This window comes from Myxosarcina sp. GI1 (genome assembly GCF_000756305.1).
Taxonomy (GTDB): domain Bacteria; phylum Cyanobacteriota; class Cyanobacteriia; order Cyanobacteriales; family Xenococcaceae; genus Myxosarcina.
This window is the reverse complement of sequence record NZ_JRFE01000028.1, coordinates 115,343-165,195: the sequence shown is the minus strand read 5'-3', so window position 1 is coordinate 165,195 and position 49,853 is coordinate 115,343. Positions and strand designations below refer to the sequence as shown.

Sequence of the window (49,853 nt, the reverse complement as noted above, 5' to 3'; positions counted from 1 at the left end):
TCCGCAACGGCGATGCCCTCCAGGGCATGGCGTTTGCGCGAATGCGTTGTTCGGCGCAAGACGCAAGGGAACGCGCATCAAGACAGCGATCGCCAGCCAACTTTTTCGCGTTGCTCCCACTCGTCGTTTAGTGAAAACTTTTATCGGACAGTTGGTAGAGCGATTTCATCTTGAAAAAGTTAAGGCTAGAGATTTATGGCATTTGACTAGCCGAATCAATCAGAAGTTATTAGCTCAATCGCCTATGGTGATTCGCTATTGCCTATGGCAATGTCGGTGCGCTCCAGCGCACGTTGCTCTGTGGTTGAAACGTCACTCAAATAACCCACTGTGTTTTCAACAACTTATTTCTGATTAATTTTGAAGTTGCACACAACGGGTGTTTTTTTTCTTTAAAACCCTAAATCTGCTACAGGTATAGCACTCAGACTACCACTACCTTCAATTGCCAGAAAATCGACAATTTCAGTAGTGTGGTGAATTTCCGAATCCAAGCTTTGTTCTTCAAGAACCTGAAGTTCTACTCCCACAGACGAGATTCTGTCGCAATACAAGCCCGCAGCATCGGAACCGTCATAGGTACTGATATTAGCGGTAAACTGCGGTTGCCCTGCAAATAAGCCATCAAACTCAACAGCATAGGTGTCATGGGTAACAGCATCCTCGGTGCGGTTGGCATAGTAGGTAAAATCTCCCCATTGCCCCCAACCAGTTTCCATTGCCAGCCAGCCAACAGTTTCGGTATCGTGTGCCATACCGCGCTTGATTTCTTCTGCTTCTAAAGCCACTTCAAAACCATTGGTGCTGCTGTTGCGCTGGCGCGTCCGCACAAAGTCAGGATCGTTTTCAGTTTGTACCTGGGAAAGAATCATCGGAGTAGTAGCAAATTCCGCGCTAAAATCAACCGCGTCGAATCCCACACCTTTTTCTACCAATCCCTTGCTGCTGGTAGTGCCGACTTCTAGTAGCGTTCCATTTTCAAGCTGCCAAGTTCCCGCTTCCATCACAAAGTAGTCAATCTCTCCCTCAAAGGTAGGAAGATTACCCGCACTAGCAAGATAGTCGGGCTGCTGGAGTCGAACCTCAAAACTATTACCAGTAATATTATTTAAGCGCATCGCCACCGACTCTCGACTATCGGCAAACATTGGCTGAAGGAAGACTACAGGATTATCGTAACTATTCATCAACTCGACAGTTAAGCTGTTACCAGTAAATTCAATCCCTCCCGTTTCGCCAAAAACCTGTGGCACGACATCTGTTGCTAGTGCCTCACCCGTAATAACTCCCTCACCTTCAAGTGCCATAAAGCTGACATTTTCAGTAGTATGGCTGGTTTCGCTGTCGTAGCTGGTATCTTCCTCAATTTTTAGTTCGATACTGTTGGTCGCTAGATTGCGGTAGCGAACTCCCGCAGGATCGGGTCCGTCATAACTCGATAGAGAAGCCAAAAACTGCGGTGCGGAACTAAAGTCAGAAGTAAAATTAACAGTTCCCCAGTTATCAGTAATGCGATCGCCAGTAGTACCGATATGATAGTTATTGCCAAGCCAGTTACCGCTGCCCGTCTCGATCGCCATCCAGCCTAATTGCTCGGCAGAATGAGCGGTATTTTCTAAGGCTTCTTCCTCTTCCATCCCCATTTGAAAACCACCAACACCTACGTTGTTCTGACGGGTGCGAACGAATTCGGGGCTATTATTAGTCTGAACCTGAGTAAATACTGCGGGTGTAGCATCAAAACGACGATCGAAATTAACAGTTTCCCAATTTTTAGAAATCTGGTTTTCACTATCAAGCGTACCTGCCTCCAATAAAGTACCATCGGGTAATTCCCAGGTTCCCGCTTCGACGACAAAATAACTTACCCCTCCAGAGTAGTGAATTCCATCGAGATAGTTAGCTTCTTTTACTTGCAGGTCGAAGCTATTGCTGGTAACGTTTTGCAAACGTATTGCCGCAGGATCTGTATCGTCCGTACCCAGAGGCTTGAGAAACACAACGGGATTGGTAAAGCTATTATTTAAGACAACCGTTTGCAGTTGGTGTCCAACCCAGTCTAACTGCCCGTATTCGATAACGGCTTGAGCTTCAGTTTGGTTGCGCTCGGCAGTATTAACTACGCCAGTTTCTGTAACCTCCAAACGAGCGTCGCTAAACTCAATAAACTCGACTCCAATTAAAGTAGTATCGTTGCCAACGCGAACCTTATAACCATCTAGATAAACATTACCAGCTTCAGCCAAGGTACGACTAAATTTAACCGTGTCAACGCCGCCATTACCGTAAATAAACGCACTATCGGTTACATAAAATTCATCATCAAAATCCGTACCTGCAAGATCGAGATGTTCGATATTACTAAAAGTTACTTTATTAACGCCGTCTTTATAGATAATCTTGTCGCCCAACAGAGTAGTGTAAACTCCACTCTCGCTAAAGCCATAATCAAGCTGCAAGACATCAAACCCCAACCCACCATCAACAATATCAATGCCCCTGCCAGTTCTAATCATGTCATCACCCGCACCAGCAGCAATGACATCATCAGTAGTGTTTTCGGTATAGGCAGAATCTAAATAATCATCGCCACTACCGCTTTTTAGCTCGAAACGTTCGATATCATCAAAATTGATTGTCTCGTAGGTGCCATAACTGTAAAAATCATTTTCGGAAAACGCTAGCGATAGTTCTCCGCTTAAAGTCTCACTACCAAAGTCATAAGTATAAAGTGTAAAATCAATATTACTGGTGCGATCGCTATAGTCGAGTACAATCGTGTCAAAACCTTCTCTACCATTAATATAGGTATTGTTGTTACCAATCAGACGATCGTTATAGCTAGAACCAAAGACTTCAAAAGTTTCGATATTGCTAAAAACAATTTTGTTAGTACCATCCTGATAAACTCCACTGGTATTGCTATCTAGACTTGAAGTAACTCCACTGGGACTGAGTCTAAAATCGAGATGCAGTTCGTCATAACCTTGACCACCATCAATGGTGTCATTGCCCAAACCCGCATCGATAATATCATCTCCAGCACCAGCATCGATGTACTCGTCGGTGGTATTGTCATAACCAAAATAAATATAATCGCTGCCGCTTCCTGCTAGCAGTTTGAAAAATTCAATGTCATAAAAACTGACCATACCGTAACTTTTAACAGTTTCACGGGCAGTTGCATAGAATTCGCGATCGTAATCATCGAGGAACAGATTCATTCCCCGATCGAACTGAGAATAATTTAGGATTAAGCTATCGAAACCAGTTCCGCCATCAACAAAATCTCGCCCCGTACCTGCATAAATTTCATCGTTTCCCTCTAGGGCAATAATAAAATCATCGAGAAGAGTTTCTAATAGAATATCGTTATTTGTGGTTCCTTGAATCTGACTCATGACTAAATTATTAATGTTTGTAATCGATATACATACGAAGTTTTATATATATACTTGATAACACTAGATAATTTAATAGACATTAACTAGATAATAAATTTACAAACAACTATTTCAATACTTACTTAAAATTAAAAATATAAGTATTTATATTGATAGTTCTAGAATATTTATAGCTAAATAAAAAAACTCTTAAGTAGACCTCTTGCATGAATAATCAGAAAATGAGAAAAGTAATACAGTTAAGCGATCGCTGACAAAACCATGACCTACGAACAAATCAAAAATTTGAGAGAAAAACAATTCAAGTGTCTATGTGTAGTCAAACCGCAACTGTTTGAGGAAATAGCGAGTATCTTAAATAAGTTCTAGAGAAAAAGAATATAATCGGAAGTTAGCAAAGCACAGAATTTTCATTAGACTTGTTGTCAAACAGTAAATTGTCCTATAAAAATAAAACACTTTACATTGGCGATGGTGCTGGATTTAGTATTTTTGTCAAAGGCAAAATAAAGCGTACGCCCTGATGTGGCAAAGACTTGAATTTGGGGAATTAATTTAGCCAGTCCCCTGTTGCGCTCAAATTCATTTTTAGGTTGGCGATCGCCAGATGACTTAGACTAATTAATGAAGCTGCTTTTTTCGCTCCCTCGGTAATAATCAAGAGCACTTCAGGATTATCTACTACCCATAACCAGAAAGATATTGGGGACGAACAGCTTAGTTTGGCAATAGCGTTTGAACAGTTTGGATAATTTGTAAGTTATAAGAATTAGTTAATAGCTTAATTTATCTAGCTTGACGTATATGAAATGCTCTTAAGTTATACAAAAAATATACAAAATTATTTTAACTCAAGCAAATACGCAAACGCGATCGCAAATCATGGCAGGTGATACTAAGAATAACCAAACAAACAAACCACAAACATAAAATTAACTGTCATGATTTTAGTTACCGTTGGCACCGAAAAATTTCCTCTAAATCGTTTGATGAATTGGATCGACCAACTAATTGCACAAAATTTACTCCAACCAGAACAAGAAGAAATCATTATTCAGTATGGCTCTTGCACCATCGTACCTAACAAAGTAAAAGGTTATTCTGTATTAGACGCATGCGAATTTGAGCGTTTGGTTGACAAAGCTCGTTTAATTATCGCTCACTGTGGCGAAGGAACTATCGATTTACTTGCCAACCTTACCAAGCCTTTTATTTTAGTTCCTCGCACTAGTAAATTTCAAGAACATGTTGATGACCATCAACTAGAACTAGCAGAACAACTAGCCCAGCAAGGAATTCCTATTGCTAACTCTCCAAAAGACTTAGCAGAATTTTTAGCCTCACCTCAAGCAGCAAAAATAAATATTTCTCCAGCCCAATATTACGAGCAAGCTAGTTTTCTTTTAGAAGAAGAATTTGAAACTAGTGCTGTATTAGAAGATTTAACCAAAGAACTAATTGGCGATTTTGTTCCTGCCTTTGCTTAAGTTATCGAATTTACTTTAGCTAGCTTCAATATTTTTATTTTATATAACAGAGGTAAACTATGACTTATACAATTATTAATAGCAATTTATTAGCAACTTCCGTTAGCATTCAGAAGCAAGCTACAGAAGCAAAATCATCCCTTCATGTCTCAGTAAATTCTAAAGGTAAACGTTTATTAGATATTTGTGGAGCGATAGTAGGTTTAGGAATTACTACAATTTTATTTGTACCTATTGCTGTAGCAATAAAACTTGACAGTCCTGGTTCAATTTTGTTTAGTCAAACTCGCTGCGGATATAAAGGAAAAACATTTCGGATTTGGAAGTTCCGTTCGATGGTTACTAATGCGAGTGAATTAAAATATTTAGTAGAAAATAAAGCTACAGGAGCTTTTTTTAAAAACGAGTGCGATCCTCGCATCACTAGAGTAGGTCGTTTTTTAAGAAAAACCAGCTTAGATGAGTTTCCTCAATTTTGGAATGTTCTTAAAGGTGAGATGAGTCTGGTTGGTACTAGACCTCCTACTTGTGATGAAGTTGAATGCTATGAAGAAAATGAGATGAAACGCCTGGATGTCAAACCAGGTTTGACTGGTGAATGGCAAGTTAACGGACGTTCTAAAATCACTGATTTTGCCGAAGTATTGCATTTGGATTTGCAATATCAAAAAAATTGGAGTCTGGTTTACGACTTAAAATTGATTTTCAAAACTATTGGCGTAATTTTTAGTAAAAAAAGTGGCGCGTGTTAGTTGAAATAACAATAATTTAGCAACAATACACAAGTATTTGTTTGAACGAAAGACTAGCCAACAATCGAGGGCTAAAAAACGGTTTTTGTTTGGTTTCGATAATTATTAAAGTTCCTTTTGACTCTGGCATCAATTGCCAGAGTTTTTTGTTCGAAACCAATTTTACATAAAAACTTTTCATTCATCGTCTCTGTTAGAGTCATCTAGAGCAACACAGATCTCATACATAAGTCAAACACAATTACTTTAAGTAAAACAAATAAACAAACTCGAATTCAAACAACGTCAAATGATAATAAAAATAACAAAACAACTAAAGAGGTAATTATGACTCATACAACCACTACCAACAACTTTACACTAACGCATTTAAACAACACTTGTTTAATACGTATGCCATCTAGATTTACTTTTATAGAAAATAATAGTTTGAAGCAACTATTCGAGCAAATATCTAACTCTGGTAAACTGGTAACCAAAATGATTCTCGACCTCGGACAAACTACTTTTATTGATAGTGCTGGTTTAGTTGGTTTATGTCAAATTTTACGTCTTGCTAAAGAAAATAATATTGGCTTAACTTTTTTAAGCTTCTCTCCTCAAGTAAATATAGTTTTGTCTCTAGCAGGATTGGAATCTGTTTTTCCACTTGAAGAAACTGCTAAAGACATTGTCGAGCTTAAAAGCGAAAAGCAAACACCTATTCCTGTAACTGTTTTTGCTCACTGATAACTTTGGCAAATTGCTTATAGTGCGATCGCGTTTTTGAATTTAGCAAATTTGTTCGCGAACTTTTTTCTTTAAAAATAAAGAGTTTTATAGTCTAAACATAAATTTCAACACATACAAATTTAATTCAACTCAAACAAATAGTTAAACATAAAAACTAACAATAGTAGGTAACACTATGAACAGTTAAACCAATAACTTGTATTTTATAAATTTCGTTCTATTTTTCTGCAATCGAGGAATCAAAATATTATGGCTGGAAATGACTATCAAATAGATTTTAGTGCTGCCGATTCAACTCTTTACGATCGCCTTTTTCCCCAGCAAATATCTACTCTACCTGTTGGACGCGAAAGCGATCCTCTTAATAATGCTACAGCTATTGATAGTGTAGAGTCACTAGCACCTGCTAATCTGGCACTAGGACAAATCGTTCCTTTTGAATTTCGCATTACCGCAGATAGTGCAGGCTCTGTTTACGGCGATACTATTACCGTCACTGCTGGATGGGAAACTGCAACTACTAATGGTGGTTTATTTGGCTATGACGGTAACTTGGGTGTAATTGCTGCTTTTATCGATGCCAGCGATCCGAGTGCCAGTAATGATACAGACGCTACAGTCAGTAACTTTTCCTGGAATTTGGTTGGCACGGAAATCCAGGGAACTTTTGAAATTACCAATCTCGATCCTGGTAAAGAAATTGTATTAGAAGCTTGGGTCGTTCTGCAAGATGAAATTCCTGTAGGAACTACAGGTAACGTGCAATCGAGACTAATTGGTGCTGAGACTTCTGGTGCGATCGAATCTGGAGATAAAATAAATACTGGCAATCAAACTATCCCCTTATTAAGAGTTAAAGATTTTTTTAGCACTTCAGCAGATCTTTCTGTCGTTGTCGGTGATAGTGATGTTGTAACCGTACAAGACGATTCGGCTGAAGTTAGTATAGGCGAACAGTTTACCTATACAATTCTTGCTACTAATAACTCTGATGCAGTTGCCAATCAGGTTGTTCTTACAGATAATCTCGATCCTAATGTCAAATTTATCGCTGCTAAAATCACTGACAATGAAGGTGCAATTACTACCGTTAGCCATGATGATTCCACTTCTGGTGGTATTTTGACTGGAGATTTAGGTTTTCTTAACCCAGGAGAAGAAGTTGCTATAGAAGTTACCGTAGAAGTTCTTGACACTTCACCTACAGGAGGAATTGGCGATTTAAGCAACACTGTCACCATTACTTCGATTAACGACGATCCCAATTCTGGCAACAATACAAATATAGAATTAACTGATGTTATTGGCACAGAAAACTATTCAATAGAGAGCGAGGTTGATAATAATACTACTGCACCTGGTGTATTTACCGTTGGCGATACGGGACAAATTGAATATGACTTTCTCTATGATGGAGGATGGTTTCAGGGAGAGTTAGCAGTTTTTAGTCTGGCAGGAATGGAAGCTTACGAATATGGCTCTTTAGATTATCTCCAAGAAGCAGCAGCCAGAGCAGTTAGCAACTCAACTCAAGGAAGAATTTTAACCAGCGATCGCGATGAAGGAGCGCATTTTGATTTTGCAGTTAGCTGGGAAAAGAATTTTAACAAAGGTGATTACCAGGGAACTAAAACTTTTGCCATGAATCCTGGGGACGAAGTAGGCTTTATGCTAGTTCAGCACACTACTTTTGCCAATATTTACAGTAATCCAAATCATACTTCTCAGTGGGGCAAAAAAGTTCTGTTTTCTACCGATAGCAATCAGATAGCAGCAGTGGATAATAATGGAATTTTTGGTTATGAAGACGTTAGAGTAGACGCCGATAATCCAGACTATGACTATAACGATTTTGTTTTTCAAGTCGCTGGGTTGACGGGAAATGTTGACAGTATGGACGAGCTTGTCAATCCCACTCGCGATTGGCGTTCTACTGCAATGGGACAACAACTTCTCAATCATGCTAATGGTGAAACTTTTACCGAAGGAGTGTTTGAAGTAGGAGCGACTGGCGAGGTTATTATTGATTATCTCTATGATGGTGGTTGGTACGAATCGGAAGTCGGTATTTTTAGCCTTGAAGGGATGGATGCATACGATCTGAACTCCAATGCTTTTGCTACTGAAGCAATTAACCGCGCTCTTAGTAACTCCGAACAAGGATATGTAGTCATTCAAGATCCTCTAGAGGGAGCTAGATATAGTGATTTGTTGAAGTGGGAGAAAAACTTTAACCAAGGAGAATATTCAGGCAGACAGATCTTTCAAATGAATCCTGGTGATAAGTTTGGTTTGGTTTTAATTCCCGATACTACCCTTGAAGATGCACTTTTGGCATCAGACTGGGAAACCAAAAAACAACCATTCTTTTCTATTACTGCTGCCAATCAAGACAATACTGTTCAAATAGGAACTGTTTACGACGATGTTAACGGAGTGATTGTTGGCTGGGAAGATGTTCCACGCCTACGCGGTTCGAATCAAGACTATAACGATATAGTTTTAGCGATTGAAGGTGCAGATGCGATTGGTATTAATGCTATTGAAGATTTAATAAACAATGGTCGCAACTGGCTTGATAAACCAGTCGGTCAGGAAATTGTTAGCTATTTTGACAATTACAGCCTTGTTTAAATGTTTGCACGTTTGGCATTATCAGAATTTCTCTTATCTTTTACAATCGCCGTAACTTTGTTTTAACTCTCTTTAAATAAGAATTTTTTAGAGATCGCCATACTATTTTTAAATATACTTTTAACCTTCTTCTTTATAGAGTTGTCTGCAAGAAGAAGGTTTTTTTATGCAGTTTTAAGAGATCGCTTGCCGCTTCAATACAGATCGAGCGCATGTGGTTTAACTTATTCTCTGCAACTTATACAAAATAACTATAAAAATAATACAAGTTAAACGAATACACAAACGCGATCGCAAATAGTAGCTTGTGATACTAAAAATAACCACAGATTAAATTTTGTAAATTAAATTATTAAACTAAATGACTACTATTAATAACTATACTAACGGAATTTTTACAGTCAATTCAGATGGAAAAGTAACAGTTGACTATCTGTACGATGGTGGCTGGTATCGGGGCGAATTAGCAATCTTCAGCCTCGAAGGAATGGAAACTCTTGAGGTTGGTTCGACGGAATTTTTACAAGAAGCTGCTAACCGCGCACTTACCAATTCTGAGGCTGGTTATGTAGTTCTTAACGATAAAACAGACTTAGCACGTTTTCAAAATCTTAATGGTGGTACTGCTTACAAAGGCGCACAAAGTTTCCAAATGCGTGCAAGCGATCGCTTTGCCATGATGCTAGTCGTTAACGGTACGGTTGAGGATTTAGCGGCAAATCGTTACGTCCAAGATGTTTTCTTTTCGTTTGATACTGGCGAAAACTCCAATGGTCAAACATTCGGTCAAATTGCTGATTTAACTGGCGACGGTCATACTTTTGGTTGGGAAGATATTAATATTAGCAATACTGAGAAAGTAGACCGTGACTATAACGATATTGTAGTGCAAGTCGAAGGTGCTACTACTACCTCAGCAACCTTTGAAGATTTGATTGATGTTAATCGCGACTGGCTTGATACTGAAGTCGGACAAGAATTATTGACCTACACCAGTCGTCCTCAATTTGAAAGTGGTACTTTTATCGTCAACTCTACTGGCAGAGTTGAATTTGATTATCTCTACGATGGTGGTTGGTATCAAGGTGAATTAGCTGTCTTTAGCCTCAAAGGAATGGAGGCTTACGAATCAGGCTCGATAGAATTTCTCACCGAAGCTGCTAACCGCGCTCTCAGCAATAGCGAAAAAGGTCGTATTCTTATCAAAGATAGTAGTGAAGGCGCACTTTTTAGCGACACCGTAACTTGGGAAAAAGACTTCAATAGTGATGCCGAAGGTTATCAAGGGGTTGGCTCTTTTGAAATGGAAGCAGGAGACGAGCTAGCTTTTATGCTAGTCCAACACACGACATTCCAAGATATCTACCAGCATCCTTATAGCACCTCGCAATGGGGTAAAAAAGTTCTCTTTTCTACTGATGAAAATCAAATTGCTGCGGTAGATAATAATGGAACTCTAGCTTTTGAAGATATTGTTATCGAATCTGGTAATTCAGACTACGACTACAATGACTTTGTTTTCCAGGTAAATGGCTTAGAGAGCGACAACACTGTCAGTATGGATGATGTTGTCAATGCCAACCGCGACTGGCGCAATACAGGAACGGGAGTAAACTTGCTGACCTATGCCAATCGAACTTCTTTCAACGAAGGTGTCTTTGAAGTTGGCGAAACTGGCGAAATAACTTTTGACTATCTCTATGATGGCGGTTGGTTTCAAGGAGAATTAGCCGTCTTTAGTCTCAGCGGCATGGATATTTACGACCCAGGTTCGGATAACTTTATCGCCGAGGCAACTCGCCGTGCGTTGACTAACTCAGAGCTTGGTTATGTTTTAGCTAATGACCGCAACGAAGGTGCGAAATTTACCCAAAAAATGGCTTGGGAAAACAACTTCAATAAAGACCCCGATAGCTATCAAGGTGTCCGCAGCTTCACGATGACCCCTGGCGATAAATTTGCCTTTATGCTGGTGCAAAACACCACAGTTTGGGAAATCACCGACCCTTCTCAAGTCGGTCAATGGGGCAAGGTGCCAATTTTCTCTACTCCCGAAGCCAATCCTAAATATGCTGAAGCAGGATTGATAGTGGATGTTGACGGCAACGGTACTTATGCTTTTGAAGACGTTTTGGTTGGAGGCGATCGCGACTACAACGATTTTATTTTCCAAGTTAAAGGTGCTAAAGGTGCAGTTGCTGCGATGGATAATTACATTAATAGCGATCGCGACTGGCGCAGTACCTCCATCGGGCAAGAGTTGCTAGAGTATGCTAACAGAGCGACTTTTGATGAAGGTATTTTCCGCGTTGGCGACTCTGGAGAAGTAAAAATCAATTTTCTCTACGATGGTGGTCATTACTCTGGTGGAGAAGTCGGAATCTTTAGTCTTTCTAGTATGGACATCTATGAAGTTGGTTCTGAAGCATTTATTGCCGAAGCACTAGCTAGAGTAACCAGTAATTCTACTCAAGGATACATCATTGCTAGCGATGCTGATGAAGGAGCGAGATTTAGCGGCAATCTAAACTGGGAAAAGAACTACAATACCGATAGCAGTAACTATCGCGGTCAGCAAAGCTTCCAAATGAATCCCAATGATGATTTTGGTATGGTGTTGATTCCTGGCAGTAGTTTTGAGGAAGCCAAAACCGCACCAGATTGGGCGACTAAAAAGCAACCCCTATTTTCTATGGCTGCAGCTAACCACAACAGCCAAGTACAGATAGCAGAAGTGTTAACGGGAGCAGAAGGCACGATTATTAGCTTTGAAGATATTCGTCGCGATCTGGGTTCTAATATTGACTACAACGATTTTGTCATCGCTATCGAAGGCGTTGAAGGTATCGGCATCACCGAAATTGAAGATGTTATGGCTAGCAATCGCAATTGGTTAGAAACTACAGTTGGTAATGATGTCTTTAACTATTCTTTTGATGATGTTTTAGGTGTTTAATTACAGCAATTTTTGGCTCGGTTCTTAATTATTAGTTTTTTGGTTCCTTTTTAGATCTACGATCGCGAATTTTAAAATAACATTCGCGATCGCTTTTTTGGGAAATTATCTTATACACAAATAAAACAAAATTCAAGTGTTTGCAAACGTGTTTACAAACAGCGTAGTCATATTATTTGAAAAGCTACATTTATTATTGTTTGTATTTTTCCCTATTTATCAAATGAATACCATTAATTCTCAATTTCAAATAATAGGAACAAAAATATACGATCCTACTGGACAAGAGTTTATTATCAAGGGAGCGAATATGTTCGCTTGGGAAGGAATTGATAATCTCAATAATTATCTCAACACTTGGGGATTTAATACGATTAGAGTCCCTAGTTACTTATTGGGTAGTTATGACCAACCCCATCCCGAAGACGATGCCTATGGAACTAGCCATCAAATTGTCGATGCCTATACCAGTCAAGGGTCGGTAGTTATTTTTGATGCTCACGATCGCATCGGTGGCTATTACGAAGATAGTGAATGGGAAATTCTTAAAGACTACTGGCGCGATATGGCGCAAGAATTTAAGGATAATTCTTATGTTTGGTTTAACTTACATAACGAGCCTGGTAATGCGACAGCGAGTCCCGAACAATGGGTTAGCTATCACCGAGAACTCATCGATCTCATTCGTGCTGAAGGGGCAAATAATTTAATTGTTATCGACGGAGAAGCCTGGGGACAGGACTATCACACTCAGACCATCCTCAACCATGCCAGCGAAATTATGGCGGGTAATGAAAATATTCTCTTTTCTATTCATGTTTACGACCAGTGGAATAGTAACGATATTGCAGCCTATTTTGATGCTCTCCACAGTCAAAATATCCCCTTTATCGTGGGAGAATATGGTTCGGAAAATGTCGGACAAAGCACTTTAGCTGCATCTCAGCAAATGCTACAGGCAGCACAAGAGGGAGAAGTCGGAAGAATCGTCTGGACAGCTAAAGGAGATGACAATAACGACCTCACGACGGAAACTGGAGGACACGCAGAATATTTTGATGGGACAAACCCTGAAATTTTGACCGATTTAGGCGAACTAGTTTGGAACGATCTGCAAAGATCTGAAGATTTAGAACAGTTAGATGGCTACACTGAGAACGTTAATAACTACACTTTTACCGACGGAGTATTTGAAGTAGACTCCTCTGGTCAAATTCAGTTTGAATTTCTGTTTGATGGAGGGGGGTTTCAAGGAGAACTGGCAGCCTTCAGCCTCGAAGGTATGGAAACTTACACTCCTGGTTCTCTGGAGTTTATCCAGGAAGCAGCCACTCGCGCTCTTACTAACTCCCAACAAGGACATATCTTGCTTCGCGATCGCACCGAAGGAGCGCGTTTTAGTAGTTCCCTACCCTGGGAAAGTAATTTTAATCATGGTGAGTATCTCGGTCAAAAAGATTTCAATTTGACTCCAGGAACTCGTTTGGCGTTGATGCTCATTCAAGATACCACTGTCCAGGAAATTGCTAACAATCCTAATAGTATTTGGCAAGATGGTAAGCTGCCGCTTTTCTCCATTCCAGAAGCAAACTTTGGCACAGCAGAAGGACAGATAGTTGCAGTGGATGATAATGGAACCTTTGCCTTTGAAGATGCCAGAGTCGATTGGAATCAAAGCGATCGAGACTATAACGATATTGTGTTTCAACTTCAAGGAGTCGATCGCGTCGTCCCAAATATGAATGAATTAGTTAATACTCAAAGAGACTGGCGGACAACTCAAGTAGGACAAAATATTCTAGATTATGCCGCTAATACCGATAGTAATTCTGGCATTTTTACAGTCGATTCTACTGGGCAAATTCAGTTTGACTTCCTCTTTGATGGAGGCTGGTTTCAAGGAGAACTGGCAGTATTTAGTCTAGAGGGGATGGAGGCTTATGTTCCTGGTACGGAAGCCTTTATTCAAGAAGCAGCCACTCGCGCTCTTACTAGCTCCGATCGAGGACATATTCTATTGCGCGATCGCATTGAGGGAGGGCGTTTTAGTAGTGCGCTCCCTTGGGAAAAAGACTTTAATGCTGGAGATCATCTCGGACAAAAAGGATTTGCAATGACTCCAGGCGATCGCTTTGCCTTTATGCTCGTTCAGCATACTACTGTCCAAGAAATTGCTGACAACCCCAATAGTATTTGGCAATGGGGTAAACTGCCTCTCTTCTCTATTCCTAAAGCTAATCCCAATGGTAGTGGAGAAGGACAAATAGTGACTGTCGATAGCTATGGCACGTTTGCTTTTGAAGATATGCGCGTCGATCTGGGAAATGCAGATGGTGACTACAATGACGTTGTCTTTCAAATCAAAGGAGCAGAGGGGTTTGCTGCCTCGATGGATGAATGGGTTAATACACAAAGAGACTGGCGCACAACAGCCGTCGGGCAAGAATTATTAACCTATACTGCCAGTAGTTCTTTCAATAACAATACTCAACTTTCTTCTACTTCTAGTCAGACTCTACAAACCAGCAATCTAACTAACTCTTCAGTAAGTTCTATTGATTCGACCTCAACTACTCAAGAAGATCTGGAGTTATCAACTACAACAGAGAGTAATACTATTCAAGGCGGAGATGAAAACGATACTTTCAGAGGAAGCAAAGAAAGCGACGTTTTATTCGGTGGATCGGGAGATGATACCTTAATTGGCAGAGGCAACGACGATTTGCTCTTTGGTGAAGAAGATAACGACTTTCTCGCTGGCGATGCTGGAAATGACGTTTTGTTCGGTGGTTCGGGTAACGACACTTTAGAAGGTGGTAAAGGTAGCGATCTTTTTGTTTTAGCTAACGATGGAGGAGTCGATACAGTTGAAGACTTTGAAGGTGGTCAGGATATTATTCAATTGTGGGGCAACTTAAAGTTTGAAGATTTAACCATCATTCAAGGAACTGGAACCAATAGTAATGATGTCATGATTAGTATTGCTAACAACCAGTTATTAATAGGCATCATCAAGAATATAGAAAGCTCTGAACTATCAGCTATAGACTTTATTTAGGCTATACCTCAATTTCTTTTCTCAAACTTCAAAAGCTTCAATGCTTCTCTAATAGTGAAAGGATTAGAGCTTTTTTGATGGATTTAAAATCTCTTAGCTTAGCGTAGGCATATTTTTAAGGGGGCTGCGATCGCAACAATAGCAAAGCAATCGATAACGATACAGGTAAACTTTTTATTGTCAAAAAACAAAATAGATAGTTTTTTATTTCGTAGAAATTATCTTATACGCAAATCAAACAAACTTTATCTGTTTATAGACGTTTTAACAAGCGCGATCGCAAACATCACAAAAATACTATTAATAATAGTTGTCATGTTTATATATTTCAAAGTGAATTTTATATGAGTGCTGTTAATTCACAATTTAAAGTCATCGACACCCAGATTTACGAACCCGATGGAAAAGAATTTATCGTTAAGGGAATTAATATGTTTACCTGGGAAGGAATTGCCCAGGTAGACTCTTTGATTAATGACTGGGGTTTCAATACTGTTAGAGTTCCCAATTATTTATTAGGAAACTACGGGCAACCCCATCCTGCCGAAAATAACTATGGAACCAACCATCAAATCGTCGATGCGTTTACCAGTCAAGGTGCAGTAGTAATATTTGACGCTCACGATCGCATTGGTGGCTATTATGAAGATAGCGAATAGGAAATTCTCAAAGCTTACTGGCGCGATATGGCACAGGAGTTTAAAGACAATCCCAACGTATGGTTCAACCTCCATAACGAACCTGGTAACGCTACAGCTAACCCCGAAAAGTGGGTGAGTTACCATCGTGAATTAATTGATATCATTCGTGCTGAAGGTGCAGATAACCTCATCGTCGTTGATGGTGAAGCCTGGGGACAAGATTTTCATACCCAAACTATTGCCACTCACGCTCAAGAGATTTTGGACAAAAATGACAATATTGTCTTTTCGATTCACGCTTACGAACAGTGGAACGATAAAGATATCGCCAGCTATCTAGATGAACTATACGTTCGCGATATTCCCGTTATTATCGGTGAATATGGTGCCGAGAATGAAGGACAAAGTACTTTAGCTGCTACGACGCAAACTATTGCTGCCACCCAGGAACGAGAAATCGGACGCATTGTTTGGGAGGCTAATTTAACTTCGGGCGATACTCATGACTTTGATGGTACGAATACAGAAGTTTTAAGCGAACTTGGGGCAATAGTCTGGGACGATTTACAAAGAGCAGAAGATTTAGAATGTTCGCATTGTCACACCCATGAATCCAAAAAAAATAATTATCAATATACTTCAGGATTTTTTAAAGTCGATAAGACAGGACAGGTAGATTACGAATTTCTGTTTGATGGCGGTTGGTTTCAAGGTGAATTGGCAGTCTTTAACTTAGAAGGTATGGAAGCTTACGAACCAGGTTCGATTGAATTTATTCAAGAAGCTGCCATACGCGCTCAGAGTAATTCAAACTTGGGTTATGTTCTGATTGAGGATAAAACCGAACAGGCTTTATTTGGTCAAACTTTGTCTTGGGAAAAAGACTTCAATCAGGGAAACTATGACGGAGTCGGTTCTTTCACCATGAACAGAAGTGATAAATTTGCTCTGATGCTGACTCAAAATAACACCGTAGCCGATATTGCCCAAGATCCCAATCAAATTTGGCAGTGGGGTAAACTACCAATTTTTTCGATCCCCGAAGCCAACCCAGGCGGAGATTTAACCAGAAAAGAAGCCAAACAAACGGGACAAATCGTAGCCGTAGACGATAACGGTACTTACGCTATGGAAGATGTCCGCATCGACTGGCAACAGTCAGATTTTGACTACAACGACGTGGTTTTTAAATTGACAGGAGCAACGGGTACTACCCCTGCTATTGATGTCGCCCAAAACTCCGAACGTCGCTGGCAAAACACTACAGCAGGGCAAAAACTGCTGCAATATGCTGATGGAACTTTATATGAAGGCGTGTTTGCCGTTAATGATTCTGGTATGGTTGACGTTGACTTTCTCTACGATGGCGGTGTCTACGAAGGAGAAATCGGTATTTTTAGCCTGTCGGGATTGGCAAATTTAGACGTGACTTCGGTTGAGTTTAGAAAAGAAGCGATTAGAAGAACTTTGACTAACTCAGAACAGGGATATGTATTCTTGAAAGATTCTACCGACACTGCCAAGTTTACCGATGCGATCAAAGCAGAGTGGCAACAGGATTTACTAACAGGTGAATATAAAGGAGTTCAAACTCTGGCAATGAACCCAGGGGATCTCGTCGGTTTGGTATTGAATCCTAAAGGTAGCTTAGACGAATTGCTCGATACTTCCTGGAGTAACAATTTACGTCCGATGTTTTCTATGGCAGCAGCCAATTTTAATCGAGTTCAAGTAGCAGCAATTACTGACTCAGCTACTAATACTGTCCTGGGTTGGGAAGATATCCAGCTAAATTTGGGTGCAGATTCGGACTATAACGACATTGTTATTGGCTTAGATGGCGTAAACTCTGTTAGTATGCCCGATTTTTCTGACTATGCCAACGATAGTTCAAACTGGCTCAAAACCTCTATAGGACGAGACATCGTAAATTATTTTTAACGGAGCATTCAAACACATCAAACAAAGTTTCACTTTCAAAAGCTTAAATAACATAACTTTCAGCCAGCGGCTCATCATCTGACGAGTCGCTTTTGATTATATAGTCATTCCAATTAATTTCCTTATGGTAGATATGTATTAGCAGTAGCTTTAACTACTACTCGCTACTCGCTACTTGAAGTGGGTAAAATTAATTAGAAAATAATTTGAGAAAAAACAACGAATACCAATACATTATCTCAATTATTTAACCAAAAATTTATAAAGCATAGATTTTTGCACTAATTACTTTAACTATAATTTAAATTATTTTTAGTAAAAATTCTGATGCATTTATTGTCAAAAAAAATATTATCGATAACAAATAAAAACAAAAAAAATTAAATGAATCTATTGAAAATTATATTATTGGCTACTGCTACTAGTACTCGACCAATTTAATTTTGACAGGTAAGTTGAGGATATAATCGCTTTAGTTTTACTCGTGCATCAAAGCTTGTAAAACGCCAGTTAACAGTTGCTCGTTGTTGGTTTCTTTCTTGAACCCATGCCCTAGTCTCCTGCTTCATCATCTCAATGTCAGGAATACGTCGATTCAAACATTGACGGGAAACAACAGAAAATTCAATTTCGACCATATTTAACCCTAAAGGGTTCAGCAGTCGCTCATGGAGGAAACCCCCAAGACCGCGCTGCTTCACCAGCTACCATGTTTGGGAGTGTAATGAAATTCGAGTCGGTCTAAAATTCTTTTTGCTTCTTTAGGAGAAAAAGCTTTATAAAGTGATGCGGGAGTATGAGTGTTAAGATTATCTAAAACTACTTTGACCTTAGTTGCCTTGGGAAAATATTCGTCTACCAAATCCTTCATACAATGGGCAAAATCAATTGCCGTTCTTTGGCTGGTTACTTTAATATGCCTCCATCCAGCCCAGGGTTGAAAAAAAGCAAACAGGTTACAAGTTCCTTCTCGTTTATATTCGTAATCGTAGCGTTCTAGCTGTCTTGGTTGGCTAGGAAGAGGAACTCGTTTTTCACTCAGTAATTGGGCAGCGCGTACGCGCAGATCGTCGTCTAGCGACGACTGGGAAGCTTTGCTTCCGCGTCGTTCGTCAAAACAGACTTGAGGATAACAGGGGTCATAGGGTTGGCTATACAAATCTAAGACATCTTCCATTTTCCAGACAAATTCTGCGCTCATGGTGGGAATACACCATTGTTCCTTTAACCAAGGTCGGGACGCAAGCTTGAGGCAACCTCAAGCTGTGCGCCGTCCGACTGCATTCCGCAGCTTGATTTGGTTTTTTTAAGAGTTCTACGCACTGTCTCATCACTAATACTTTCGACTAAGTTCAATGCGACTAAACGGTCTGCCAGTAGCTGCATTGTCCAACGCTTTCTGCCTTCAGGCGCATCACTACAAGCCGTTGCCACCAAAAACGCTTCTGTTTTGCCATCTAGTTTGGCTTTACTGCCTTGACGGGGACGTTCTGTTAACGCTTTTTCCACTCCCTCTTCTACGCACCTTTGTCTGATTCGATGAACTGTTGATTCTCCCACTTTCAACATAGTAGCAATCATCTCGTCTGGATGTCCTTCATCTGCCAGCAGCAGAATTTGGGCTCTTTTGACAATTCTTCCTGTCGTTTTACCTTTTGAGGTGATGTTCCAGAGTGAAGAACGTTCTTCATCAGATAGATTTACGATGTATTTGACTGCCATGATTTGCGAGAAGTATTTAAGTATTTAAGTTAAGCTTCTCAAATCTTTAGTTACCTGTCAAAACCATTGTGGTGAACTACTAGCTTAATTGCAAGTAACGCTGCACAAGCATTTACGGTCACTGTCGAAGAACCAACGGTTCAAAGTAAAACCATAAGCGAACAATTGTTCGTGGTTGATTTTAACGATCTGACAATTGATAGTACAGATTCTTTTAGTAAACAAGATAGTGAAAATTCAAGTATTTACAGTTATGATGGCGATCTAATTATTAAAAATACAACTATATTTGGCGGTGCTGATAATTCTTATTTTATCGAACCAAAAATTTATGATAGCTCAAGCTTTAACATTAGTGCAGACCGAAAGCAAAAATATTTTGGACTTTGGTGGTCAGCAGGAGATAGTTCTAATGTAATTACCTTTTACAATGACGAAGAAATTGTTGCTGTCTTTAATACTCAAAATGTTATTAATACTTTGGCAGAGCTATCTAATAAAGAGGATTATTATTGTAATCCGACCTCTTTATTTAATGGAGAAGTTTGTCATGAGCCTTATGCTTTTATAAACTTCTTTTTTGAAAATGGAGAAGTCTACAACAAAATTACTATTGAAACCAATGTTTCTAATGGCAATTTTGAATCCGATAATCATACTTTTTCTATAAAAGAACAAGATATTACTGGTGTAACAGTAGTTTCTATGCCACTTATATATGTTGATTAATATTTGGCATTAAATAGCTAAAACGAAAGAAAAGTTTGACAATAAAACTAATTTATATATTTATAATCGCTCGTCATAATCAAGTTCGGAAAATGTTATCTCAAAACTCGTTCCTTTGGTTCTATTTAACTTAAGCGTGCCTTCTAGTTGTTCGGTGAGGGTGCAAACTAATTGCAACCAAAGAGAATCGGTTGCCCGAAAATCCAAATCTTTGGGAAAACCAATTCCATCATCTGTGACCGTTAAAGTAATTTGATGTTGGGTTACTTTTTTTAAAGTTAGCAATATATTACCTTTTTGGTGATTTGGAAAGGCGTGTTCTAAAGCATTAGCTACTAATTCATTAATAATTAGACCGCAAGGATTAGCCGTTTCTATATTGAGATAAATATCGTCAATATCGAGGGAAATTTTTATTCCTTTTGTGCTGGTATCGTAAGAATAGGATAACTTGTCAACTAAAGCGACAATATAGTTATTAAAATTAAGCTGCTTGAGATCGGATGAATTGTATAGCTGTTCGTGAATCAAAGCCATAGATTCAATTTTGTGTTTGCTATTGTCAAACATTTTTAAAATCTCTGGATCTTCAATGTAGTCAGTTTGAAAATCTAAAAGATTGGAAACTACCAGCAAATTATTCTTTACTCGATGATGAATTTCTTTTAGTAAAAGTTCTTTTTCTTGTAGTGAATTTCTTACTTTAGCTTCTGCTTTTTTTCGTTCGGCGATCGTATGCTGTAAATTTTGATTGATGAGTTTTAAGTCAATAGTTCTGCTCTCGACAATAGTTTCTAATCTGCCGTTTAGCATTTTAAGATTTTTCTGAGCTTCGATTCGCTCTTTAATTTCTCCTTGTAAGCGATTGTTGATTGCAGATAATTTTTTTTCTGCGGTTTTTCGCTGTTCGATTTCTATTTGAAGAATTTTGTTTTGTCGGGCTAAAGTATTGGTCATATAACGTAATTCTAAATGAAGCTTGATTCTGGCAAATACCTCCTCTGGTTGGATGGGTTTGGTGACATAATCTACAGCTCCAAACTTAAATCCTTTAACCTTATCTTCCGTACTAGACAAAGCCGTCATAAAAATTACGGGAATATCTTTGGTTTCTGAATCGGACTTAAGCCGACGACAGGTTTCATAGCCATCAATACCAGGCATTAGTACGTCAAGCAAAATAATACTCGGTTTGGCATATTTAGCCCGTTTTAAGCTACTTTCTCCATCTTGAGACACCAAAATTGTCAATCCTGAAGTTTCTAAATAATTTACAATTACTGCTAAATTAGTAGGATTATCATCAACAATCAAAATGTTGTGATCTTTTAGATCGAATTGAAAGTTGAAGCTACCAGTAGTTATAAAAGTTTTAGTTTTAGACATTAAATCAAGTTAAATTAAATTTATAAATGATATTTTTTTCTAATTAATATTCATCTTGTTTATTGATGAAGATATTGTTCGACTAAACTGACGATTGCCTTCTCTTCAAAATTCTGACTCAAGTTTTTGAGTTTGTCGGCAAAAGGCTTGTATTTGATATCTAATTCTTCTAAAGAAACTGCCCATTGACGAATTTTTTTCATGCTGCCAAGCATTGCTAATTCATACAAAAATTCAAGATCTTCAACTGGTGGAACGATTGAATCTACAGATTTGGGAACGCTATCTGGTTCGGGTGCGATCGCAACTGCTTCTAGCTCGTCTCGATAAATCCATGACAGTTGCAAATACTTTTGTAACAAAGCTAATAGCTTGCTTTCATCAATCGGTTTTGCTAACAAAGCATCACAACCAGCAATCCGCTTTTGTTCTCGCTCTGGTTCCAGGTCACTGTTAGAAATAGCAATAATTGGTGTTTGCTCGAAGTAAGGAATTTGTCTGAGTTCCTGCACCGCTTCAAATCCAGTTTTGAGCGGTAAAATTAAATCGGTCAAAATTAGATCGGGTTTGATTTTTTTAGCAAGCCCAATTTCTTGCTGTCCATTTTCAGCGGTAAACACTTCAAAACCTAGAGGTTCGAGCAGATTTATTAACAACAAGCGATTTTCTGCTCGATTGTCTACTATTAAAAGTCGGCGTTTTTTACCTTGATATCCAACTATAGAGTTAACTTCAATTGGCTTCTCTGTTTTTGAAATGCCTGTTTTGAGGGTTGGCAGAGTTAGATCGAACCAGAAAGTAGAACCCATACCCAGGCAGCTGGTAACTTTCAACTTACTATTCATTGAATGTAATAACTGTTGGGCAATAGTCAGTCCGATACCCGTTCCAGCAGCTTTGTTATGAATATCTCCTAGCTGTTCGAAAGGTTGAAATATTTTAGTCAGGAGATCGCTACCGATCCCAACACCAGTGTCGATCGCTTCAAAACGAAGGGTAATATAATCTTGTAAGTTAACTTCGCTATTAGAAGGTGTCGGCAAGAATTCACAATAGTCGATGACCACAATTCTGAAAGTTATTCGTCCCAGGTCGGTAAACTTGATGGCATTATTAAATAACTCAAGTAAAACTTGCTTGAGTCTTTGGCGATCTACTTCAATACCATAAGGTAAGTCACGTGGAATTTCTGTAGTAAAGGTCAGACCTTTTACCGTGATGCGCGATCGCAATGTATTGCAAATATCAGTCAGAAAAGCGACAAGATCGATCCGTGTGGGATAGAGCTTAACAGGAGCAGTTTCAATGCGCGAAAATTCGAGAATATCTTCAATTAAACCTAACAAATGACTACCACTAGTTTCGATAGTATTTAAGTTTTTTTGACAATCGACAGTCGAAACACTATTACCGCTAGACATGGCTTTCAAATGGCTTTTCAACAGGCGAGTCGAGCCGAGAATACCATTGAGAGGAGTGCGTAATTCATGGCTCATATTAGATAGAAAATGACTTTTGGTACGACTGGCAATTTCTGCTGTTTGTTTGGCTGCGGCTAGTTCTAGCTCTGTCTGTTTGCGATCGCTAATGTCGGTAATCATTGCCAAAATACCTGTAGACTGGAAGCTACTATCAAAGATCGAACTAAAAGAAGCTAATGTCCAAAGCTTAGAACCATCTTGGCAACGAAATTGGAGGTCGTAATTTTTGGTCATGCCCAATTCCAGATTGGTAAGTGTTTTCTCGATCTTTTGCTGTTTATCCATAAAATTAAACAGCGATCGCCTGATGAGTTCATCTTTGCCATAGCCCAACATTTGGGAAACTTTAGAATTGGCAAAGCGAATCTGACCATTGCTATCTAATAGCAAAATACCTTCATTAGCAGTTTCTACAATCGCTCGATAGCGTTCTTCGCTTTCTTTTAGTGCCTTTTCTACCTGCTGGCGTTTGGTTTCGCTGCGATAAGCTTCAATAATATTGCTACAGGTAGCTAAAAAAGGTTCTAGATATTCTACTAACTCAGTATCGTAACCATGAGGGCGATTGGCAATTCCCACCATTCCTAACAGGCGATCGCGACTGTAAAATGGCAACCCCAAAAAAGCATTTAGTGGTGGATATCCGTCAGGTAATCCTCCCCGTCTGGGATCGGTACTAGGACTGTTAGCAATTACGGGTTTGCCAGTAACCATAACTTGTCCAAACAGAGTTTTGAGATTGTGAAATTCCATTCCCTGCGGTGCGTGTTCGTCATAAAATTTGCGCGTTTCTTCGTTCCAGGCAATATTAGTAATGGCGTGACTTTTAAGATATGGTTTGCCTCGCACTTTCATATATGCCTCTATGCAAGGCTCTTGTGTTTCCGTATATAAAATCTCACCGATGAAGCCGTATTCACTATTGGTAATTTGCAAGAGATTTTCTAGCAGCCCATCAAATAAAATTTTTGGCTCGGCATCTTTGATAAATCTTGTTTGAGCCTGGCTGATTCCTGTAAGTAAATTATTGCTTTGAAGTAACAGTTGTTCGGTTTGCTTACGGGCAGTAATATTGGTAACTGTGCCTTCATAATAAATTTCCGAGTTATTGCGATCGCTAAGCCAATGGATATTAATAGAAGTCCAAATTTTGCTGCCGTCAGCGCGATAAACCTGGCACTCAAAATTAGTAACGGTTCGATCTTTTTTCACTGCTGCGATTAATTTGCGCCAATCTTCGGGATTGACAAAAAGTTGGGTTTCGACGTTTTTAATTTCTGAAAGTAGCTGTTGGGGAGAATCATAGCCATATATATTAGCTAAGGCATTATTTGCGTTTAAATATTTGCCCTCTTGGGTACAAATAAAAATTCCCTCAGCTACATTATCAACAATACGGCGATATCTTACTGCTACTTTTCGGTAATCTCTCGCGCTTCGCTCCGCTATACTCTCTTGAGTCCGTAATTTATTCCTGACTTTAAGCATTTCTTGCAAATAGAAAGCCAAAATCGCTGTCAGTAATATGCCACTACTTAAAACTAATATAGGTCTGAACGTCATACGTTCTTGGAAGTATCCAGAAGCAGGAATAATAGTTATTGAGAGACGACGATTGGCGGAATCGAATAGAAACTGCTGCTGTAAGGAGCGATAAGAAGCAATATTTTTAGTTGCTTCTAGCTTTAGAGAAGAATCAGAAGTGTAAAACAACCTATTTTCTAGGGGAGCAGATTCGTCAGCTACTACAAGGTCGATATCGGTAGCTTGAAGATCGTACCTGGCAAGATCTGCAATAACCCCCAATCTAAACACTCCAACAACAAAACCTTCAAGATTCTGACGGCGTTCGGCAACTGTATCGGTAGAGCCGTGATTGTAATAAACTGGCAAGAAAACTAAAAAACCTTTCTGGAGTACACCGTTTTCTCGCTTCAGGATAATCGGTGCAGTAGCGATTGCCCTACCTGTATCTCTAGCTACATACATCGCTTCCATCAAAGACGGTTGAGAAGCCAGGTCAAAACCCAGTCCCGACTTATCGTCTTTTTTGGAATTAACATAATAGACAGGAAAATATTCCGCTCTCGATTTGGCTCTAATTATTCGCTGGCTGCGATCGCGTTCGGTAATTTCAAACTGGGTTAAGCCATCGAGTCTGGCGGCTCGTTCGTAGGTTTCTCTCTCTTTTTGAGTTACACGAGGTGTCCATTTCAAAGCTTCGATTTCGGGATTATCTATTATGTAATTGTGGACAAACTGATGAAATTCTTGTCTAGTCACTTTATCTGAGGCATGATAAAAATTGACTATCGACTGCAAATTTTGTAAATTTTGCTCTAGTTTATTATTAATTGCAGCAGCAACATTCGCTCCCTGATGCTCGAATTGATAAGTAATTTTTGTTTGTTCGAAATGCCAAACAATAAAAGATGCGATCGCGCTACAGGAAATCCCCGTAATAAAAGTTAAAGTTACGGCAGTAGAGAAAGCTTTATCAATTTTAGTGATTCTAAATAGTTTTGCTTGCCAACGTTTCATCGAGTTTTTTTCAGTTTGGAATCTTAATTTAATCTTTAAAAATAGAGTAGTTATAGCAGTCAAAGTAAAAAATAAAACACTTTGAAATCATGCTAACCATTGTATTTTGCCTTTTGAATAAAACTGTGATGTTCTTGCCTACTAGTCCGTTTGCTATAAAAGATATGTTTTAATAATTCCCAAGTATGAGTCTAAAAACTACAAAAATTGTTCGATTAGATTGACAATTGCTTTTTCCTGAAATCCATTAGCTAAATTTTTAAGTTTGGCAGCTAGAGGAGCATATTTTTGGTCTAATTCCTCTAAATACATTGCTTGTTCTTTTATTTTCTTCATACTGCCCAACATTGCTAGCTCGTAAAGCTTTTCCATTTCTTCTGGTGGCGGAGCTTTTAGCGAGACAGCTTCAGTTACTACTGACTCGTTCTGCAAGCTGGCTTTGGTTTCATAAATCCAGGTCAACTGTAAATACTTCTGTAAAGCAGCCAGTAGTTTCACTTCTTCTACTGGTTTGGGCAAAAAGTCATCGCAACCAAACGATCGACTTTGTCGGCGTTCTGCATCTGAGACACTAGCAGAAATAGCAATGATAACTACATCTTTAAACGAGTCAAATCTGCGAATCTCTTTGACTGCTTCAAAACCACTTTTTACTGGCATCATTAAATCGGTCAAAATACAATCTGGTTTAGTTTTTAAAGCCAGATCTACTTCTTGTTGACCATCTTTGGCTAAAGTAATTTTGAACCCCAATGGTTCGAGCATATTTTGTAATACCAAGCGATTTTCTTCACGGTCGTCAACTATCAAAATATGTTTTGAATCTTCTTGATAGCCGACAATTTGGCGATTTTGCCGTTCGATCGCCTTTCTGTTTTTCATCTCAATGACGGGAAACACAACTTCAAACCAAAAGGTCGAACCTTTGCCTGATTCACTGCTAACCTGAAGTTTTCCGCCCATCAGTTCGACTAGCTGTTTGCTAATCGCCAAACCCAAGCCCGTTCCTTCTTGTTGTCGTTGGAGATCGCCTACCTGCTCGAAGGCGTGAAAGATTTTATCTAGCTGTTGAGGATTCATGCCGATACCCGTATCTACAACCTCAAAACGAAAAGTTTGTAGGTTGCTCTCCTCCGTTGCTGTAGCATAACTGGCACTTACTTTTAAAATTACCTCACCCGTGTCGGTAAATTTAATGGCGTTACTCAATAAGTTGAGCAATACTTGTCGCAATCGCTTCTCATCAGCAATAATGCCTGTAGGCAGAGGTGTAACAGCTTGAGAGGCAAAAGAAATGTTCTTTTCGATGGCTCGCATCCGCACGATATCTTCTAAACCAGCAAAAAAAGGTTCTAACTCGATATCGGTATTAAATAGCTCTAGCTTACCAGCCTCGATTTTAGATATGTCTAAAATGTCATTGATTAAAGTCAACAAATGATTGCCACTACTATAAATAACGTTAATTCCTCGAATTTGTTGTGATGTTAGAGAGCGATCGCGCTGCAAAATTTGGGCATAGCCAAGAATCCCGTTGAGCGGTGTCCGCAGTTCGTGACTCATATTAGATAAAAATTCACTTTTAGCTCGACTGGCTGTTTCTGCTGTTTTTTTGGCTTTTAAAAATTCGACAGTACGTTCTTCGACACGATGTTCTAGTTCTTGATTGATGCGATCGAGTTTGGCAAAAGAAATCTTTAACTGACTTGCCATTTGATTGAATGAACCAGCCAAAATATTGAGTTCTTTAACTCCCCGAATCTCGATCGTTTGTTCTAGATCTCCTTTGGCGATCGCGCTACTGGCATCATTGAGACGGTGAATGGGTTTGGTTATCCAGCTAGCAGTTTTCAAGCCCAAAATAATCGCCATTATTAAAGCAGCAAGACACAAAAAGATTGTAGTGCGACTATTAGCATTAATTTCTGCCATAAAATCTGATTCGGACATGGCTACGACTACCAGCCAATCTAAACCCAATTCATCTTGCCAGGGCGTTACTTTGGCAAACTGCTTTTTACCATCGAGATCGAATACTAACCGTTGCTCTCGATCGATTCGCTCGAAACTGCCAAATTGCTGCTGAAGTTGTTTGGCTGTAGCTTGAATTAATCGATCTTGGCTGGCAAAAACCTTTAGACGTTGTGCCTCGCCGTTTTCAAACTTATAGGGCGGCTCTTTACTAGAATCAGCAATAATTAAACCATTTGGCTCGATGACAAATATTTTGGTTGAAGGACTAACTTCCAAGTTGCGTAGAAAGCTGCTAAATCCTTTAAGCTGTAAATCTACTCCCGCAATCGCAATTAGGCTACTGTCACTGTTGTATACGGGAAAGCTAGTAGCAACTGATAAAATATCGGGGAAATCTTCCCAGGCATAAACTTGATTCCAAATTGGCTTTTTGGCTTTAACTGTTTCTTGGTACCAAGTTTCTTCTAAAGGAGCGTAGTCAGACTCATAAACCATTTCGGTACGGTTGCCGTGGGGATCTGTGGTGTATGTATAAGAATTCCAATTAGTTCTGGCGGATATTTCATCGATAGTTACACCGCGACCTTCGAGCCAACGACCAGCACCAACATACTCTCCTGTAGGCAAAATATAGTCGATGTATCCTACATTCTGATAAGTCTGTATTTGATGCCAAAAATAGCGACCAGAAGTTTGATAGTCATTAAGATCGATTAAGCCAAGTTCGATCGCCCTGGCATTAATTTGAGTAATATGTTTGGCAGTTGCCAAATAATTATCTAAATGCAGTGTCACTCGCTCGCTTACTTCTGTTTGTAATTGAGTAGCCAGTTTGTTTACCGCTTGCTGTCCGTTACGAAAGGAAAAATAGCCAACTATACCGACAACGGCAAAAATTTCTAGTACGAATGGAATGACTAATAGATAAGAGATTGGTAAATTCTTTGGCAGTTGAAAGATTTTATTTTTCTTGTCTCTAACAGTTGTGGTTTTAATTTTTCGACTCATTTATTTCTTAATTTCAAGTTTAAAATTTATGATTTGTTGTCAAAGCTTTTAAAACTAACAATTATTGTTTCAGGGTCTATATTGCTCGATTAGATTGACAATTGCCTTTTCCTGAAACCCATCGGCTAAATTTTTGAGTTTGGCAGCTAAAGGCGCGTATTGTTTGTCTAGTTCCTCTAGATACATCGCTCGCTCTTTGATTTTCTTCATGCTGCCCAGCATAGCTAGCTCGTAGAGCTTTTCCATTTCTTCTGGTGGCGGAGCTTTTATTGATTCGGCTTCAGTTGCTACTGACTTAGAAATAGTTGGTTCTATCTCCTCATAAATCCATTCCAACTTTAGATACTCTTGCAGCAGCAAAAGTAGCTGTTCTTCGTCGATAGGTTTGGCTAAAAAGGCATCGCATCCAGCCAGTTGACTTTTCTGGCGATCGACTTCTAAAACGCTGGCAGAGACAGCAATAATTGGCGTATGTCGAACTTCTGGAATTTGGCGAATCTTTTGTGCGGCTTCTAAACCCGTGACTACAGGCATTACCAGATCGGTAATAATTAGATCTGGTTTTAAGGTTTGGGTAAGCTCAATTACCTGCTGTCCATTTTCTGCTGTGCTAGTTTCAAATCCTAAAGGTTCGAGCAGATTGACTAGCAGCGAACGATTGACTTCTCTATCATCGGCAATGAGAATCTGACGGCGATCGCCGCGATAATTGATAATTCTGCCGACAACCTCCGATTTGCTTACCGTAGCAGCTTCAATCACGGGGAAAGTAGCCTCAAACCAAAAATTAGAGCCTTTACCCAGTTCGCTACTAACCTGTAGTTCTCCCGACATCAATTCCACCAGTTCTTTGGTAATAGCTAAGCCCAAACCAGTTCCCATAGCGCGCTGTTTAGCATCTCCTACTTGCTCGAAAGGCTGAAAGATTTTTTCTAACTGTTGGGGTGTCATCCCCACGCCAGTATCGATAACTTCAAAACGCAGCGTTTGGCGTTCTTTTTGCTCTATACCGATACTGCTAACCTTAAGAGTTACTCGTCCCCGTTCGGTAAATTTAACCGCATTACCTAAAAGATTGATTAACACCTGTCGCAAGCGTTTTTCGTCGGCTAGGATACCTGAAGGTAAAGCTGTAGGTTTCTCACAGACAAATAAGAGGTCTTTTTCTAAAGCTCGCATTTTAATAATGCCGATAACTCCTTCAAGAAATGCCTGTAAATTAATTTTGTTGGGATAGAGTTCCAATTTACGAGCTTCAATTTTAGCCAGATCGAGAATATCGTTAATTAAAGTGAGTAAGTGATTGCCGCTTTGATGGATAATTTTTAGTCCTTCGGTTTGAGTTTCGCTCAAATGGCGATCGCGTTTGAGAATTTGAGCATAGCCAAGAATGCCGTTGAGGGGAGTCCGCAATTCGTGACTCATGTTCGAGAGAAACTCACTTTTTGCCTGGCTTGCTACTTCGGCAACTTGTTTCGCCTGTTGTAGTTCTTTGGTTCTCTGTTCGACTTTGGCTTCTAAAGTATGGGAATAATCTTCTAGCTGTCGGTAAAGTTTGGCATTCTCAATAGAGATTGCTGCTTGAGCCGATAACAAGCGCAGAATCTTTAAACGTTGAGCGGTAAATGCCCCTATAGTGAGGTTGTTTTCTAAATAAATTAAGCCTTTGAGAATTCCGCCATTAATAATTGGAGTGCAGAGGCTAGATTTTGGTCGATATTGGCGAATATAAGGGTCGGCAGTAAAGTCTAAGTCCGATTCGTCTTGACCAGTTACGCCGTCATTTAACACTACAGCCTGCTGAGTGCGAATCACATAGTCGATCAAAGATTGAGGAAAGTTGGCTCTGGCAGCGATTGAAACTGTTCCCACTTTAAATTCGTCTTCCTCAGTTGATTTTTGTGCTTCGACGATTAGTTGTTCGTCTTGTTTAATTAGCAAAACTCCAGTTTGCGCTCCAGCATTTTCGATGGCGATCGCCAGAAGTTTATCTAGAAAGTCAGAGACAACTATTTCTTGAGAAATTGCCTGAGAAGCCTTAACTACTGCAGCCAGATCGATTGCTTCGTCAATATTATGTCGACCGGTAGTAAAAGTATTAATTTCGAGCGTTTCGCTACCTGGTAACGGTTTAGTTACCCACTGAGGATAACGAGCTTCTAAATCTTCGACTTTAGCGGTACCTTGCCACAGAGTATAAATGTAATGGGCATCTTGTAAATGGGTTTGGGCTATTTTCTCCATCCCGTGAGCCAAATAGAATTCTCCTGCCAATTCATCGGCTAAAGCCTGTTGCTGAAGATAGCCATTTTCTTTTGCTGCTGCCAAAGCCTGTTGATAGTGTTCTGCTGCTTGCCAGTTTTCTCCCAATACTTGCGCCTTTTCTGCTGCCACTAAATAATATTGATGTAAAAAGTTTTCAGGGCAACACTTTGCCCAATACTGCATTTTATTTAGGTTTGCTTCTACTGAAGATAAAATTTGAGTCTGTTCATCTGAGTTACATTGGCAATATTGGGCTAACAACGCTAGAGATTGATAAAAAGTGAACGTAGTAAGCATTGGTAGTCCAAAAGGAGCTTGTGCATAAAGTGCGGCTTTTTCTGCATAAACGAACGCTGCTCGATCGTCTCTAAAGTTATACGACAGGATTAATTTAGCCAGATAAAAAGTAAACAGTAACTGATGATTATTCGCTTGCTCGAACACGGGTAGCATTTTAGTTTCGTCAAAGGCTGCTCCGCTAAGAGATAATTTATCTGTGGCTGAATTAGCAAAATTCAAAGCCACCTGTTGCCAAATTCGACAGAAATCAATTGAATGCTGCTGTTTGCTTTTAAGCAACAACTCAACATACTGTTGATGCTGTTTGATAATGTTTTTCAGACTGCGATTGGCTAAAAACAGATGGAAAATATAGCCCATAATGCAGTAACTAGCCATTTCTAGCTGTCCGACCTGATAACCACTAATAATGCCCTGTTCGATAGAGTCAAAGGTTTGCTGCAAATGCACTTTACCAGGATCGGCAAAAACGTTAACTAATAATGCCACTCGTGCTTCTAATTCTTTAACTCGATACTGCTCTTGTATAGATACTGCTAGTCTGCCAGCATGATAGCCAGTCTCGATATCTCCTACTGCCGTACTGAGAAACAAAGCATAAGTACCTAAAGACTTAACTGCCGAAGGCGATTTGCCAAACTCTAGAGTAAGTTCGATCATTGTTAGAGCCACGCGAGGATATAATTCTGGCTGACTCTGGTGTACGGGTGGAACGATACTAACAATTAGATCTAAGGCTTTAAGTTTGTAGCGATCTTCCATTTCTGGCATTCGCGCCAATTCTTCAAGGGTAGGAAGTTGGGGTAAATTACCATCCCAAACAGCAAGTGGGATATTCAATGTCTCTAAAGCTTTTAAACCCGTTTCTATTGCTTCTGATTTTTGATTGCGAGCGATATAAATCAGAATTTTTAATTCATAAACAGCAATTTGCTCTAGTACATTAGCTGCAAATTTAAGAATAATTTCTCCCAAAGCTTCTGCCCGCTCGAACTTCGTCGCCGAAAATGCTGCTTTCATTGCTTCAAGGTAGAGATTGTAGGTTAGATGGCGATCGCTTTGCCAGCTATTAATCGACAACCAATTTATTCCCGTTTGCAAATAATCTAAAGCTGCTTGATATGCCGCAGCGGACATAGCTTTTTTGCCCGCTATAAAGTTTAAACGGACTATTTTTTTGCGCTCTTGTTTATCTGTAACTAGTTCGATCCCTAAATTTAGGCGATCGACAATATCTAAAATACGTTCCTCTAATTTATCTGGTGGGGTATTTTGCCACAGTAGGCGACCGATTTTTAAGTAAGTAGCTGGCTTTTCTGCTGCTGGAATTAGTTCGTAAGCAGCTTGCTGGATGCGATCGTGTCCAAATTTAAAGTTAGTAATTAGTAACTCTGTAGCGATCGCTACTAGATTAGAGGTTGCGATAATTAACCCCGCCTGTAGTGCGGAAACTAAATCGGCAAATGTTTCTGGTAAAGATTTTTTGGCTACTAAAGACAAAGTTGGCAGATCGAACTCATTGCCGATAAAAGCAGCTAAAGCTATGGTGTTTTGGGTGGATAAGGAAAAATTTCTTAGCTTGGCAATAGTTAGATCGACGACATTATCAGTAATTTCCCGAGCTTGGATCGACTGTAAATTCCACTGCCACTGTAGTTGTTGATAATCGAAGTAAATTAATTCTTCCTGGTAGAGGGTTTTAATAAATTCACCGACAAAAAAAGGATTACCCGAAGTTTTTTGCAGAATCAGTTCTGCTAGAGGTTTAACTAAATTAGGCTCTTGATGCAGAGTATCGGCAACGAGAATATTAAGACAATCGCAATCTAAAGGTTTTAAATCAATACAACTAATTTGAGTCTGGGTAGAGCGAATTTTATTGAGACTCACATTTAAAGGATGTAAAGCATCTACTTCATTGTCGCGATATGCCCCAATTAACAATAAACTATTAACTTTTGCTTCACTGGTAATTAGTTCGATGAGCTTTAGAGTAGCTAGATCGACCCACTGAAGATCGTCTAAAAATAACACGATCGGATGTTCTGGTTGACAACAAGCAACAATAAAATTGGTAAAAGCTAAGTTAAAACGATTTTGTGTTTCGATTGCGCCTAATTCTTCTACTGCTGCTTGTTTGCCAATAATTGCTTCAATTTCTGGAATGACATCAACAATAACTTGTCCGTTAACTCCTACCGCAGTCATCAATCTTTCGCGCCAGCGACTTAGTTCTGCTTCGCTTTCGGTTAGCAGTTGTCGCATCAAGCTGGAAAAGGCGTTAGCAATGGCTACATAAGGAGTATTGCGCTGAAACTGATCGAATTTACCACTAATAAAGTATCCGCGTTGGCGAGTAATTGGCTTATAGAGTTCTTGCACTAATGCCGATTTACCAATGCCAGAATAGCCAGCTACTAAAACTATTTCTAAACTACTGTTTCTTAGATCTGCTACTCTCTCAAAAGCCGTCAGTAAAGTAGCAAGTTCTCGTTCTCTACCATAGAGCTTTTGCGGAATTTGTAGCTTATCGAAAATATCGTGTTCTGCCAGAGGAAAATTACTTATTTGCCTCGTATTTTGCCACTGAGTCAGGCATTTTTCTAGATCTAGCTTTAGAGCGATCGCGCTTTGATAGCGTTCTTCGGCAGTTTTTGCCAATAGTTTCAAGACAATTCTAGAAACTATTGGAGGAATGGCAGGATTTATTTGATGTGGCGGTATGGGTTGTTTTGCCAGGTGTGAATGAATTAACTCGATCGCATCACCAGCAGCAAATGGTAATTGTCGGGTCAGTATTTCGTAGAATGTTACTCCCAAAGAGTAAAAATCCGTACGATAATCTAAAACTCGATTCATTCTCCCTGTCTGTTCGGGGGAAATATATGCCAGGGTTCCTGCCAAACCGTTGGGATGTTTTAAACTTGTATTTTCCCGCGAGAAAGCCGTAGCAATGCCAAAGTCAATTAACTTTAATTCTTCAGTCTCGCGATTGAAGACGATGTTACTGGGGTTGATATCTTTATGAATGATGTTAGCTTGATGAATTGCTGCTAAGCTAGCGGCAATTTTAATCCCTACTTTTAAAAATTCTTCTAGCTCGAAAGCAGTTTGTTCTGATAATAGCTTTAAAGATTCGCCGCTAAAATCTTCCAATACTATTGCCAACCGATGTCCAGATGGTTGCAAGTCATAAACTTTAATTACTCCCAAATTATCCAAAGAGCGAGTTATTTCGTACTCTTGTCGATAACGAGTAATGGTTTCTGGTGTAGGATATTCTTCCTGTGGAACTTTAAGAATGACTGGAGCGCGATCGCTATTTCTAATTCCCCGATAAACTATAGAATTAGCACTTTCATAAATCTGTCTGACAATTTGATAACCTTCTAGCATAATTTTAAGAAATATAATTACAAACAAATTTATGGCAGATACTGCTCTACCAAATTGACAATCGCTTTTTCTTGAAATCCTCTAGCTAATTCCTGTAGTTCGTTGGCAAAAGTTGCATAATTACTGTCTATTTCTTGCAGGTAATTGGCTCTTTCGATAATTTTTTTCATGCTGCCGAGTAGAGCTAATTCATATAAAATTTCAATTTCTTTTTGAGGTGGTATGACAAAATTTTGTGGCGTTTTTGATTGAGAAGCTATTGAAAGAACAGTTTCGGATTGAGTAGTTTCTTCATAAATCCATTCCAACTGTAGATACTCTTGCAAAATGGTCAGTAATTTAGATTCATCTACAGGTTTGGGTAAAAAGAGATCGCAACCCATGATTTGACTTTTCTGTACATCAAGATCGAGAACGTTAGCAGAAATAGCAATAATAACTACATCTTTGATAGCTGGAAGATTACGAATTTCTTTAACTGCCTCAAATCCTGTTTTAACTGGCATAACCAAATCGGTCAAAATACAGTCGGGTTTAATTTTTAGAGCCAGATCGATTTCTTTTTGACCATCTTCCGCTAAAGTTATTTCAAACCCCAACGGTTGGAGCATATTTTGTAATACCAAGCGGTTTTCTTCTTTATCATCTACTACTAGAATGTGCTTTTTCTGACCCAAATAACCGACAATTTGCCGATGCTGTTGTTTCACCGTGTTTTTAGCTACCGTTTCGACTATAGGTAAAATCACGTCAAACCAGAAAGTCGAACCTTTGTCTATTTCGCTGCGAACTTGAAGCTTGCCTCCCATTAGTTTGACTAACTGTTTGCAAATAGACAAACCCAATCCCGTGCCTTCTTCTCGTCGTTTTTTATCTCCTACTTGCTCGAAGACTTGAAAAATTTTATCTAGCTGTTGAGGAGCAATTCCAATTCCAGTATCGATTACTTCAAAGCGAAAAACTTGTAAGTTTGAATTACTATTCTCTTGCTGCTGTGTACTAATTTTGCCGTTAATAACATTTACATTTAAAGTTACTTCGCCAACATCGGTAAATTTTATGGCATTACTCAACAAGTTAAGTAAAATTTGTCTGAGACGCTTCTCATCAGCTATAATGCCAGTCGGCAAAGGAGTTAAAGCCCGACATTTAAACTCAATGCCTTTGGCGATCGCCCGCATTTTGACAATGTTTTCTATACCAGATAAAAAACTTTTAAAGTGAATATCTGTAGGGTTAAGTTCTAGTTTGCGAGCTTCGATTTTAGATAAATCTAGAATATCGTTGATAAGAGTTAATAGATGTTCGCCACTATCTTTAATAATTTGCAAACTGCTGCTTTGATGTGATGTCAGGGAGCGATCGCGCTTTAAGATTTGAGCATAGCCAAGAATACCGTTGAGAGGAGTCCGCAGTTCGTGACTCATATTAGAAAGAAACTCGCTTTTGGCTTGGTTGGCTACTTCTGCTTTTTCTTTGGCTTCTATTAATTCACGAGTTCTTTCACGAACGCGAGTTTCTAATTCTTCTTTTGACTGTTGGAGAGTAATTTCTGCTTGTTTGCGAACTGTAATGTCTTGATAAGTCCCCAAAATACCTATAACATTGCCGTCTGCATCGTGAAGGGGAACTTTATTAGTTTCCACCCAAGTTTGTTTGCCATCTGCTTGAAGTTGTGGTTCTACTATACTCAATTCAGCAGTGTTAGATTCCATTACTCGGCGATCGCATTCTCGAAAAAAGTCTGTTTCTTCCCTTTTCCAAGGTAGTTCGTAGTCGTTTTTGCCAATAATTTGTTCTGGATTTTCCAAGCCTGCCGCTTTAGCAAAGTTCTGATTGCAGCCTAGATATAAAAAGTTACGATCTTTCCAGAAAATGTACTGGGGAATATTATCCATCACCAGCTGGAATAGTTGTTTGGACGTTCTTAATTCCTCTTGAGTGTGCAATAATACAGTTTCATTACGTTTGCGGTGTAGGAGATAAATAGCACTATAAGCGATCGTAATAATTCCCAAACTCACAAATCCCAGCCACCAGTAGCGATATAAATAGATAACTTCTTTCCAGGTTAATTTTCCCCAATCTTCATAGGGACGAACTTTTAAGGTGCGTAGAGTTTCGTGACAGAGGTGATAATTAGCGGGTATCGTCCAGCCATAATATTTACCTGCGATCGCCGCGGGCGTATCTGAAGGCATTTCAATTAAAGCAATAGCAACTTTTTCTGCTAACTCTGCTGAAGTATGGGGTAAACTCGCAAAGGGCCATTCTGGATATAATTTGGTACTTAAAGCAAACGGAAACTCTTTTTTGTATTGCGTTTGCTGATGGAGAACGACAAAATCTTGCAGATTAATTTTGCCTTCTTTAGCCATTCTTTCTAAAGTATCGGTGCGAACCGTTCCCGCATCGACAGTTCCATCTCGTACGGCATAGACTACTGCATCATGACTACCGCCAAAGCGAAGCTCTTTAAAATGACGATAGGGATTGACTCCATTTTCTAACAGGGTTTCCCATGCCATTTGCCAACCGCCAAAGGCAATTTCACTAACTGCCATAAACTTTTTGCCCTTCAAATCTCTTAATTCTTGAAGTTCCTGGCGATCGGCTCTACGAAAGATTACCGCTCCAAACTGAGTATAGGGTTTGCCCAGGCGTAGATTTTGCAGGGTGGCAATACGTCTCGCTCCGTATACCCATTCCAACTCTACATACATCCCAGGATTGGGCAGAACGAAATCAATTTCTTGTCTGGCAATTACCTCCTCCATAGAGTCGAACTCTAACGGCACTAACTCAAAAGTGCGATCGGGAATTTTTTGGTTTAGATAATCGATAGTAGCTTGCCATTTCTGAAGCGTTTTATTAACACCTCTAATTGCCATCACGCCAACCTTAATAGTTGACACTTTTGAATCAGGTGTCGCTCCAAAATCTTCATCGATCGCTTTATTTATAGATATACTTTCAGATTTATTAGTTTCCCAGGGAATGTTGGTAACAAACAAGGAACAAGCTGTTGCTACCGAACCTATAAAAACTAAAAATATCGATAATTTAACGCGATCGAATCGTAAATTATGCTTCATTATGCTTTTATGACCGTAAAATTGCTAACTATCGCAATCGTGTTTAGCAATTTGAACTAAAGCTTTTGAGAAGTAACTGTCGAATATTTATTACTTTTCAATAATTCTTCAAATTCTTTGGCTGGCAAAGGACGACTAAACAAATAACCTTGCACTTCATCGCAGTTGTGCTGCATTAAAAACTTTAATTCTGCTTGTGTTTCTACCCCTTCAGCAACTACTTTTAAATCAAGCTGATGTGCCATTTCAATAATTGTTTTGGTAATTACGGCATTAGTTTTATTGCGATCTATCTCGCTAACAAAACAGCGATCGATTTTTAAAATATCAAAGGGGAATTGTTGTAAATAACCTAGTGAAGAGTACCCCCTACCAAAATCATCAAGAGCAATTTGAATACCAAGTTTTTTGATAAAGTTCAACCTTTGAATATTAACTTTAATATTTTCTACTAAGATTTGTTCGGTTAATTCTAGTTGTAGAAATTTAGCTTCTAAACCCGAATTCATTAACAGGTGAGAGAGTTTGTGAAAAAGATTTAATTGCTTAAATTGGCGACCAGATAAATTAACCGCAACTTTAAGCGAGTCAAAACCTCGTTCGTGCCATATCTTAGTTTGCCTACAAGCTTCTTCTAATACCCATTCGCCAATTTTTTCTATCAAACTGCTTTGTTCGGCAATTGGAATAAATTTATCTGGAGAAACTCTACCTAATTTAGGATGGTTCCAGCGTAAAAGAGCTTCCATACCTAAAATTTTATTATTTTTAAGCTCTATCTTTGGTTGATAGAAAATTTCTAATTGTTCTTGTTCTATAGCATGATGTAGTTCCGCCTCCAAAAACAGATTGTGAGAAGCTGATGAAGAATTTAGAGCAAAAGCATTGCTATAGAATTTATACTGGTCGCCTCCTTGTTGTAAAACATGTTTCATAGTGTTCTTGGCTTGTTCGATTAATTGTTCCACTTCCATGCCGTCTAGAGGATACAAAGAAATTCCGATACTAGCCGTTAAGAAAATTTCTTGTCCATCGATAACCAAAGGTCGTCGTAATTCTTCAATAATGTTTTGAGCTAAGTTTCCAGCAATTTGTTTTTGGTCGATGTCTGCCAGCAAAATTACAAATTCACTTTGTTTTAAGCGAATAATTGAAGATTCTCGATCGCAATGATTTTTGCATTGAATAAATTTATCTACAACTTTGCGTATCAAAAAATTAACGCGATCGCTACTCAAAGAATCGTTAATTCGTTGAAATTTATCCAGATTAATATAAATAACGGCGACTTGTTGTATTGGCGATTGAAGTGACTCTACTGAAGGCAATTCACTTTGTTCTAAATCGTATTGCTCATTTAGTCCAGTAAGTAAATTTTCAAACAGATCGCGTAAAAATAACTGATTGGGTATACCCGTTAAATTATCTTGGTAGACATTCAAATTTTCTTTAGAAAATTGTCCGATCGCCTGCTGCAATGATTTTCTAATTGCCAGCTTCTCTCGATGTTTATTTAATGCCATTTTGATTGCGGCATTTAGTTCTGCAACTTTGTAAGGTTTGAGAATATATCCATATCCGCCCGTAGCAACTGCTTGTTCTATGGTTTTTTCATCAGCATAAGCAGTTAAAAAGATAATGGGTATATCATTGTTTTCTCTAATTTTAGCCGCCGTTTCAATCCCGTTCATTTTACCTTTAATAGCAATGTCCATTAAGATTAAATCGGGTACCAGTGTTTTTACTTGTTCTAGTGCGGCTTGTCCTGATGAAACAACTTTTTCAATTTTGTAACCGCTTTTTAGCACGTCTCTGGCAATACCTTTGGCAATTAACAATTCGTCTTCGACAATTAAAATTTTAGTATCGTTCATAACTATCAGCTAGCTTTCAAATTATATTTAGTTTTTTATAATTTAAAAAAAGTAAACTACAGCAGTACGCATTCAAATTAAGACACTTATTACTTACGAACAATATAATCAACTCGTCCTAACTAATTAACATACTGCGCTCCATTGTCAATTATTATTCTGTTCGCGTTCATACACCCAATTGTATTGTTTAAATAAGCATTATGGTATCGTAAAAATACGTACATAATAAAGCTTACAACTAAACAACCAATCATAAAAAATACTAAATACCTTTATATTTGTAAATGCTCGAAAACAATCTGCCAAAAAAACACAATAGTTGATATTACTTACGAACAAAGTTAATTGATAGTTCGCTATCTTTATTGTTAAATTAGAGAAAAATTTTGTATGAATATTTAAAATTTAAATGAAATCAATTAGTATTCTAATTGTTGAAGATGAAATTATCGCTGCAAAAAGTTTGGCGCACGATCTAAAGCGTTGTGAGTATCAAGTTGCAGGGATTGTTGATTCGGGAATCGAAGCAATGAACAAGGTGGCAGAAGCTCAACCAGATTTGATACTAATGGATATCGTATTAAAAGGTCAGATAGATGGTATCGATACTAGTAAAAAAATTCAAGCTGCTTACCAGATTCCCATAATTTATCTAAGTGCTTGTAGCGATCGCGCCACCTTAAAAAAAGCGAGAGAAACCAAACCCCAGGGCTACATTACCAAACCGTATCGACGTGAAGATCTTAAAGCAACCATAGAAAGTGCTTTACAGCAGAGCGAGCCTGTTAAATCTAACTTGAAACGTATAAGACGTAAAGCTAAACTTGCCAAACATAAAGTCAAACAAATTGCCCAACAGAAATTTAATATAACTACTTTAAGCGATCGCGAGCGTCAGATAGCAAGAGAAAAATATCGCGATCGGCTTCCTCAGCTATCTAAAGAAGATGCAAAAATTGTTACAACGCTTCAACAAAAAGGAGTTTATGTATCTTCTCTACCAGAATTAAGATTGCCTCACACCAAACGATTTGTTAAAGAAATAATTGTTCTACACCCCCATCTTTATACACTTTCTCATCTCAAAAATTGGCGAGCGGGTATACCTTCAATGCGTAAATTCTTGCATACTGAAATTTTGTTCTGGGGGTTGGGAGAGCGATTATTAGATATTGTAGAAAACTATATCGGTCTGCCTTTAATGTTTCACGGTGTCGATCTCAGGCGAGATATTGCCGATGCTCCCATAACCGATGCCAGACAGTGGCATTTAGATATTGATGACGAACGCATGGTTAAAATCATCGTCTATCTCAACAATGTGGGTATTGCTGGAGGTCCTTACGAATATATACACCCCTCTTTTACCGAACAAATTATTAGTTCTCTAGGCTATACAACGGGGTTTGTTAGCGAAGAAGCTATGGCTGAAGTTGTTCCGCCACAGAATTGGAAAACCTGTGCTGCCAAAGCAGGAAGCATCATTATTACCGATCCTTGTAAAGTTTTTCATCGGGCAAAACCAGCCGAGCGCAATCGCTACTCAATTACTTTTGGCTATACATCTACAATGCCCGAAATATCTTTGAGTGAATTTAAACTTTCCCCAGAAGAGTGGAAACGAGTAACGCCTAACCTAAGCGAACGTCAGATTGCTTGTTTGCAGCGAAGCAAATGAACAGCTTTCCCAAATACCATCATTAGTAAAAATCACGCATATCAAAATTTAATTTGAGAAGTTAAGCTCGTAGCGTAAATTTTAAGTTTGCGTATTTTATAAAATATTTTTTAATAGCTATATGAAACTTACTCGGTTGTTAATATTAAGTTTACTTATAAGCACATCTATATTAACTTCTACACAACAGAAAGCATTAGCCCACAGATATTGCGAATCTTATCTAGACTGTCATCAAAAACCAGAAGATTTAGAAAAAGTTGATTATTGGACTAACTATTTTTTTAAACTATTACGTCCAGAAATGCGTAATAAACGAATCAAAATCCATCATACTCTCTATCGTCGTGAAAGAGCCGAAATTCGCAGAGTTGTCAATAAAGTTATCTATCAAAGTTGCCAGCGACCTCATATAAACCATTACTATCTATTATCCGAACGAGAAAAAGAGCGTGAAAAACGCGAACGGTGGCGGCGTTTAGATCGTCGCGAAACAATTAGAAACAGGATTAGAGACACTCGCGATTATTATTGGGATCGATACTATTATTACGATGATGAATTGTTTTGGGACGATGAACTATGGGAAGAAGGTTACTACTGGGATCGGACTGAAGACTATTTTTTTGAGGGCTTGTATCGAGACTTAACCGATGCGGTATTTTATGCCCGTCATCCCGAACTATCGCGTCGCGTATCTAGAAAATCGACTATGAACTGGTCGGGAGAATGGAGCTTTATTCGCCAACATTTTGCCGACTACGAGTACGAACAATTTTTAAAACAGCATCTAATTCCCGTTTGCGAGCGCGACGAATATTATAAGTAGCGATTTTAATAAAAGTTTTGGGAACTCTATTAACAATGTTGCTTTGTTGCTTGCCAAATCGAGGGTTCGCTCTTGAATTTTTATAGTAGTCGAGCGAGCTAGTTTAAGTTGAAAAGATAAAGGAGGCTTACTCCCATGACTATGCCCAATTTTTTGGTTATTGGTGCGGCTAAAGCAGGGACGACTGCTCTGCACGAATATCTCCAACAGCACCCGCAAATTTATATGACACCGACTAAGGAAACTAATTTTTTTGCTTTTGAAGGTGAGAAGATCGATGTTCGAGGTCCTGGAGATGAAGCTCTTAAAAATTTTTCAATTACCGAATTGAGTAAATATCAAGCAGAATTTGCAGGAGTTACCAGCGAATTAGCAACAGGAGAAGCTTGCCCCTCTTATCTTTACTTTCCTCAAGCAGCAATAAGAATTAATAACTATATTCCCGACGCTCGTTTAATTGCTATTCTGCGTAACCCTGTAGAAAGAGCTTATGCTAATTTCTTACATACAGTACGAGACGATCGCGAACCCCACCAAAATTTTGCTTTAGCATTGGAAGACGAACCAACCAGGATCGCCAACAATTGGGAATGGTTCTGGCACTATATTCAGCTTGGCTATTATGGAGCGCAACTAAAACGCTACTACGAAATTTTTGCCCCAAGCCAAATAAAAGTTTACCTGTACGAAGACTTAAAAGAAAATCCAGTCGCACTGTTTCAAAACATTTTTCGCTTTATTGAAGTTGACAATACTTTTGTTCCCAATATGGCTTTGCGTCCTAACAAATCGGGAATGCCCAAAAATAAATTGTTCCATCAATTATTAACCAAACCCAATCCCCTCAAAACTTTGCTCAAACCTTTATTTCCCGCTAAAATGCGGCAAAAAATTCAGCATAAAAACCTCAATACGCCGCAAATTGCTCCCGAAGTAAGACAGCAGCTAATCGATCTTTATCGCCCAGATATTTTAGAGTGTCAGGATTTAATCGATCGCGATCTATCAGCTTGGTTAGTGGGGAGTGCAGTATGAAACCAAAAGTATGGCATTTAATTGGCGATAAGCGAGCGGGTGGTTCCAATCATCTAGTCAAACAGCTAATTGCTTCACCCTTACAAAAACAGTTTGACTTTTCAATGTTGCGACTCGAAGCGGCTAAAGTCGAGTTAAAAACTTCTAAACCAGATGTAATTATTTTTCACTATCCTTGCGCTTGGAAATATCTATCCGCTCTTTGGTTACTCAAACGGCATAGCAAAATTTATATCTGCGATCATCATTACTGTCAGGGATTTGAAACAGAGCAGGTTAGTTCTAAGTTACGTTTTAGAACTATGTTGCGTTTGGCATACGGATTGGCTGATGGCGTAATTAGTATTTCACAGGCGCAACGAGAATGGATGGTAAGTAACTGGTTAGTTTGCTCGAAGAAAGTAAGAATTATTTCTCCAGCTACTAAAATTGCCAAAGTATTAAAAATTCCCGATCGCCATCCCAGTCAACCTTTAAAGCTGGGTGCTTATGGTCGTTTTGCTCCTCAAAAAGGCTTTGACATATTATTGCAGGCATTTGCAGCTTTACCGCCAGAAAAATTCCAGCTTTGTTTGGCAGGTTACGGACAAGACGAAAAATTAATTAAAGATTTGGCAAAAGATTTACCTCATGTTCGCTTACTGGGCGCAATCGATAATATAGCTAGCTTTTTAGCCAACAGCGATGCGATAGTTATCCCTTCTCGTTGGGAACCCTGGGGTTTAGTTTGCTTGGAAGCTAAAGCTGCTGGTAAACCAGTAATTGCCTCAGATATAGATGGTTTATCAGAACAGATGCGAGATTGTGGCTTGTTGGTTCCTCCTAACGATATCGAACAATTAAAAAATGCGATCGCATCCTTACCCCAACAGAATCTAGCCGTCTGGGGTAAAGCTGGTAGAACTTCGGTTACAGATGTTTGGCAAGAATTTCTGCGTAATTGGGAGGTATTTTTAGGAGATGTAACTAAGTGAAAAGCAATATATTTCGCGGATTTAGATCGCGCCTCCGAGAGTATCGACTAAAAAAAACCAACAGCACTTTTACCCGCAACTTGGGCTGGCTGGGACTTTCTGGCGCGGTAATTCGAGTCACCCGCTTGCTGACTACAATTGTTCTGGCGCGGTTTCTCACTCAACACGACTACGGCTTGGTAGCGATCGTTCTTACTACTAACGATATCGTGCGGGTATTTACTCGCAATGGTATTGGTACGCGATTGATTCAAGCCAAAGCCGAAAATGTCTCACAACTAGCACAATCTGCTTATTGGCTCAATTGGGTTATTGCGATCGCCCTATTTGTCATTCAGTGTATTGCGGCTTTTCCTCTAGCTTGGTTTTATCGTGACGAGCAGTTAATTTTGCCCATCTGCGCTATGGCGTTTAGTTTGTTGCTAATTCCTCACGGTTTGGTACAGGCAGCACTAATCCAGAGAGAAAATCGACTTAAAGCGATCGCGCTGGTAGAAATGGTTCAGTTTTCTACCGATAATGTATTATCACTAATTTTTGCGATCGCGGGTTTGGGAATGTGGGCGATTATCTTACCCAAGCTACTGGTACCCCCAATTTGGGTATACATTATGCTCAAAAATCATTCCTGGCGACCAAAACTCAAGTTTACTACCGTAGGCTGGGGCGATCTACTCCGTTTTGGACGTAATGTTCTGGGAGTAGAACTATTAAATAATTTACGAGGCAATTTAGATTATTTAATTGTCGGACGCTTTCTCAGCATTGATGCTTTAGGCGTTTATTATTTTGCTTTTAATGCTGGCTTGGGTATCAGCCTGGGGATTATTACTTCTATCAAAGCTGCTTTACTGCCTCATCTTTGCGATGCACGTGCCAATATAGTTCAATTCAAACAAAGATATTTTGGCAGCATGAAAACTGTTGCTCTAATTATCGTGCCAATGGTATTATTGCAATCTAGTCTCGCACCTATATACGTACCTCTCGTTTTCGGTGAAAAATGGATTTCTGCTATCCCCGTACTGATTTTAGTTTGTCTGTCGGCTATTCCTCGTCCTTTTGCCGACTCTGCGTCTCAGTTACTAATTGCCGTAGATAAACCCCAAATAGACTTATATTGGAACGTTATTTTTACTACGTTATTTAGCCTGAGTTTATTAATTGGCGTTTACTGGCAGAGTATTGGTGTTGCAGCTACGGTTTTATTAGTTCATGCTGTCTGTCTGCCTTTATTTACTATTTGGGCTACGCGATATGTATTTAAAAGACTGTCCAAGACATAAACTATACCTTGTTCGATTATTGCTTCTGCTAGTTCCCTTGGAAAATCTTGATTAATCTTTTAGTCACAAACAGTCTTTTATAATCATTCCAATTAATTTCCCTATAGTAGATACAGCAATTTTCATATCAATTAAGTACAAATTTAGACCAAACGAGAATCGCTGAACCCCGGGTGCCTAGTGCCTGACTAATCCAAAGTGTACCTAATCCAACTAAAAATTGCTGTATGTATTGGTAACAGCTTTAAATATTACTTGCTACTTTTTCCATAAATCGTCTGGTTACTATTTGGAATGACTATAAATCCCTAAGTCTATAAATTCCCAAGATTTTCCCGCTCGGCTAATTACTTGCTAATTGCTACTTTTGTATTCATTGTGCGAAGTAGAATATTCGGCTTCCTGAGATTTACTCGACTGGGTCTGCTCTTCAGAATCGCTTTCGAGTTCGGCGTGCATTTTTACCGATTTTTCAAGTTGCTGTGCTTCACGCTTAAATTCAGTTTCAAATTCTTTGGATGCATCTTGGAAACCCCGAATTGCTTTACCCAAACTGCGTCCAATTTCAGGTAGTTTCTTAGGTCCAAAAACCAATAATGCTACTACCATAATCAAAGCCATTTCTGGTAAGCCAATGCCAAAAATATTCATACCCTATCCTATATCGTTAGAAGTATTCATCGATATTATGACAGAAAAAATCCCCGATGTACGGGGATTGTCTTTGATGTTTTCACGTTTTCGAGTTCGATAATCTAATTCCCAAAATTATTAAGTCAAGCTGCGCCAATCAACATTAACTCCTTCTAGTAGTAGAGAAGAGTTGTACAGTTGCAAAATAATTAACAGAAAAACTAAAAATAAGACCATGAAAACACCCATTAAAGGCGTTGTTCCCCAACCAGGGGAAACTTTACCATATTCCGAATTTAAAGGTTTGAGAAGATTTCCCAAACGAGTTTCTTGTGCCATAGTTTACCAATAATATATCTAAGCTAATTTTTGTAAGGACGCTGCTTCGCCTTATTAAAGCAAAGCTTGTGCCGTTCGTAATCTTCTGTAATATTATATAGGAAGAGTAAACATAATTTATACAGCTTATGGAACCTGCAACAGTTCTTATTATCAGCATTGGGGCAATATTAATTGCCGTAACTGGATTTTCTATTTATACTGCTTTTGGTCCACCATCAATAGATCTGAGCGATCCTTTTGAAGATCATGAGGATTGAGCTAAAATAGCAAGTATTTTTATGCTTCATAGCCATTTTACAGAAGCAAGTGCAACCGCCAAACGCTACAACTCTTAAAAAATAGTCAAATAAATAGTTCGATCGCGCGATCGTCTGGTTAACTAAAAATTGTATTTTTTAAAGTTTATTAGAGTGAAAAATGACCAAACTACGCAATATTTTAATCGGGGCTGGTGTTGCCGCTGCGGGTGCTATTGGTACCAAAAAAGCGGTAGACTATTTTCGCAATCGTGGCAAAGAAGAAGTTGTAGATGAGAGTCAAGGTGATGTAGAATCGACCGCCCCCGATGAAGTGGCTTATGTTAGTGTCGAACCCGATTCGGTTAAAGATTTTCTCGATAAAAGCTTTGGCAGTCCAGGACGTTATGTTCCCACTCGCGCCCCCAAAATTTTTGAGTATCAAGATGACCAATACATGGTGATTTGGGCAGAAGACACGCAAAAAAATAAAAACCAAATGATGGCTTTTAAATATACCGATGCAGGTCGTCAAATGGTAGCTAGTGTTGGCTATACCAAAAATGAAACCGACTATAATCTCAACTTGGACAATACGGACTTTGCCGTAGAAGTTAACGGTAAAAAAATGACCTCTGGTCAGGGTTCGACTGGCGGTACTAGCGAAGTTGATTTTGTTTTAGCATAGTTTCCAGTCAAAACTATAAAAATTAGAAAATTATTGATGTATAGATCGCCACCAGTTATTTTTAATTGGTGGTTTTTTGTCAGGTACGAGTTTGAGTATAGCAAGCCAACTATAGGTTAGGACATTATAGTTTTATTCAAAAGGCAACAAGCAATGGCGAATAGTTAAAATAATTTTGACGGGTGTTATAGTCATTCCAAATAGAAACCATACGATCTCCAAAAAAAACAAGTAGCGAGTAGCAAGTAATAATCAAACCTCTTATTAATACATATTTACCACAAAGAAATTAATGGGAATGACTATAATCTTTACTCCGATGCTATTTTCAAAAGATAAAAACTAGCTGTAAATCCCATTCTTGAGATTCTTGGCGAACTAATACAATTTGTTTGAGAAACTCACGAAAATAAAATCGTCTTTCTGACTCTGAAAGATCGAGCCAAAATTGATTTAAAGCTACTGCTTTTACGGTTTCTTGTAAATTGACTGGGGGTAGCCTGGCTGTTTTCGCTTTAAGATCTGAAATTTCTGTTTGCAATTTATAACTGCGAATTAATGCAGTTTCTCGGTCTAAAACTTCTGCTGCAATTAGTTCTGGGATTTTAGCTAATATTTCCTGTTTTTGAGTAATCTTTTGGACTATTTTTTGCTCGATATTTTTAGGATTGGGTATATTCAATTTGGCAACAGCCAAAGGTAATTCGAGACAAATTTTAGCAATAGTTTGTTCGAGTATTCGCTCGTAAACGATCGCTTTACATTTTGGTTTTTGAGGACATTGATGACAGCGGAGATAGAGATATTCCTGCTTTTGGTGATGTCTGGTAACGCGAGTTATGTTCATCACATACTGACACTGCTGACAGACAACCAATCCTGCGAGCGAACGAGGTGCGCTAGCACTATGAGAAGCAAAACGACTATTGCGACGTAACAAGCGGTCTATTTGCGCTGCTTCTTCGCGAGAAATAATTGCCGCGTGGGTATTAGAAATAACTTCATCAGTTTTGTACTTTAAGTCACCTCGATATACGGCATTAGTGAGCCAACTGCGACCAGTAGAAGGAGAGATTTTTTTACCGTATTTGCGGTCTAAATATCTTACAGCCCCCCGTAAAGAACCAAACAATAAAAATCTTTCAAAAAAGTCTTTGACTACGGGTGCAGTGCTTTTATCAATAATATATTTATCTTGTCCGCGACGATAGCCATAAGGTGCTTTGCCTGGTGGTGGCAATGCTTTGAGACGATTGCGAGCGTGTCCTCTTTTGAGGCGATCGCGGCTTAAATTTTCTTTAACTATTTGTAATAACTGAGTTAAATTAATTAGCTTTTCCCGACTATTTTTTAACTCTAACTCAGACAAATTATAGTCTTGTTGCGTAACGATAATTTCAATTTCTAATGATTCTAATAAAGTAAGTCGCTCGCCAATGGCGGTAAAGTTTTCTCCCAGTTCTTCCAGGCGACGAATTAATAAATAATTTGGTGCTTCTGCTTGACAATCGGCGATTAATTGCTGTAATTGCTCGCGATCGCCAATGTCTTGATAGACTCGATCTACTTCTAATCCCCAGATATTTTTGTCTGGTGGTGATTCTAATAAAGGGTCGCTATAGAGATAGGCAATGATTTTCATATTGGATTATCTAGCTTTTAGCGGTCGTTTATAATTATTTATAAATTACGAAAGTTGATGAAAATTGCAATTATTGGCTGTGGATATGTAGGTAGCGCGATCGCTCGCCTTTGGCAGCGACAGGGACATCAGGTTACAGTTACTACTACTACACCAGAAAAAATTAGCAAGCTCGAAACAATTGCCGATTGTGTGGTACTTGCAAAAGGTAACGATCTAGAAACGCTACAAAAACTAGTAAGCGATCGCGAAATGGTGTTACTAAGCGTCGGTGCTAAAAGTCGCACTATAGACAATTATCGTCAATCTTACCTAGAAACTGCCAAGAATGTAGTTAAGGCGATTGAAACCGCCCCCAGTGTCAAACAGCTTATCTATACGGGCAGTTATGCAGTTTTAGGGGATAAAAATGGAGCGTGGACTGACGAAACCGCACCAGTCAATCCTGCTAATGAACATGGCGAAATCTTGTGTCAGACGGAGTCAGAATTATTGTCGGTACCAGAAAACCAAATGAAATCATCGAGCGGTCAGCGTTCCGTTGGCGAAGCCTTCTCTGAAAGAGTGGAAACCTCGGAACTACGCTCGCTTAAAGTTTGTATTTTACGTTTGGCGGGAATATATGGCGAAGGTAGGGAATTAATTAAAATATTTGGGCGGGTGGCTGGTACGACTCGCCCTGGTAGCGGAGATGACTATACTAACTGGATACATTTAGACGATATTGTCGGAGCGATCGAGTTTGCCAGACAGCGAGAGTTATCAGGAATTTACAATCTCGCTAGTGACGAAATTTTAACTACTAAAGAGTTTTTAGATCGCTTGTTTAAAGTTCACGAACGTTCGCCAGTAAATTGGGATGATTCGCAAACTTCAGTTCGTCCTTATAATACTAAATTATCCAATCAAAAACTAAAAAACGCTGGCTTTCGATTGGCTCATCCGCAGTTGGTATTTTAAATGGATATGAAGATCGACAAACGAAAGTTAAAGCGTACCAAAAATAGACGGAGCGTGCCGTCTATTTTTAATCAGAAAAAGCGATCGCCTAACAAATTTTTAAAGTTTTTCGAGCATCCATTCAGCGATTTTTATCACTGGTTGCTGGTAATTACTTGGACGAGCTTTTTA

General features: G+C 39.0%; 26 protein-coding genes and 5 pseudogenes (1 of these 31 cut by a window edge). 19 read left to right on the top strand and 12 right to left on the bottom strand.

From position 1 onward, the window contains the following. A pseudogene (locus KV40_RS35825) lies at window positions 1-358 on the top strand (hypothetical protein); the annotation flags it as partial. 34 nt (window positions 359-392) lie between these two features. Here KV40_RS35825 and KV40_RS32445 read toward each other — a convergent pair. Next, window positions 393-3,401, bottom strand: a complete 3,009-nt coding sequence (locus tag KV40_RS32445) for a calcium-binding protein (RefSeq protein WP_052055847.1) — start codon at window positions 3,399-3,401, stop codon at window positions 393-395. A gap of 428 nt (window positions 3,402-3,829) precedes the next feature. Next, a pseudogene (locus KV40_RS34270) lies at window positions 3,830-4,071 on the bottom strand (DUF3854 domain-containing protein). Between the two features lie 274 nt (window positions 4,072-4,345). Here KV40_RS34270 and KV40_RS22695 point away from each other — a divergent pair. The 8 genes and pseudogenes from KV40_RS22695 to KV40_RS36785 all read left to right on the top strand — a co-directional run bounded on the left by KV40_RS22695 (window position 4,346) and on the right by KV40_RS36785 (window position 17,605). Further along, window positions 4,346-4,891: a glycosyltransferase gene (locus KV40_RS22695; RefSeq protein WP_052055846.1), complete on the top strand. Its 546-nt coding sequence runs from the start codon at window positions 4,346-4,348 to the stop codon at window positions 4,889-4,891. 143 nt (window positions 4,892-5,034) lie between these two features. After that, window positions 5,035-5,643, top strand: a pseudogene (locus tag KV40_RS22690) (sugar transferase); the annotation flags it as partial. A 327-nt stretch (window positions 5,644-5,970) separates the two neighbouring features. After that, window positions 5,971-6,372 (top strand): STAS domain-containing protein, encoded by a 402-nt coding sequence (locus KV40_RS22685; protein ID WP_072013872.1) that lies wholly within the window; start codon window positions 5,971-5,973, stop codon window positions 6,370-6,372. A gap of 252 nt (window positions 6,373-6,624) precedes the next feature. Next, window positions 6,625-9,009: a DUF4114 domain-containing protein gene (locus KV40_RS32440; RefSeq protein WP_052055845.1), complete on the top strand. Its 2,385-nt coding sequence runs from the start codon at window positions 6,625-6,627 to the stop codon at window positions 9,007-9,009. Between the two features lie 361 nt (window positions 9,010-9,370). Beyond that, entirely contained in the window at window positions 9,371-11,965 is a 2,595-nt protein-coding gene (locus KV40_RS22675) for a DUF4114 domain-containing protein (protein WP_036486233.1), read from the top strand. Window positions 11,966-12,188: 223 nt separating this feature from the next. After that, window positions 12,189-15,023 (top strand): cellulase family glycosylhydrolase, encoded by a 2,835-nt coding sequence (locus KV40_RS32435; RefSeq protein ID WP_052055844.1) that lies wholly within the window; start codon window positions 12,189-12,191, stop codon window positions 15,021-15,023. A 344-nt stretch (window positions 15,024-15,367) separates the two neighbouring features. Next, window positions 15,368-16,135: pseudogene (locus KV40_RS36790) on the top strand (glycoside hydrolase family 5 protein); the annotation flags it as partial. A gap of 270 nt (window positions 16,136-16,405) precedes the next feature. Next, window positions 16,406-17,605 carry a DUF4114 domain-containing protein gene (locus KV40_RS36785; RefSeq protein ID WP_371260815.1) on the top strand — a complete coding sequence of 400 codons (1,200 nt, stop codon included), beginning with the start codon at window positions 16,406-16,408 and terminating at the stop codon, window positions 17,603-17,605. 437 nt (window positions 17,606-18,042) lie between these two features. Here the strand turns inward: KV40_RS36785 and KV40_RS34265 are convergent. Further along, window positions 18,043-19,327, bottom strand: a pseudogene (locus KV40_RS34265) (IS630 family transposase). 171 nt (window positions 19,328-19,498) lie between these two features. Between KV40_RS34265 and KV40_RS22645 the strand changes: the two are divergent. Beyond that, window positions 19,499-20,056, top strand: a complete 558-nt coding sequence (locus tag KV40_RS22645; protein ID WP_036486230.1) for a hypothetical protein — start codon at window positions 19,499-19,501, stop codon at window positions 20,054-20,056. Between the two features lie 60 nt (window positions 20,057-20,116). On the opposite strand, the gene KV40_RS22640 is transcribed toward KV40_RS22645, so the two are convergent. The 6 genes from KV40_RS22640 to KV40_RS22610 form a co-directional block, all read right to left on the bottom strand. After that, complete coding sequence (locus KV40_RS22640; protein WP_036486228.1) at window positions 20,117-21,442, bottom strand: response regulator; 1,326 nt, start codon at window positions 21,440-21,442, stop codon at window positions 20,117-20,119. A gap of 59 nt (window positions 21,443-21,501) precedes the next feature. Continuing rightward, window positions 21,502-25,464, bottom strand: a complete 3,963-nt coding sequence (locus tag KV40_RS32420) for a CHASE domain-containing protein (protein WP_052055841.1) — start codon at window positions 25,462-25,464, stop codon at window positions 21,502-21,504. Between the two features lie 198 nt (window positions 25,465-25,662). After that, window positions 25,663-28,446, bottom strand: a complete 2,784-nt coding sequence (locus KV40_RS22630) for a hybrid sensor histidine kinase/response regulator (protein ID WP_052055840.1) — start codon at window positions 28,444-28,446, stop codon at window positions 25,663-25,665. Window positions 28,447-28,515: 69 nt separating this feature from the next. Further along, on the bottom strand, window positions 28,516-34,407 hold the full coding sequence (locus KV40_RS22625) for a hybrid sensor histidine kinase/response regulator (protein ID WP_036486276.1): 5,892 nt from the start codon (window positions 34,405-34,407) through the stop codon (window positions 28,516-28,518). Between the two features lie 29 nt (window positions 34,408-34,436). Then, on the bottom strand, window positions 34,437-37,502 hold the full coding sequence (locus KV40_RS33600; protein ID WP_072013871.1) for a PhnD/SsuA/transferrin family substrate-binding protein: 3,066 nt from the start codon (window positions 37,500-37,502) through the stop codon (window positions 34,437-34,439). A 56-nt stretch (window positions 37,503-37,558) separates the two neighbouring features. After that, entirely contained in the window at window positions 37,559-39,376 is a 1,818-nt protein-coding gene (locus KV40_RS22610; RefSeq protein WP_036486226.1) for an EAL domain-containing protein, read from the bottom strand. 412 nt (window positions 39,377-39,788) lie between these two features. Here KV40_RS22610 and KV40_RS22605 point away from each other — a divergent pair, with 412 nt between their 5' ends. From KV40_RS22605 to KV40_RS22585, 5 genes are all read left to right on the top strand, one after another. Then, window positions 39,789-41,057 carry a response regulator gene (locus KV40_RS22605; protein ID WP_052055838.1) on the top strand — a complete coding sequence of 423 codons (1,269 nt, stop codon included), beginning with the start codon at window positions 39,789-39,791 and terminating at the stop codon, window positions 41,055-41,057. 121 nt (window positions 41,058-41,178) lie between these two features. Further along, window positions 41,179-41,886: a hypothetical protein gene (locus KV40_RS22600; protein ID WP_036486224.1), complete on the top strand. Its 708-nt coding sequence runs from the start codon at window positions 41,179-41,181 to the stop codon at window positions 41,884-41,886. 135 nt (window positions 41,887-42,021) lie between these two features. Further along, window positions 42,022-42,921, top strand: coding sequence for a sulfotransferase (locus KV40_RS22595; protein WP_036486222.1), 900 nt, complete (start codon window positions 42,022-42,024; stop codon window positions 42,919-42,921). Continuing rightward, window positions 42,918-43,895: a glycosyltransferase gene (locus KV40_RS22590; protein WP_036486220.1), complete on the top strand. Its 978-nt coding sequence runs from the start codon at window positions 42,918-42,920 to the stop codon at window positions 43,893-43,895. Before KV40_RS22595 ends, KV40_RS22590 begins: the two co-directional genes overlap by 4 nt. Further along, window positions 43,892-45,181 carry a lipopolysaccharide biosynthesis protein gene (locus KV40_RS22585; protein WP_253274355.1) on the top strand — a complete coding sequence of 430 codons (1,290 nt, stop codon included), beginning with the start codon at window positions 43,892-43,894 and terminating at the stop codon, window positions 45,179-45,181. Before KV40_RS22590 ends, KV40_RS22585 begins: the two co-directional genes overlap by 4 nt. A gap of 354 nt (window positions 45,182-45,535) precedes the next feature. Here KV40_RS22585 and KV40_RS22580 read toward each other — a convergent pair whose 3' ends face one another. Together KV40_RS22580 and psbH are read right to left on the bottom strand one after the other, a co-directional pair. Next, window positions 45,536-45,832, bottom strand: a complete 297-nt coding sequence (locus KV40_RS22580) for a TatA/E family twin arginine-targeting protein translocase (protein ID WP_036486219.1) — start codon at window positions 45,830-45,832, stop codon at window positions 45,536-45,538. Window positions 45,833-45,952: 120 nt separating this feature from the next. After that, window positions 45,953-46,153 carry a photosystem II reaction center phosphoprotein PsbH gene (gene psbH / locus KV40_RS22575; RefSeq protein WP_036486218.1) on the bottom strand — a complete coding sequence of 67 codons (201 nt, stop codon included), beginning with the start codon at window positions 46,151-46,153 and terminating at the stop codon, window positions 45,953-45,955. A gap of 128 nt (window positions 46,154-46,281) precedes the next feature. On the opposite strand from psbH, the gene psbN reads away from it, so the two are divergent. Both psbN and KV40_RS22565 read left to right on the top strand, forming a co-directional pair. Further along, a complete protein-coding gene (gene psbN, locus KV40_RS22570) occupies window positions 46,282-46,413 on the top strand; it encodes a photosystem II reaction center protein PsbN (protein WP_036486217.1) in 132 nt (43 codons plus the stop codon). A 160-nt stretch (window positions 46,414-46,573) separates the two neighbouring features. Further along, window positions 46,574-47,080: a hypothetical protein gene (locus tag KV40_RS22565; RefSeq protein ID WP_036486216.1), complete on the top strand. Its 507-nt coding sequence runs from the start codon at window positions 46,574-46,576 to the stop codon at window positions 47,078-47,080. Between the two features lie 328 nt (window positions 47,081-47,408). On the opposite strand, the gene KV40_RS22560 is transcribed toward KV40_RS22565, so the two are convergent. Continuing rightward, complete coding sequence (locus KV40_RS22560) at window positions 47,409-48,722, bottom strand: recombinase family protein (protein WP_036486215.1); 1,314 nt, start codon at window positions 48,720-48,722, stop codon at window positions 47,409-47,411. 57 nt (window positions 48,723-48,779) lie between these two features. Here KV40_RS22560 and KV40_RS22555 point away from each other — a divergent pair, with 57 nt between their 5' ends. Both KV40_RS22555 and KV40_RS22550 read left to right on the top strand, forming a co-directional pair. Further along, window positions 48,780-49,682, top strand: a complete 903-nt coding sequence (locus KV40_RS22555) for an SDR family oxidoreductase (RefSeq protein WP_036486214.1) — start codon at window positions 48,780-48,782, stop codon at window positions 49,680-49,682. A gap of 54 nt (window positions 49,683-49,736) precedes the next feature. After that, window positions 49,737-49,853, top strand: partial view of an ion channel gene (locus tag KV40_RS22550; protein WP_253274354.1) — the start only. The gene runs 759 nt beyond the window's last position; the window shows 117 of its 876 coding nt (coding positions 1-117); the start codon lies at window positions 49,737-49,739; the stop codon falls past the right edge of the window.

Bases quoted from the DNA above. Each gene is read 5' to 3' on its own strand.
- KV40_RS22640 (WP_036486228.1), bottom strand. From the start codon at position 21,442: ATGTCTAAAACTAAAACTTTTATAACTACTGGTAGCTTCAACTTTCAA.
- KV40_RS22555 (WP_036486214.1), top strand. From the start codon at position 48,780: ATGAAAATTGCAATTATTGGCTGTGGATATGTAGGTAGCGCGATCGCT.
- KV40_RS22605 (WP_052055838.1), top strand. From the start codon at position 39,789: ATGAAATCAATTAGTATTCTAATTGTTGAAGATGAAATTATCGCTGCA.
- KV40_RS22625 (WP_036486276.1), bottom strand. From the start codon at position 34,407: ATGCTAGAAGGTTATCAAATTGTCAGACAGATTTATGAAAGTGCTAAT.
- psbN (WP_036486217.1), top strand. From the start codon at position 46,282: ATGGAACCTGCAACAGTTCTTATTATCAGCATTGGGGCAATATTAATT.
- psbH (WP_036486218.1), bottom strand. From the start codon at position 46,153: ATGGCACAAGAAACTCGTTTGGGAAATCTTCTCAAACCTTTAAATTCG.
- KV40_RS22580 (WP_036486219.1), bottom strand. From the start codon at position 45,832: ATGAATATTTTTGGCATTGGCTTACCAGAAATGGCTTTGATTATGGTA.
- KV40_RS32440 (WP_052055845.1), top strand. From the start codon at position 6,625: ATGGCTGGAAATGACTATCAAATAGATTTTAGTGCTGCCGATTCAACT.
- KV40_RS22595 (WP_036486222.1), top strand. From the start codon at position 42,022: ATGACTATGCCCAATTTTTTGGTTATTGGTGCGGCTAAAGCAGGGACG.
- KV40_RS22630 (WP_052055840.1), bottom strand. From the start codon at position 28,446: ATGAGTCGAAAAATTAAAACCACAACTGTTAGAGACAAGAAAAATAAA.
- KV40_RS22560 (WP_036486215.1), bottom strand. From the start codon at position 48,722: ATGAAAATCATTGCCTATCTCTATAGCGACCCTTTATTAGAATCACCA.
- KV40_RS22685 (WP_072013872.1), top strand. From the start codon at position 5,971: ATGACTCATACAACCACTACCAACAACTTTACACTAACGCATTTAAAC.
- KV40_RS36785 (WP_371260815.1), top strand. From the start codon at position 16,406: ATGGAAGCTTACGAACCAGGTTCGATTGAATTTATTCAAGAAGCTGCC.
- KV40_RS33600 (WP_072013871.1), bottom strand. From the start codon at position 37,502: ATGAAGCATAATTTACGATTCGATCGCGTTAAATTATCGATATTTTTA.
- KV40_RS22600 (WP_036486224.1), top strand. From the start codon at position 41,179: ATGAAACTTACTCGGTTGTTAATATTAAGTTTACTTATAAGCACATCT.
- KV40_RS22610 (WP_036486226.1), bottom strand. From the start codon at position 39,376: ATGAACGATACTAAAATTTTAATTGTCGAAGACGAATTGTTAATTGCC.
- KV40_RS32445 (WP_052055847.1), bottom strand. From the start codon at position 3,401: ATGAGTCAGATTCAAGGAACCACAAATAACGATATTCTATTAGAAACT.
- KV40_RS32420 (WP_052055841.1), bottom strand. From the start codon at position 25,464: ATGAAACGTTGGCAAGCAAAACTATTTAGAATCACTAAAATTGATAAA.
- KV40_RS22675 (WP_036486233.1), top strand. From the start codon at position 9,371: ATGACTACTATTAATAACTATACTAACGGAATTTTTACAGTCAATTCA.
- KV40_RS22695 (WP_052055846.1), top strand. From the start codon at position 4,346: ATGATTTTAGTTACCGTTGGCACCGAAAAATTTCCTCTAAATCGTTTG.
- KV40_RS32435 (WP_052055844.1), top strand. From the start codon at position 12,189: ATGAATACCATTAATTCTCAATTTCAAATAATAGGAACAAAAATATAC.
- KV40_RS22590 (WP_036486220.1), top strand. From the start codon at position 42,918: ATGAAACCAAAAGTATGGCATTTAATTGGCGATAAGCGAGCGGGTGGT.
- KV40_RS22565 (WP_036486216.1), top strand. From the start codon at position 46,574: ATGACCAAACTACGCAATATTTTAATCGGGGCTGGTGTTGCCGCTGCG.